This is a genomic window from Pseudomonas donghuensis, from assembly GCF_000696345.2.
In the GTDB taxonomy this organism is placed as follows: Bacteria; Pseudomonadota; Gammaproteobacteria; order Pseudomonadales; family Pseudomonadaceae; genus Aquipseudomonas; species Aquipseudomonas donghuensis.
Genome location: NZ_CP071706.1, coordinates 1,982,376 through 2,038,833, shown reverse-complemented (window position 1 = coordinate 2,038,833; position 56,458 = coordinate 1,982,376). Strand labels below are relative to the sequence as shown.

The following is a 56,458-nucleotide window of genomic DNA, read 5'->3' as shown; positions in this document are numbered from 1 at the left end:
GTGCGGCACAAGCGCCTGATCCTCGAAGAGCTGCCCAACGGCAACCCGACCGGCATGCAGGGCTTTGTCTACAACATCCGCCGCCCGCTGTTCCAGGATATCCGGGTGCGTGAAGCATTGAGCCTGCTGCTGGACTTCGAATGGACCAACAAGCAGCTGTTCAACGGTGCCTACACCCGCACCGGCAGCTACTTCGAGAACTCCGACATGGCCGCCCGCGGCCTGCCCGACGCCGCTGAACTGAAGATTCTCGAACCGCTGCGCGGCAAGATTCCCGATCAGGTGTTCACCCAGGCCTTCGCCAACCCGGTCACCGATGGCAGCGGCATGATCCGCGAACAACAGCGCAAGGCCTACAAGCTGCTGCAGGAAGCCGGCTGGCGCATTGTCGACGACAAGATGGTCGACGCCCAGGGCAAGCCGGTATCCATCGAATTCCTCCTGGCACAGACAGAATTCGAGCGCATCCTGCTACCGTTCAAGCGCAACCTGGCGGACCTGGGTATCGACCTGGTGATTCGCCGGGTCGATGTCTCGCAATACATCAACCGCCTGCGCTCGCGGGATTTCGACATGATCGTCGGCGGCTACCCGCAGTCCAACTCCCCGGGTAACGAGCAACGCGAGTTCTGGCAGAGCGCCGCCGCCGACAATCCCGGCAGCCGCAACTTCATCGGCCTGAAGGACCCGGCCATCGACACCCTGGTAGAGCAGCTGATCAACGCCGATTCGCGACAGAGCCTGATCGAGCACTCGCGCGCCCTGGACCGGGTGCTGCAATGGGGCTACTACGTGATCCCCAACTGGCACATCAAGACCTGGCGCGTGGCCTACTGGAACCACATCGGCCACCCCAAGGTTTCGCCCAAGTACGACATCGGTATCAACACCTGGTGGATCAAGCCCGATGTCGAGCCGGTGGTGCCGCTGAACCCGGCGCCCGAAGCGCAAGCGGCCGAAGGGGCGAAATAGCATGCTGGCCTATATCTTTCGCCGTTTGCTGCTGATCATCCCGACCCTGCTGGGCATCCTGATCATCAACTTCATCATCATCCAGGCCGCCCCGGGCGGCCCGGTGGAGCAGATGATCGCCAAGCTCGAAGGCTTCGAGGGCGCCACCAGCCGCATCGCCGGTGGCGGCGCCGAAGTTTCGGTGGCCGGCTCCAACTACCGCGGCGCCCAGGGCCTGGACCCGGCCTTGATCAAGGAAATCGAGCAGATGTACGGCTTCGACAAGCCGGCGCCGGAACGCTTGTGGATCATGATCAAGAACTACGCCCACCTGGATTTTGGCGACAGCTTCTTCCGTGACGCCAAGGTCATCGACCTGATCATCGAGAAAATGCCGGTATCGATCTCCCTGGGGCTATGGAGCACGCTGATCATGTACCTGGTGTCGATCCCCCTGGGGATCGCCAAGGCCACCCGTCACGGCAGCCACTTCGATGTCTGGACCAGCTCGGCGATCATCATCGGCTACGCCATCCCGGCGTTTCTGTTCGCCATCCTGCTGATCGTGCTGTTCGCCGGTGGCAGCTACCTGGACTGGTTCCCGTTGCGCGGCCTGACGTCGAACAACTTCGATGAGCTGAGCACCACCGGCAAGCTGCTCGACTACTTCTGGCACCTGGCGCTGCCAGTCACTGCGCTGGTGATCGGCAACTTCGCAACCATGACCCTGCTGACCAAAAACAGCTTCCTCGACGAGATCAACAAGCAGTACGTGGTCACCGCCAAGGCCAAGGGCCTGAGCCCCAACCGCGTGCTCTACGGTCATGTGTTCCGCAATGCCATGCTGCTGGTGATCGCCGGTTTTCCCTCGGCGTTCATCGGTATCTTCTTCACCGGCTCCTTGCTGATCGAAGTGATCTTCTCCCTCGACGGCCTGGGCCTGATGAGTTTCGAGGCAGCGATCAACCGCGACTACCCGGTGGTCTTCGGCACCCTGTTCATCTTCACCCTGCTCGGGCTGGTGGTGAAGCTGATCGGCGACCTGACCTACACCCTGGTCGACCCACGCATCGACTTCGACAGCCGGGAGCACTGAGATGAACCTGTCACCTCTGAATCGCCGGCGCTTCGAGCGCTTCAAGGCCAACCGCCGTGGCTGGTGGTCGCTGTGGCTGTTCCTGATCCTGTTCGGCCTGAGCCTGGGCGCCGAGCTGATCGCCAACGACAAGCCCCTGGTGGTGCGTTACGACGGCCAATGGTACTTCCCGGCGCTCAAGCGCTACCCGGAAACCGCCTTTGGCGGCGAATTCCCGCTGGAGGCCAACTACAAGAGCCCGTACATCCGCGAGTTGCTGGCGGCCAAGGACAGCCTGGTGCTGTGGGCGCCGATCCCGTTCAGCTACCAGAGCATCAACTACGACCTCAAGGTCCCGGCCCCTGCCCCGCCGTCGACGCAGAACTGGCTGGGTACCGACGACCAGGGCCGCGACGTGCTGGCACGGGTCATCTATGGTTTCCGTATCTCGGTGCTGTTTGCCCTGACCCTGACCATCCTCAGCTCGATCATCGGCGTGATTGCCGGCGCCCTGCAGGGCTTTTACGGCGGCTGGGTGGACCTGGCCGGGCAGCGCTTCCTGGAAATCTGGTCGGGGCTGCCGGTGCTGTACCTGCTGATCATCCTCGCCAGCTTCGTGCAACCGAACTTCTGGTGGCTGCTGGGGATCATGTTGCTGTTCTCATGGATGAGCCTGGTGGATGTGGTGCGCGCCGAGTTCCTGCGCGGGCGCAACCTGGAGTACGTGCGTGCGGCGCGGGCGCTGGGCATGCAGAACGGCGCGATCATGTACCGGCACATCCTGCCCAATGCGATGATCTCGACCATGACCTTCATGCCGTTCATCCTCACCGGCGCGATCGGCACCCTGACCGCCCTGGACTTCCTCGGCTTCGGCCTGCCGCCGGGGGCGCCGTCACTGGGTGAACTGGTGGCCCAGGGCAAGTCCAACCTGCAAGCGCCCTGGCTGGGCATGAGCGCTTTTGCCGTGCTGGCACTGATGCTCAGCCTGCTGGTGTTCATCGGCGAATCCGCCCGCGATGCCTTCGACCCGAGGAAATGAGATGAGCAAGCAAACCTTGATCGAAGTCCGCGACCTGGCCGTCGAGTTCGTCACCGGCGATCAATGCCAGCGGGTGGTCGAAGGGGTCAGTTTCGACATCCGCCGCGGCGAAACCCTGGCCCTGGTCGGCGAAAGCGGGTCGGGCAAGTCGGTGACGGCGCACTCGATCCTGCGCCTGCTGCCCTACCCGCTGGCCCGCCACCCTAGCGGCAGCATCCTGTTCGAGGGGCGCGACCTGCTGACCCTCGACGAAAAACAGATGCGGCGCATCCGCGGCAACCGTGTCGCGATGATCTTCCAGGAGCCGATGACCTCGCTCAACCCGTTGCACAACATCGAGAAGCAGATCAACGAGATCCTCCTGCTGCACAAGGGCCTGCGCGGCAAGGCGGCCACCGAGCGCACCCTGGAGCTGCTGGCGATGGTCGGCATACCCGAGCCCCACAAACGCCTCAAGGCGCTGCCACACGAGCTCTCAGGCGGTCAGAGGCAGCGTGTGATGATCGCCATGGCCCTGGCCAACGAGCCCGACCTGCTGATCGCCGATGAACCGACTACGGCGCTGGACGTTACCGTACAGTTGAAGATCCTCGAACTGCTCAAGTCCCTGCAGGCCCGCCTGGGCATGGCCCTGCTGCTGATCAGCCACGACCTCAACCTGGTCAAGCGCATCGCCCATCGGGTCTGCGTGATGCAAAAGGGCCAGATCGTCGAGCAGGCCGATTGCGAAGAACTGTTCCGCAACCCCAAACACCCCTACACGCAGATGCTTCTCGGTGCCGAACCCAGCGGCGGGCCGGCCGGCAACCCGCCTGGCGCCCCGATGCTGCAGGTCGAGGACCTGCGCGTGTGGTTCCCGATCAAGAAGGGCCTGCTGCGGCGCACCGTCGATTACGTCAAGGCCGTGGACGGCATCAACTTCAGCCTGCCACAGGGCCAGACCCTGGGTATCGTCGGCGAAAGCGGTTCGGGCAAGTCGACCCTGGGTCTGGCGATCCTGCGCCTGCTTGGCAGCCAGGGCAGCATCCGCTTTCAGGGCACGGCCCTGGAGAACCTGACCCAGCAGCAGGTGCGGCCATTGCGTCGGCAGATGCAGGTGGTCTTCCAGGACCCGTTCGGCAGCCTCAGCCCGCGCATGTGCGTCAGCGATATCGTCGGCGAAGGCCTGCGCATCCACCGCATGGGCAGCGCCGCCGAACAGGAGCAGGCAATCATTGCCGCCTTGCATGAGGTGGGGCTCGATCCGCAGGCGCGGCATCGTTATCCGCACGAGTTCTCCGGCGGTCAGCGCCAGCGCATCGCCATCGCCCGGGCGCTGGTGCTCAAGCCGGCCCTGATCCTGCTCGACGAGCCGACCTCGGCACTGGACCGTACCGTGCAGCGCCAGGTGGTGGAACTGCTGCGCTCATTGCAGAGCAAGTACAACCTCACCTACCTGTTCATCAGCCACGACCTGGCGGTGGTCAAAGCGCTCAGCCACCAGTTGATGGTGGTCAAGCAGGGCCAGGTGGTGGAGCAAGGGGTGGCGGCGGATATCTTTGCCGACCCGCAGCATGCGTATACACGGCAGTTGCTGGAGGCCGCGTTTCTGGCGCCAACACCGGCCTAGTCGCGTCGCCTGGATTACGCCCGCTTCGCGCTCGATCGCTGGCAAGCCAGCTCCCACAGGAGCCAGTGCATCCCTAGACCCTGAAAACAAAAAAGGCCGCATCAGCGGCCTTTTCTGTTTCAAGCATCAAGCACTCAGTAGCGAGTGATATCCGCCTTGGCTTCCAGCTGCTTGCGGTACGCCGCGAAGTCCTGCTGGCCGGCGCGCGAAGCGAGGAAGCGGCGATAGGTCGCTTTCTCTTCTTCAGTGGCCGCAGCGCCTTCGTTGACGCCGTTCAGGCGCAGTACCACCAGGCTACCATCGTTAAGGGTGACGCTGGCGTACACCGGCTTGTCCTTGGCTTCTGGCTTGCTCATGCGGAACAGCGCCTGCAGCTCGACCGGGTCGATACCTTCCTGGCTGCGCGAAACCGCTTCCTGGACTTTCCAGGCCTGACCGTCCTGGCTGGCCGCCAGGGCAATCTTGCCATCACGCAGACCGGCGATCAGGGCATCGGCCTTGGTCTTCAGTGCAGCAGTCGCCTGCTCTTTGGCCAGGTGCTTGCGGATGCTCTCGGAGACGACTTCAAGGCCCAGTTGCACAGGCTTGCGGTGTTCATTGACGCGCAGCACAACGATGGTTTCCGGATCCAGCTCGATGGCCGTGCTGTTGGCAGCCGCTTCCAGCACTTCTGTGCTGAACGCAGCCTGGATCACGGCGCGGTTGGCAGTGATGCCTTCGCCGCCTTCACGACCGAACGCCGCCGAAGTCTGCACCTTCAGGCCCAGCTCCTGAGCCGGTTGGGCCAGGTCGGAGGCTTCGAACGCCGAGTCTTCCAGTTGCTTGGTCACTTCGACAAAGCGCTGTTCGACCTGCTGGGCCTTGAGCTCGCGGGTCAGCTTGTCTTTCAGGCTGTCGAAGCTTGGTACTTCCGGCGCCTGGACACCGAGCAGCTTGATCAGGTGGAAACCGTACTCGGTACGCACCGGCCCCGAGACCTGGTCCTTGTTCAGCGCGTACAGCGCCTCTTCGAAGGCCGGATCATAGACGCCCTGCCCGGCATAGCCGAGGTCACCGCCGTTGTTGGCCGAGCCCGGGTCCTGGGAGAATTCCTTGGCCAGGGTGGCAAAGTCTTCGCCCTTGGCCAGACGCGCCTGGATCTCTTCGATCTTGGCCTTGGCCTGCCCCTCGTTCACCTTGTCGTTGATTTCGACAAGGATATGCGCGGCATGACGCTGCTCGGCGAGGTTGGCGATTTCTTTCTCGTACAGCGCCTTGAGCTCGTCCTGGTTGACTTCAACCTGGTCGAAGAACGCGGACTTCTTCAGCTCGATGTAGTCGATGACGACCTGATCGGGGCTCATGAATTCCTTGGCGTGTTGGTCGTAGTGCGCCTTGATCTGCTCGTCGGTAACCTTGACCGCGGCCGGGTCGGCCTTGAAGGTCAGCGAAGCGAAATCACGGGTCTGTTTTTCCAGACGGGCGAAAGCGTTGACCTGGTCGTCGGTGACAAAACCGCTGCCGGCAAGGCCGGTGCGCAGTTGGCCGATGAGCATTTCCTGGGCCAGCATTTCGCGGAATTGCAGACGGCCGTAGCCCATCTGGCGAATGACCTGGTCGAAGCGCTCGGCGCTGAACTTGCCATCTTCCTGGAATTCAGGCGTTTGCAGGATCAATTGGTCGAGGGCCGCCTCGGAGAAAGCGAACTTGGCGTCTTCGGCGCCCTGGAGCAGCAACTTGCGATCGATCAGCCCCTTGAGCGCGGCTTCACGCAGCATTTGCTCGTTGAGCATGGCCGGATCGAAATCCTTGCCCAGCTGTTGCATCAGCTGCCGACGTTGCATGTCGACGGCCTGGCTCAGCTCGTTCTGGCTGATCGTGTCGCCATTGACCTTGGCAGCGTCCTGGCTGTTGGTGGTGGCCTGGAAGATGGCATCGAAGCCGGTCAGTGCCATCAAGGCTACGATGACACCGATGATGGTCTTGGCAATCCAACCTTGTGAATTGTCCCTGATATTCTGCAGCATGCGTCCCCCAGAAACGGTTGTACTGAATGAACCAACCGTGGAGCGTGGGTAGAGTCCTGATAGAAGAAAGGCGCATCCGAGGATGCGCCTTCTCGTAACTGGCCGAGCGCCGGGAACCTGGTATCAGGCCTCCCGACGCTCGGCAGCCGGGCCAGGCATGAACCGGGCTCGGTTAGGCGTGTGCCTGAAGGAAGCGACTTAGTTGACGGCTTCTTTCAGAGCCTTGCCAGCCTTGAAGCCAGGCTTCTTGGCGGCAGGGATTTCCAGGGTCTTGCCGGTTTGCGGGTTGCGGCCGGTGCGCGCTGGACGGTCGGTGACGGAGAAGGTACCGAAACCTACCAGTACCACGGAGTCACCTGCCTTCAGGGCGCCGGTGACGGATTCGATTACTGCGTCCAGCGCTTTGCCAGCGCTAGCTTTCGAAATATCAGCAGATGCGGCGATAGCGTCAATCAGTTCCGACTTGTTCACTCTAAGTCCCCTTATATCTCTATTGAGTTTGTTTCTAAGTATGTAATGAAAAGCTAAACGAGCGCTGGGTGGCCTGTTGACACTTAAGTGCCGCTTTATAACAAGGGCCTGAAAATACTGTCAAGAAAGCCCCCCAGCCAAATACGTACTAATGCGTGCTGATTCTTTCCTTGGAATCGCTGTCGCGCTTTTCATCCTTGGCGACAATCTCCGGAGCCACATCGGGCAAGGGCTCCGGGGCGTATTGCAGCGCAATTTGGAGGACTTCGTCAATCCATTTGACCGGTTTAATCTGCAGATCCTGCTTAATATTCTCAGGAATTTCCTTCAAATCGCGCACATTCTCTTCCGGAATGATCACCGTCTTGATTCCACCACGGTGAGCGGCCAGTAGTTTTTCCTTCAAACCACCAATCGCCAGCACCTGGCCACGCAGGGTGATCTCACCGGTCATGGCCACATCGGCACGCACCGGAATCTGGGTCAGGGCCGAGACCAGGGCGGTGCACATGCCGATACCGGCGCTTGGACCGTCCTTGGGCGTGGCACCTTCGGGCATGTGGATATGGGTGTCGCGCTTCTCGTGGAAGTCGGCAGGAATACCCAGGCTCCGCGCCCGGCTGCGCACCACGGTTTGCGCGGCGGTGATCGATTCGACCATGACATCACCGAGCGAACCGGTCTTGATCAGTTGGCCCTTGCCCGGGATAACTGCCGCTTCGATGGTCAGCAATTCGCCGCCCACCTGGGTCCAGGCCAGGCCAGTGACCTGACCGACCTGATCCTGCTGCTCGGCCAGACCGTAGCGGTACTTGCGCACGCCAAGGTAGTGCTCGAGCTGCTCGCCCGTGACCTTCACCGCCACCTGCTTGAGGCCGGCGTGCTCCTTAACCACCTTGCGGCAGATTTTCGCGATCTGGCGCTCCAGGCCCCGCACACCGGCTTCGCGGGTGTAATAGCGAATGATGTCGCGAATGGCCGTGACATCGACCTCCAGCTCGCCCTTCTTCAGGCCGTTGGCCTTGATCTGCTTGGGCGACAGGTACTTGACCGCGATGTTGATCTTCTCGTCTTCGGTGTAACCCGGCAGACGGATGACTTCCATCCGGTCCAGCAGGGCTGGCGGAATGTTCATCGAGTTGGAGGTGCAGAGGAACATCACGTCCGAGAGGTCGTAGTCGACTTCCAGGTAGTGATCGTTGAAGTTGTGGTTCTGCTCGGGGTCGAGCACTTCCAGCAGCGCCGAGGCCGGGTCGCCACGCATGTCGCTGCCCATCTTGTCGATTTCGTCGAGCAGGAACAGCGGGTTGCGCACGCCAACCTTGGTCATTTTCTGAATCAGACGACCGGGCATCGAACCGATGTAGGTACGGCGGTGGCCGCGAATCTCGGCTTCATCACGCACGCCGCCCAGGGCCATGCGCACGAACTTGCGGTTGGTGGCGCTGGCGATCGACTCGGCCAGGGAGGTTTTACCCACACCCGGCGGGCCCACCAGGCACAACACCGGGCCACGGATCTTTTTCACCCGCTTCTGCACGGCGAGGTACTCAAGGATGCGCTCCTTGACCTCTTCCAGCCCGTAGTGGTCGGCGTCGAGGATTTCCTCGGCCTTGGCCAGGTCCAGGCGCACCTTGCTCTGGGCCTTCCACGGCACCTGCACCAGCCAGTCGAGGTAGGAACGCACGACAGTGGCCTCAGCCGACATCGGTGACATCTGCTTGAGCTTGTTCAGCTCGGCCTGGGCCTTGGCATAGGCATCCTTGGGCAGGCCGGCGGCGTCGAGGCGCTTTTTCAGCTCTTCGACTTCGTTGTGACCTTCTTCGCTGTCGCCGAGCTCTTTCTGAATGGCCTTCATCTGCTCATTCAGGTAGTACTCGCGCTGGCTGCGCTCCATCTGTTTCTTGACCCGGCCACGGATACGCTTCTCGACCTGCAGCAGGTCGATCTCGGCATCCAGCAGCGCCAGCACGTGTTCAACACGGGCCGAAAGGTCGAGGATTTCGAGGATTTCCTGCTTCTGCTCGATCTTCAGCGCCATATGCGCTGCCATGGTGTCGACCAGGCGCCCAGGCTCGTCGATGCTGTTGAGCGACGACAGGACTTCAGCCGGGACTTTCTTGCCCAGCTGAACATATTGTTCAAATTGTGACAGCAAGCTACGGACGAAGACTTCAGACTCGCGTTCGGCAGCCTGGGACTCGTCGATCAGCGAAACCTCGGCACGAATGTGCCCGTCGACTTCGTTGAAACGCTCAACGGCACCGCGCTGCTCACCTTCGACCAGCACCTTGACGGTGCCATCGGGCAGTTTCAGCAGTTGCAGGACGGTGGCAATGGTACCGACGCGGTACAGGGCGTCTTCGCCTGGATCGTCGTCAGCGGGGTTCTTCTGGGCCAGCAGGAGGATCTGCTTCTCGCCCGTCATCGCGGCCTCAAGGGCCTCGATGGACTTCTCGCGCCCCACGAACAGTGGGATGACCATATGCGGATAAACGACGACATCACGCAATGGCAGGAGAGGCAAGTCGAGGGTGGTCTTCATGATTTCGCCTCTACAGCGGCCTTATGGCCGGAAACCGATGGAATTTGAGCGTGGAGTTAATGTGGGGGCAGGCCCGCAAAAAAACAAGCGCTGCGACAGGAAAAGCAAAGGGGCCCGAAGGCCCCTTGCTTGAATCGAGCCGCAGGGCGACTCAGACGTCGGGTGCAGCCTTGGCTTGCGGCTCGCTGTTCTCGTAGATCAACAGCGGCTGCGAGGAGCCATCGATGACGCTCTCGTCGATCACCACCTTGCTGACATCCTTCTGCGAAGGAATCTCGTACATGGTGTCGAGCAGGATGCCTTCGAGGATCGAACGCAGGCCACGAGCCCCGGTCTTGCGCTCCAGGGCCTTGCGAGCCACCGACTTGAGCGCATCGCTGCGGAACTCCAGATCCACGCCTTCCATTTCGAACAGCTTGGCGTACTGCTTGGTCAGGGCATTCTTCGGCTCGGTCAGAATCTGCATCAGCGCAGCTTCGTCCAGCTCGTCGAGCGTCGCCAGCACAGGCAGACGACCAACGAATTCCGGAATCAGGCCGAACTTGACCAGATCGTCAGGCTCGACTTCACGCAGCGACTCGCCAACCTTCTTGCCTTCCTGCTTGCTGCGTACTTCGGCACCAAAGCCGATGCCGCCGCGGGTGGAGCGTGCCTGAATGACCTTTTCGAGGCCCGAGAACGCACCGCCACAGATGAACAGGATGTTACGCGTATCGACCTGCAGGAACTCCTGCTGCGGGTGCTTGCGACCACCTTGCGGCGGAACCGAAGCGACCGTGCCCTCGATCAGCTTGAGCAGCGCCTGCTGCACGCCCTCGCCCGAGACGTCACGGGTGATGGACGGGTTGTCCGACTTGCGCGAAATCTTGTCGATTTCGTCGATGTAGACAATGCCCATCTGGGCTTTTTCCACGTCGTAGTCGCACTTCTGCAGCAGTTTCTGAATGATGTTCTCGACGTCTTCACCCACGTAACCAGCTTCGGTCAGGGTGGTAGCGTCGGCGATGGTGAACGGTACATTCAACAGACGCGCGAGGGTTTCGGCGAGCAGGGTCTTACCCGAGCCCGTCGGACCGATCAGCAGGATGTTACTCTTGCCGAGTTCGACATCGTCGTTCTTCTTGTCGCGTTGATTCAGGCGCTTGTAGTGGTTGTACACCGCTACCGCCAGTACCTTTTTCGCACGCTCCTGACCAATGACGTACTGGTCCAGGATGGTGCTGATTTCTTTCGGCGAAGGCAGTTTATGCGCGCTGCTTTCGGCCTGGGCTTCCTGCACCTCCTCACGGATGATGTCGTTGCACAGGTCGACGCACTCGTCGCAGATAAATACCGAGGGGCCGGCAATCAACTTGCGCACTTCGTGCTGGCTTTTGCCGCAGAAGGAGCAATAGAGCAATTTGCCGTTGTCCTCGCCGTTACGGGTGTCAGTCATTCGATCGATCCAATCCGGTAGGCTTGCAACACAAGATGAAGGCAATTGCGGGCTTTTTCAAGTCCGCAAGTAGGCGCAATGCGCGCCCGCCTGCTCTGGCACCCGGATTCAGGAGGCCAGTTGCCGCTTGTCGTAGACCGAGTCGATCAGGCCGTATTCGGCTGCGCGCTCGGCGCTCATGAAATTGTCGCGCTCAGTGTCACGCTTGATGGTCTCCAGGTCTTGACCTGTGTGGTAGGCCAGCAACTCGTTCAGACGCGACTTGATGGAAAGGATTTCCTTGGCGTGGATCTCGATATCCGTCGCCTGCCCCTGGAAACCGCCCAGTGGCTGGTGAATCATCACCCGCGAGTTCGGCAGGCAATGACGCTTGCCTTTTGCACCCGCAGCCAACAGGAAAGCACCCATGCTGCAGGCTTGGCCGATGCAGATGGTCGAGACGTCCGGCTTGATGAACTGCATGGTGTCGTAGATCGACATACCGGCAGTCACCGAACCGCCCGGCGAGTTGATGTAGAGATGGATATCCTTGTCCGGGTTTTCCGCTTCAAGGAACAGCATCTGCGCCGCTACCAGGTTGGCCATGTAGTCCTCTACCGGGCCGACCAGGAAGATCACCCGCTCCTTCAGAAGGCGCGAGTAGATGTCATAGGCGCGTTCGCCACGAGCGGATTGCTCGATAACCATCGGGACCAGGCCGCCTGCGGCCTGGATGTCAGAGCTCTGCTGATAATAAGAATTGCGGGACATGTCCTGCACTCACTCCCAAATAGTCATGTCTTGAATACGCACAAGCCAGCTCGAAGGCTGGCTTGTGGTGTTTTCCTACGAAAGAAAGAAATCAGTCAGCGGCAGGTGCCTGGGCTGGCTTGACAGCTTCTTCGTAAGAGACCGATTTGTCGGTCACAGTCGCTTTCTGCAGAACAGTATCCACAACTTGTTCTTCCAGCACAACCGAACGGACTTCGTTCAGCTGCTGGTCGTTCTTGTAGTACCAAGCCACGACCTGCTCAGGCTCCTGGTAGGCCGAGGCCATTTCCTGGATCATTTCGCGAACGCGGGCGTCGTCAGGCTTGAGGTCGAATTGCTTGACCACTTCGGCGACGATCAGGCCCAGCACGACGCGGCGCTTGGCTTGCTCTTCGAACAGTTCAGCCGGCAGTTGCTCAGGCTTGATGTTGCCACCGAACTGCTGAACGGCTTGAACGCGCAGGCGGTTCACTTCGTTTTCCAGCAGGGCTTTCGGCACTTCGATCGGGTTGGCAGCCAGCAGGCCGTCCATTACCTGGTTCTTGACCTTGGTCTTGATCGCCTGACGCAGTTCACGCTCCATGTTCTTGCGAACTTCGGTGCGGAAACCTTCCAGGGTTGCTTCCTTGATGCCGAACTGGGCGAAGAACTCTTCGGTCAGCTCAGGCAGCTTTGGCTCGGCAACGCTGTTGACGGTAACGGTGAACTCGGCGGTTTTGCCAGCCAGGTCCAGGTTCTGGTAGTCCTCAGGGAAGGTCAGGTTCAGAACGCGCTCTTCACCCGCCTTGGCGCCAACCAGGCCTTCTTCGAAGCCCGGGATCATGCGGCCGGAACCCAGCACCAGCTGGGTGCCCTTGGCCGAACCACCGGCGAACACTTCACCGTCGACCTTGCCGACGAAATCGATGTTCAGCTGGTCTTCGTTCTGGGCAGCGCGGTCGGCGGCTTCGAAACGAACGTTCTGCTTGCGCAGCACTTCCAGCATGTTGTCCAGGTCGGCGTCAGCCACTTCGGCGCTCAGGCGCTCGACGGCGATCGAGTCGAAACCGGCAACGGTGAACTCAGGGAATACTTCGAAAATGGCGACGTATTCCAGGTCCTTGCCCTTTTCGAACGATTTTGGCTCGACGGCAGGGGCGCCAGCCGGGTTCAGCTTCTGCTCGACCACGGCTTCGTAGAAGGAAGCCTGTACCAGGTCGCCGAAGGCTTCCTGACGGGCGGCGTCTTCGTAGCGCTGACGGATCACGCTCATCGGCACTTTGCCAGGACGGAAGCCTGGGACCTTGGCACGACGGGCAGTCTGTTGCAGACGCTTGTTGACTTCGGTCTCGACGCGCTCGGCCGGAACGGCGATGGTCATGCGGCGCTCGAGAGCAGAAGTATTTTCAACAGAAACTTGCATGGATATTCCTCGTTGCACAGACGTTAGCCGGCGATACCCGACTCCAGAATCAAGGGCAAGCATTCTAGTGGCTCAAAGGCCAGAAGTCACCCCGTTCAAGACGACGGGAAAGCACGCCGGTCCATTTCATTCAAAGACCCCGGCAAAAACCCCGCCGAGGGCCGCTCAACACACACAGGCCCTGGCCTGGACCCCACACGTGAACGCATGACGATCCAGCCCCGGGGCTGCAGAAAATATTGTCAAAACACTACAAAACCGAGTCGCCGCATTACGGCGCCTCCTCGATGATGTCATTGAACGCGCAATACTCTTCCCACTCCATCCCCAGCGCCTCGGCCGCTTCGCGGTGCACCTCAAGGCGCATGGCCGCAAGCTCCCCGGGGGACTCGGCGATCAACTGCAAGGTCAACTCCCAGGGTTCCAGCCCCTGCTCCTGCGCGGCATCCTCGAAGGCCCAGAGGACCTGCTGAGCCTGCTCGTGCTCGCTGAGCGCGGCGATCTCCTCGCGCATCTGCGGATGGGCCTGGAGATAGCGCTGCAGGGCAATGGCCTGACGTTCGGGTGAAATCATGGTGCTCTTCCTTTTCGCGACCGCAAACCCGGCCACTGTTTCAACCGGCTGAAATCTATCAGCTTTTGATCGCTTGTCACTAGCCATGCGCGATCAAGTGGCAAGTCAGTTTCAAGCCACCACAAAGACACTAATAACAATCATTAACATTTGATAATTAGTCTCGCTATACTGCGTTCCCGAAACCCCGATGCCGATCTCGCCCCCGATGGACACCCGCCACTCTCCAGCCGCGCTCAACACCAGCCTGAGCACACTCTACAACGACCATCACCGCTGGCTGCACCGATGGCTGCGAAACCGCATCGGCTGCCCGGAACATGCCGCCGACATTGCCCAGGACACCTTCCTGAGCATTCTCAGCTCCAAGGACCTGTTCAGCATTCGCGAGCCGCGCTCGTTCCTGTCGACCGTGGCGCGGCGGCTGATGGCCAATGTCTATCGCCGGCGCCTGGTCGAACAGGCGTATCTGCAAGCGTTGGCCAGCCTGCCCGAAACAGTGGAACCCTCACCCGAAGTCCGCGTGCTGGCACTCGAAGCACTGGCCTTGCTCGACCGCATGCTCGACGCCTTGCCGGGCAAGGTCCGCGAAGCGTTCCTGCTGTCGCACCTGCAGGGTTTGAAGATCGCCGAAATCGCTGAGCGCCTGCAGGTCAGCAGCCGCTCGGTGAAGCTCTACCTGGTTCGAGCCAACCAACACTGCTTTTTTGCCGACCTGTCATGAGCCCCTCGCCATTCAATCCGCGCACCACCCGCGAAGCTGCACAATGGCTCACCGAAACCATGGAAGGCCGGCTCAGCCCCGAGCAGCAGCAAGCGCTGGAACACTGGCGCGCCGCCCATCCGGATAACGAACGCGCCTGGCAGCACATCGAAGCGCTACGCCGCCGGATGGCCGGGCTGGAGCCGCAGGCCGGCTACAAGAGCCTGTCCCTCGGCAAGCGGAGCAGTCGCCGCCAAACGCTGAAAACCCTGGTGCTGCTCGGCCTGTTCGGCTGCGCCGGGCAACTGGCCTACCGCAACGTCTGGCGCCCTAGTCAGACTCTGACCTACAGCAACGGTGCCAGCGCGCCGCAGCACATTACCCTGGAGGACGGCAGCCAGCTGACCCTGGATGCTGACACCGAGGTAGCAGTGCAGTTCGATAGCCAGCAACGCCGCATCGAGTTACGCAGCGGGCGCGTGCTGATCAGCAGCGGCCACCCGCCGGACGCCGCCCAGCGGCCACTTGGCGTGGCAACGCCGCAGGGCCTGGTGCGGGCATTGGGGACACGCTTTTGCGTCGAACTGCAACCGGGCCTGACCCAGGTCGCGCTGTTCGAAGGGGTGATCGAGGTACGCACCGAGCAGTCGCCGGGCAGCACCCTGCGCCTGACACCGGGGCAACGCGCCCGCTTCACCCCGACGCGCATCGAGCCGGCTACCGCTAACCAGACCGAGCCAGCCTGGAGCAAGGGCTTGCTGATGGCCGACAACATGCGCCTGGATGCCTTTGTCGAGCAGCTCAGCCGCTATCGGCCAGGCCTGCTGCGCTGCAGCGACGAGGTTGCCGCGCTACGTATCTCTGGCGTCTATCCGCTGGCCGATACCGATGCGGTGCTCGACGCCCTGCCCCATTCATTGCCACTGCAGGTGCAGCGACGCTCGCGCTACTGGGTGACCTTGAGCGCTCGTTAAGCACCTTCATGGCGCCAGCTCGATGCGCACCTGGTGCCGGCCCATCGGGCTGACATGCACCTGGGCGGCAAATACCCGGGCGATACGCTGCTCGCTGAGCACCTGGGCTGGCGCACCACTGGCACAGAGCCGGCCGCTCTCCAGCAACCACAGGCGATCGCAATAACGCGCCGCCAGATTCAGGTCGTGTAGCACGCACACCACGGCAATCTGCGCGGAGCTGGCGAGCTTGCGCAAAACCCGCATCAGGTTCTGCTGCTGGCCGATGTCCAGGGCACTGGTGGGCTCGTCGAGCAACAGCAGGCAACCCTGGCCATCACGCCAGGCGTCAGTCGTGGGGCTGATTGCCAGCTGGTTCATGGCCCGGGCAATGGTCACCCGCTGCAGCTCGCCACCGGACAGGGACAACACCACGCGCCCCAGCAGATGGCGGATATCCAGGGCGTCGACAATGCCCGCGCAGGGCTCACCGGGATGCTGCTGACCGAGGCGAATGAACTCATCGACCTGCCAATCAAAGGCACTGTCCATCTGCTGGGTTACCAGAGCCCGCCTGCGCGCCAGTTGTCCGGGCAGGTAAGCAGCCAGTTCACGACCCAGCAATTCGATGCGCCCGGAATCTGGCTGCAGGTAACCAGAAATCAGCGAAAGCAGCGTGCTTTTACCTGCGCCATTGGGACCGATCAGCCCGAGCAGCTCACCGGCCTTGATCTGCGCATTGATGGGTGCCAGAGCGAACGGCTGTTCCAGGCTGACATTGATCAGTTCAAGCATCTCAGAACTCCCGCACCTTGCGACCGAGTAACAACCAGAGAAAATACGGCCCGCCAATGATGCTGGTGACCAGGCCTACGGGGATTTCCGCCGGGCTGGTCAAGCTGCGCGCCAGGGTATCGGCCACCAGCAGCAGAATCGCGCCGCAGAGCATCGAAGCCGGAATCAGCAAACGATGGCCCGGGCCGAAATACAGACGCAGGCAGTGTGGCACCAGCAAGCCGATAAAACCGATGATGCCGCTCAAGGCCACACACAAGCCTACCCCCAGCGACGAAGCCAGGACTACGCGACTCTTCAACCGGTCACCATCCAGCCCGGCAGCGTGGGCAGACACGTCCCCCAGCTGGAACAGGTCCAGGTCAGCGGCGCAACGCGCCAACACCCACAAGGTCAATGGCAGGACCAGGCAGGCCACGGCCAGGGTCGACCACTCGGCGCTGCTCAGGCTGCCCATCCCCCACAGGCTCAGTTGGCGCAGCTGTTCTTCGCTGGCGAGGTAGGTAAGGATGCCGCCCACAGCGCCCGTCAGGGTATTGATCACCAACCCCGCGAGCAGCAAGGTAATGGTCGACTCACGCCCCTTGTAACCACGACCGATACGGAAAATCACCAGGGTCACCAGCAAGGCGCCGATGAAACCGGCGAGAAACTGCCCATAGCGCTCCAACCCGGCAAAGCGGCCCTTGAACAGCACCACCCAGATCGAAACCGCAAGCCCCGCGCCGCTGGCTTGGCCCAGCAGCGTCGGGTCGGCCAAGGGGTTGCGAAACAGGCCCTGCATGGCTGTGCCGCCAGCGGCCAGGGTCGACCCCACCAGCACCGCCAGCAGCAACCGAGGCAGGCGCACTTCACTCCACACCTGCCACTCCAGCGCGCTTGGCAGCTCACCGAGCAGAATCCGCGGCGACAAGCCGATACTGCCGACCAGCGAGCACGTCGCCAGCATCGCGCACAACCCTGCCAGCATCAGCACCAGGGTCGGCAATGAGACATTCCCGGCGCCCTTCATGGGAACAGCGCTCCCGCATCCTGACGCAACTGCAACATGGCCTGCACCGTGCGCGGCCCGAGGTTGAGCAGCGCCTGGTCATCGACCAGCACCAGGCGCCGATGCTGTCCGGCGGGAGTGTGCGCCAGGCCGCCGAGCTTCCACAGGTTGTCTTCACCGCCCAATGCTGCCAGCCCGGCCTTGCTGACAATGACGAAGTCCGGTGCCAGCGCCACCATGGCTTCCGCTGCTACTTGCTTATAGGCATTGAAGCCAGCGCCGTTTTCGATACCGGCCTGCTCCAGCGCGGCCTGGGCTTCGGTACCACGCCCCATGATCAACGGCGTCATGCCGGCACGGTTGAAAATGAACACCGCCTTTGGCCCTTTCAATGCCGGCATCGTTGCCAGCGCCGCCGCTAGCTGGCGCTGCTCATCGAGCAACGGCTGAGCCTGTGCCTGGCGATTCATGGCCAGTGCAACCTGCTCGATCTTGCCCGGGATATCGCCAATACCCTTGCCTCGGGCGACACTTACGACCTCAAGCCCGAGACCGCCGAGTTGGCGCAGTACGCTAGTCGGGCGGGCGGCATCGCTGATCAGCAGCCGTTGCGGTTTGAGGGTCAGCACGCCTTCTGCCGAGAGTTGGCGCAAGTAGCCTACCGATGGCAGGTTGGCGATGGCTTCAGGATAACGACTGGAATCATCGCGGCCGACCAGGCGCGAGGTGCCGCCCAGGCGATCGACGATTTCCGCCAGGTCATTGCCGATCACCAGGGTGTCGGCAGATTCGGCCTGTACGGTCATTGCCGTACACGCCGCCAGCAGGCCGAGGAGCAAGCGCTTCATCGCGCCGCCTCCAGAGCATCCAGCCATTCACGCCAGACCAACTGCTCAGGCTGCCCCGCCGGGCGACGGGCGAACACCTGGACGATCAGACGCTGCTCGGCGTCAAAAAACTCAAGGCTGGTGACGCCGCCGACCTGATTAGGCTTATAGACGCGCCAGATTTGCGCATCCGGCGCATCGGCGATTCTAAAGCCGGTAGGCGCCGCCTGTTCACTGGCAGGCATATCAAACAGCAGCTCAGCGCCCGCCTCGCTCATGCCCGTCAGCCGGCCCGTAAAGATCTGCACGCTACCGGCACTGTAGACGAACAGCATCAATTCCAGCGCACTGGCGGCCAATTGCCGGAACACCGCGACCGGGCTGGTTTGCGCCAGTTGCCGGGCGAACTGCGGCGCCACCAGGGCGTTACCCTCAAAGCGGGTCAGGCCGTGGCGCTTGAGCAAGGCAAAGTGCTCATGGACGTTGGCCATCGCCGCCCACTCTTCGACCAGGCCGGGCACCTGCGGATTGCGCTTGCTGAAGGAAGGTTGCACGCTGAAATCGGCCGGTTTCTCGACGCACCGTCCATACAGCGCTGCCCAGCCGGCCAGTGACGATTGCTCCGTCGAGGCCAGGCACAGCAGCAGTTTGCCGTGGCGATCGAAGACACTGAGGCTGTAGACACCCACCTCAGGATCAAGCGAGATGCCGACCCAGTGCCAGGCGCGCAGGTTCAAGCGCAGATCCAGGCCATCCTCGCCAATCACCAACCCCGCTTCGCTGATGTCGTCGGACTGCGGATAACGGCCTAGTTGCTCGATCGAGGCGTGGCTGGCCGGTGTGCGGGTGCGCACCGGGCCCAGGGTATGCAGTTGGGCGGCCACTTGCACGGCGGGCAGGTCCAGGCACTTGAACCCGCTATCAGTCAGTTGAGTCATGGATAAATTCCTTGTAGTGAAGGGTTCAATGGGCGGGCTGATCGCAGCCGCCCGCGTCGGCAACCAGGGCGGTACCGTCGGCATCCTCAGCTGGCAGCAGCCAGACATAGTCGGCATCCCGGGTCGTAAGGCTATGGCCCTGCTCGCTGATCACCAGCACTTTCAGCCCCGGATCACTCGCCCCTTGCGCCAGGTACTGCGGGGCGCCCAGGCTTTTCAGCGTGTGCAGGACGCCGGCGAACAACAGCCGGGGCGCTTCGGCGCTATCGAGCACCTGCGCCATGCGCTGGTCGCGGGCGTGCTGGATGGCAAGCAGGCCGTTCATGCGCACGGCATCGATCTGCCCGCAATGCATCTCTTTGATGTACTGGCGCTGGCGTGCGGCAATGCCGGGTGACGGGAACAGGCCGTCAGGGTCCTGTACCGCTGCCGCCATCAAGCGCTTGCGCTCAGCGGCCGGCAGGTTGCCGGCCAACAGCGTGGACGGCGCCGTCATCAGGGCCTCCATCAGGGGGCCGTACTGCTCCCAGCTCCAGCGCTCGTCCCAGTGGATGATCTGTTTCAGCCGCTGGCTGCGCACCTGGTTGCCCTGCCCCAGCCAGGCCTGGACTTCATTCACCGGGCGCTGCCGCTCACTGTCGAGCATTTCCAGCACCACCGCGCCCTGGGGCCGACGCTGCGCCAGGTGAGTGGCCAGCCATTGTTCGATCAGGTGATGGGCGAAGTTGTCGTGCACTTCGCCGACCATCACCGTCTGGGCCGGCGCCAGCTCATCGAGCAGTTGAGTGGGCGAGATCTGCTTGCCACTGCTCAGCTCGATGATCGCGCCCCATCCGGGAATGTGCGATTCGACCCGGGTGTAGGCACTGTCGGCCACCGGCGCATTGACGCTGGCGCAACCCGCAAGCAGTGCCAGCCCCATCCCTATAAAGGAAGACTTGAACATAAAGGGTCCTGTCAGTATTCGAGGGTGAAGCCGAACGAGGTCGTGCGGCCACGGCCGTTGCCTTGGTCCATCACCGCCGACATCAGGTAGTCCACCGAGGCGCTGTTGTTGTAGACCTTGTTGCCGACGTTCTCGACGTTGAAGAACAGGCTCAGGTTGTCCTGCACCCGGTAGCTGCCATACAGGTCCCAGATCACGCCGGTGGCGTTGGATTTTTTCGTCTCGTACCAGTCCCAACTGGTTTCCGACGGCCCGGCGTATTCACCACGGGCCCCCAGCACCAGGCGCTCATCGAACCAGCGGGTACCCAGGTCGAGGGTCCAGAAGCGGTCCGGCTGGCTGTTGATGTCCTCCAGCTCGATGCCGGAGGTGGTCGGCGATTTGGTCGTGGCCTTGGTCCACGACAGGTTGGCGTAGAAGAAGCCGGCGTCGTAGCGGCCTTCCAACTCGTAACCGCTCATGCGCACTTCTTCAGGCCAGTTGACCCAGTTCATCTTCGCCGACTCTTCGCCGTCGTCATCGAGGATGTCGAAGGACTGCGGCGTGATGTAGCCATCGATCTTGCTGATGAAGCGGTTGATCTTCAGTTGCCCGTAGTCGGCGTCGGTGAACAGCCCGCTGCGACTGAAATTGACCCCGAACTCGTAGTTGGTCGAACGCTCCTGGCGCAGGAACGGGTTGGCACCGACACCGTCGGCGTCGCTGGCATCGGCCTCCAGTGGCACTTTCTCGAAGAACATTTCCTGCACCCGCGGCGCCCGCGAAGTGCGCGACCAGCTGCTGTAGAGCTGCATCCAGTCGTAAGGTCTGACGGCGAAACCAACCCGTGGGTTGAAGCTGTGTTCGCGGCGGGTAATGTCTATGTCGCCACCGTCGATACCGCGGCACTGGCCAATGATCGAGCACTTGGGCACATGACCGCTGACCTTGTAGCCGTCGTAATGACCGGCCAGGGTCAGGGCATAGATGTCGTAGTTAAACTCCAGGGTGCTGAACAGGCTGTGGGTAGCCTGCTTGCCCTCGGGGTTGGCCCCGCGCTTCTCCGGGGTCTGGGCGACGAAATCATCGGTGTAGTAACGCGCGCCATTACTCCAGCTCGCCTCTACCGGCCCGAGGTTGAAACGGCTGACGTTGGTCAGGTCGAAACCGTGGGCATCGTCACGGGTCTTGCGACCGATGTAGTGGGAGTCTTCTACCGGCGGATACTCCAGCTCGGTCTTGTTCTGGTAGGCATTGACCGTCAGGTTCAGCCATTCGCTGTAGGGCGTATAGGCGTACTTGGCGCGATAGGTCTCGTTATCCAGCTGCCAGGGGTAGTTGTGATAGAACTCGTTGCGGTACTTCACCCCACTCAGGTCCAGGCGATGCATGTCGTTAGGCTGCAGGCGCAGCTTGAGCAAGCCGGAGCGCGGGCTCTGCTTGGTGGTGTCGTATTCGTTGGACTGGCCATTGGTGGTCTTGTACTCGCCGGTCTGGGTGCTGCTGACTGCCGCGACCAGGCCGTAAACGCCCTCGACATCTTCGGGGCGGGTACGGGCACCGGCGGCGAACATGCGGGTATTGCCGTAGCCATTGTTACCGGTGCGATAGGTCGTACGCAGACCTACGCGGTGGTCCGGCTTGACGATGTCATCAATATCGAAGGTACGAAAGTTCGCCGAGCCGCCCAGGGTGTTGGCCCCTTCGGCGCCATCCACCGAACCACGCTGTACATCCACCCCAGCCAGCAGGTTGGCGTCGACAAAAGCCATCGGCCCGCCCGAACCGTGGCCGGCGTTGTTACGGAAGGTTTGGGTGACGCCATCGATCATGGTATTGACCCGGCCCAACCCGGCCAGGCCGCGGATGTTCACCGACACCCCCGGCTGGCTGCGCGAATGCAGGGTATAGGTGCCCGGTATCGAGCGCACCACGCTGTTGAGGTCCTGGCGCTCGGCATGCACCTCGCGACTGCTCTGGATCGCCCCGGGCCGTTCAGCCAAAGCGCCGACCATGGTCGGCCCGACCTCCAGGGCACTATCGCTGCGCTCGTTCACGCGCAACACATAGGTGCGATCCTTCAGCCGCTCGACCCACAGGCCGGTGCCCATCAACAACAAGTCGAAGGCTTCCTTGAGCGTGTAATCGCCACTCAAGCCTTGGGTGCTGCGATTTTCGCCAAGCTGCGGATCAAAGGTGAGGGTCACCCCTGCAGCCCCAGCCAGTTGATTCAAGGCAGGTGCCAGCGGGCCTGGCGGAATGTCGTAAGGCTTGCGCAACGGCGCTTGCTGGGTCGCCGCCCTTTCAGTTGCATAGGCCAACGACCCGCCGCTACACCCGCCCACCAATGCCAGTGCGGTCAGCGCACTGCACGCAACTTTCCATGCACCGCTTTTGTTGTTGTGCTGCAGCCGCTGAACGGCGGCCGGCTGTGTGCTCTTCACGAGGCGCTCCCTTGCAGATGAAATGATCTTGCAAGAGAGGTCACGCGAAGGAACGAAAAAGGGAAATGAAAATCAGTTTTATATGAAACTAATTTCTATTTGGCGAAAAAGTAAGGCGCAGGCGTCAAACCCCAGAAACGACAAAAGCCGCACAAGGCGGCTTTTTCGAGGCTTTCAGGCGCTTCAGCGAAGGGCGGTGAAAGCGTGGATGGTGCGGACGAAGAGACTCGAACTCTTACAGCTTGCGCCGCTGGAACCTAAATCCAGTGTGTCTACCAATTTCACCACGTCCGCATGAAGCGCTTAAAACAAAGGCGCCAGATTTTCATCGGGCGCCTTCGGGAATATGGGGTGGACGATGGGAATCGAACCCACGACCACAGGAATCACAATCCTGCGCTCTACCAACTGAGCTACGTCCACCATATTGCATTTGCCGCAGGGCTTGTGTCAAAGCTACCTGCTGGCACATTCACGCGCTTCAGCGAAGGGCGGTGAAAGTTTGGATGGTGCGGACGAAGAGACTCGAACTCTTACAGCTTGCGCCGCTGGAACCTAAATCCAGTGTGTCTACCAATTTCACCACGTCCGCATGAAGCTTTTAAAGCAAAGGCGCCAGATTTTCATCGGGCGCCTTTTGGAATATGGGGTGGACGATGGGAATCGAACCCACGACCACAGGAATCACAATCCTGCGCTCTACCAACTGAGCTACGTCCACCATATTGCATTTATCGCTTTACTTGTGCCAAAGCTGCCTATTGGCGCACCCGGCAGGACTCGAACCTGCGACCATCCGCTTAGAAGGCGGATGCTCTATCCAGCTGAGCTACGGGCGCATATTTAATCTGCTTTCTGTTACGATTACAAATTAACTTTAGCCGTACTGAACAAGCTAATAAATCTGCTTATTCTGCCTGACCTTGCTAACCAGTGCTAGGCTCTGCCCGACAAGTGCGACGAATCTTATAGACGAGCGGAAAGGTCGTCAACTATTTTTTGAAAAAAATTCATTTTATTTAAGGGCTTAGGGCAATTGCCGGACCAAGCGCCTTTGCCCTCGGCCCCCTTCATGCGAGAATGCGCGCTCTTTTTATTCCCTCTCGATGGTTAATCACGCGTCATGACTGCACACCTTATCGACGGCAAGGCGATCGCCGCCAGCCTGCGCCAGCAGATCGCCCAACGTGTCGTGGAGCGTCGCCAGCAAGGCCTGCGTACGCCTGGCCTGGCGGTGATCCTGGTCGGCACCGACCCCGCTTCTCAAGTCTATGTCTCGCACAAGCGCAAGGATTGCGAAGAGGTCGGCTTTATCTCCCAGGCCTTCGACCTGCCCAGCGATACCACGCAGCAAGCGCTGACCGAGCTGATCGATCGCCTTAATGATGACCCGAACATCGACGGCATCCTCCTGCAGCTGCCGCTGCCGGCGCACCTGGACGCCTCGCTGCTGCTCGAGCGCATCCGCCCGGACAAGGACGTCGACGGTTTCCATCCGTATAACGTCGGCCGCCTGGCCCAGCGTATCCCGCTGCTGCGCCCGTGCACGCCAAAAGGCATCATGACCCTGCTGGAAAGCACCGGTCAGGACCTGTACGGCATGAACGCGGTTGTCGTCGGCGCCTCCAACATCGTTGGCCGGCCGATGGCCATGGAACTGCTGCTGGCCGGTTGCACCGTGACCGTCACCCACCGCTTCACCAAGGACCTGGCCGGCCACGTCGGCCGCGCCGACCTGGTGGTAGTCGCCGCCGGCAAGCCGGGCCTGGTCAAGGGCGAGTGGATCAAGGAAGGCGCGATCGTCATCGACGTCGGTATCAACCGCCAGGACGATGGCAAGCTGGTTGGCGACGTGGTCTACGAGACCGCCCTGCCCCGCGCTGGCTGGATCACCCCGGTGCCGGGTGGCGTCGGGCCGATGACCCGGGCGTGCCTGCTGGAAAACACGTTGTATGCGGCCGAAGCGCTGCATAAGTAAGTGCTGATGGCGGGATAAGAAACGGCACCGGTGAAGGTGCCGTTTTTTTGTGCCTGGCGTCAGGGCCTCATCGCGGGTCAAGCCCGCTCCTACACACAACCTGTGTGGTTACTTGCGTGCAGCCTCCCAGGATTTGAGCAGTTCGCTGTAGCTCACGGTCTCGCCCTTGGGCTTCTCGTTGGCCAGTTTCGGCTTCGGTGCCCCCGGCTGGTCGAACCAGTACTGGGCATCACGCTCCTTGTTCAGCTTGGGTGCGCAAGTCGCCTGAGCCTTGGAGCGCTCCAGACGCTCGAGGATGCGGTCCTGATCCTTGGCCAGGCCATCCAGCGCCTCTTGCGGGGTCTTCTCGCCACTCGCCGCTTCGGCGATATGGCTCCACCACAGCTGCGCCAGCCGCGGGTAGTCCGGCACGTTGGTGCCGGTCGGAGTCCATTGCACCCGCGCCGGGCTGCGGTAGAACTCCACCAGCCCACCGAGCTTGGGCGCAAGATCGGTCATGGCCTGGGAGTTGATGTCCGACTCGCGGATCGGCGTCAGCCCGACAATGGTCTTTTTCAGAGAGACGGTCTTGGAGGTAACGAACTGGGCGTATAGCCAGGCGGCCAGGCGCTGCTTCTCTGGCGTCGACTTGAGGAAGGTCCAGGAGCCGGCATCCTGATAGCCAAGCTTCATGCCCTCCTCCCAGTACGGCCCCTTGGGCGATGGCGCCATGCGCCACTTCGGCGTGCCGTCGGCGTTCATCACCGGCAGGCCTGGCTTGGTCATGTCGGCGGTAAAGGCGGTGTACCAGAAGATCTGCTGGGCGATATTGCCCTGGGATGGCACCGGCCCGGATTCGGAGAAAGTCATGCCCTGGGCCTCTGGCGGCGCATAGGCGCGCATCCAGTCGACATATTTTTGCGTGGCGTAGACCGCAGCCGGGCCATTGGTGTCGCCGCCACGGGTAACGCTGGAGCCAACCGGGTGGCAGTCTTCGACGCGAATGCCCCATTCATCCACCGGCAAGCCGTTGGGCAGGCCCTTGTCGCCACCACCGGCCATGGAGAACCAGGCATCGGTGAAGCGCCAGCCCAGCGACGGGTCTTTCTTGCCGTAGTCCATGTGCCCGTAAACACGCTTGCCGTCGATTTCCTTGACGTCCTCGCTGAAGAACTTGGCGATGTCTTCATAGGCCGACCAGTTCACCGGCACGCCCAGCTCGTAGCCGTACTTTTCCTTGAACTTGGCCTTGAGGTCGGGGCGGTCGAACCAGTCGGCGCGGAACCAGTAGAGGTTGGCGAACTGCTGGTCAGGCAGTTGATAGATCTTGCCGTCCGGCGCGGTGGTGAAGGAGATGCCGATAAAGTCCTTAAGGTCCAGGGTCGGCGAGGTGTAGTCCTTGCCTTCGTTGGCCATCAGGTCGGTGATGGATTCGGTCTTACCATAGCGAAGGTGGGTACCGATCAGGTCGGAATCATTGACCCAACCGTCGTAGATATTCTTGTCCGACTGCATCTGTGTCTGCAGTTTTTCCACCACGTCGCCTTCCTGCAGCAAGTCGTGGGTCAGCTTGATCCCGGTGATCTCGCTGAAAGCCTTGGCCAGCACCTTGGCCTCGTACTCATGGGTGGCGATGGTTTCCGACACCACGTTGATCTTCATCCCGCGAAACGGCTCGGACGCCTTGATGAACCACTTCAACTCTTCAAGCTGCTGCTCGGGAGTCAGGGTCGAAGGCTTGAACTCGCTGCCGATCCACTTCTTGGCGGCATCTTCATAGGCATCGGCCCAGGCACTGGCGTGAAAGCTGCCAAGCACCAGCAGGGCTGCCAGGGTCAAATGTCGCCGGTTCTTGTTGTTGTCGAACATTGTGATCTCCCGATTGAGTATTTTCCCGGAGCCGTGCCGATTGCCCTCGGCTAACCCCAGCGCATCACCACCAACAGCCAGGCCAGGGACAGCAGCGAGGCTACCCACAGGTTCCAGTCGCTGAGCCCGATTACCAGCAGGTGCAGGTAAGCGCTGACCAGCAAACCAATGAACAACCGGTCACCACGGCTGGTGGCGATCGGCAGAAAACCACGACGTTCGACGCACGGCCGACGCAGCTCATGCAGCGTCATGCCCAGCAGCAACAGGCCGATCGAGGCGAAGAAGATCGCTGTTGGCAAAGTCCAGGCCATCCAGTCCATAGCGCGCTCCTCAGACCCGGCCCAGGGCAAAGCCCTTGGCGACATGGTTACGGACAAACCAGATCACCAGCATGCCCGGCAGAATGGTCAGTACCCCGGCAGCGGCCAGCACGCCCCAGTCGATCCCCGAGGCCGACACCGTTCGGGTCATCACCGCGGCAATCGGCTTGGCGTTCACCGAGGTCAGGGTGCGTGCCAGCAGCAGTTCGACCCAGGAAAACATGAAGCAGAAAAACGCCGTGACGCCAATGCCGGAGCCAATCAGCGGCACGAAGATCTTCACGAAGAACCGCGGGAAGCTGTAGCCGTCGATGTAGGCGGTTTCGTCAATTTCCTTCGGTACTCCGGACATGAAGCCTTCGAGAATCCACACCGCCAGCGGAACGTTGAACAGGCAGTGGGCCAATGCCACGGCAATGTGCGTATCGAACAGGCCGATGGACGAATACAGCTGGAAGAACGGCAGGAGAAACACTGCCGGTGGCGCCATGCGGTTGGTCAGCAGCCAGAAGAACAGGTGCTTGTCGCCAAGAAAGCGGTAGCGCGAGAAGGCATAGGCTGCCGGCAAGGCCACGCTCAGGGAGATCACCGTGTTCAGGCACACGTAGTACAGCGAGTTGATGTAGCCGCTGTACCAACTGGGGTCGGTGAAGATCACCCGGTAGTTGTCGAAGGTGAAGTTCTGCGGCCACAGGGTCAGGCCACCGAGGATCTCGGTGTTGCTCTTGAACGACATGTTCAGCAGCCAGTAGATCGGTACCAGCAGGAACAGGATGTACAGCAGCAGCGGCAGCGTCTTGCGCAGGTTCATGGGCGGCCCCTACTGTTTGTCGGCGTGGGTCATGGCGGTATAGAACAGCCACGACACCAGCAGAATGATCAGGAAGTACACCAGCGAGAACGCCGCCGCAGGTCCCAGGTCGAACTGCCCGACCGCCATCTGCGTCAGGGTCTGGCTGAGGAAGGTGGTGGCATTGCCCGGCCCGCCACCGGTGAGCACGAACGGCTCGGTGTAGATCATGAAGCTGTCCATGAAGCGCAGCATCACCGCGATCAACAGCACGTTCTTCATCTTCGGCAACTGGATATGCCGGAACACCGCCCAGGCCGAAGCGCGGTCGATGCGCGCCGCCTGGTAATACACGTCGGGGATTGCGCGCAGGCCGGAGTAACACAGCAGCGCCACCAGCGAGGTCCAGTGCCAGACGTCCATCACCAGCACCGTGACCCAGGCGTCCATGGTGTTGGCGGCATAGTTGTAGTTGATGCCCAGCTGGTTGAGTGAAGCACCGAGCAGGCCGATATCGGCGCGGCCGAAAATCTGCCAGATGGTGCCGACCACGTTCCACGGGATCAGCAGCGGAATGGCCATGACGATCAGGCACAAGGACGACCAGCGGCCCTTGGTCGGCATGGTCAGGGCGATAGCGATCCCCAGGGGGATTTCGATCAGCAGCACGCAGGCCGAGTAGATGAACTGGCGCAGCAGGGAGTCGTGCAGGCGCGGGTCCTGCAGCACCTGGCGGTACCAGTCGGCGCCAACGAAGTAGCGGCTGGACTGGTCGAAAATGTCCTGCACCGAGTAGTTGACCACGGTCATCATCGGTACCACGGCGCTGAAGGCCACCAGCAAAAACACCGGCAGCACCAGCCACCAGGCCTTGTTGTTGGGCACCTTGTTCATGGCCGGGCCTCCAGCAGCACGTCATCGGCATAGAGCATCAGCCACTGCGCCGGAAAACTGATCCAGGCCTGGCCTTCGGGCAGCGCACGGTCCTCGCCCAGGCGCACCTTGAGCGGCACGCCCTGCAGGTCGAGGGTGAGGATCTTGTAGGTCCCCAGGTCTTCGACATCCACCACCCTGGCGCTGAAACCTTCGTCGAACGGCGCGTCCCAGACCTGGACGAATTCCGGGCGGATGCCCACCTGCAGGTGCGTGGTGTTGCTCGCCGCCAGGCGCTCCTGCAGATCCCCAGGCAATGGCAGATGGATGCCGGCAAAGCCGACCCCGCCGGGCTGCACCTGCACCGGGATCAGGTTCATCCCCGGGCTGCCGATGAAGTAGCCGACAAAGGTGTGGCGCGGCCGTTCGAACAACTCGCGGGGGGTGCCGAACTGGACGATCTGCCCGCCATACATCACCGCGATCTTGTCAGCGAAGGTCGAGGCTTCGAGCTGATCGTGGGTGACGTAGATCATGGTGATGTTGAACTGCTCATGGATCTGCTTGAGCTTGCGCCGCAGCTTCCATTTAAGGTGCGGGTCGATCACCGTCAGCGGCTCGTCGAAGAGGATCGCCGAGACGTCGTCGCGCACCAGGCCGCGGCCCATAGAGACCTTCTGCTTCTCATCGGCGCTGAGGTTGCGGGCTTTCTTCTTCAACAGGTTACCCAGGTCGAGCACCTCGGCGATCTCTGCCACCTTCTTGCCGATGCGCGCTTCATCCAGGCCCTGGTTGCGCAGCGCAAAGGCCAGGTTGTCGAACACTGTCATGGTGTCGTAGACCACCGGGAACTGAAACACCTGGGCGATGTTGCGGGCCTGCGGCGACAGCGCGTTGACCACCTTGCCATCAAACAATACCTGGCCCTGGGACGGGCTGAGCAGCCCGGAAATGATATTGAGCAACGTGGATTTGCCGCACCCCGAAGGCCCGAGCAGGGCATAGGCACCGCCCTGCTCCCAGACATGTTCGAGCTCGCGCAAGGCATAGTCGTCAGCGCCCTGCGGGTCACGGCTGTAGCTGTGCGCCAGCTGTTGCAGGCGAATCTCGGCCATCAGGCGACCCTCGCTTCACGCAGGCCCGGCGCCTGCACCAGTTGCCCGGCGGTGTCGAAGACAAACAGCTTGTGGGTGGGGATGAACACCCGGATCGGCGCATCGACGTGGTACTCGTGCACGCCGGGCAAGTGCAGGACCAGGCGAAAGTGCTCGTTGCGCACATGCAGGAAGGTTTCCGAGCCGCTGATTTCCGCCAGTTCAACCAGCACTGCCAGCTCCAGGTCATCGTCGTTGGACGGCACCAGGCTGATATGGCTCGGACGCACGCCGAAGCGGTAGTCGCCATCGCCAATGCGGCGCAGATCGGCGTTCATGGCGAAATGCACGGCACCGGCAAAACTCACCTCATTGCCGCTGATACGCCCGGGCATCAGATTGATCGGCGGCTCGGAAAACAGCTCGGCGGCCAGCACTGTGCGCGGCTGGTGATAGACCTGGGCAGTGGGCCCGCTCTGCACGATGCGCCCTTCATGGAGGATGGTGGTGGTGCCGCCCAGGGCCAAGGCTTCGTTGGGTTCGGTGGTGGCGTACACGGCAATGCAATGGCGGGCGGCGAACAGCTCGCGCATCTCCTGGCGCAGCTCTTCGCGCAGCTTGTAGTCGAGGTTCACCAGCGGTTCATCGAACAGGATCAGTTCGGCGTCCTTGACCAGTGCCCGGGCCATGGCCGTGCGTTGCTGCTGACCGCCCGACAGCTCCAGCGGCAAGCGTTGCAGAAACGGCTCGATACGCAGCATCTGCGCGGTCTGCTGGACTTTCTCGCGGATCAGCGCTTCGGCCATGCGCGCCTGGCGCAAGGGTGAGGCAATGTTCTCGAACACGCTCAGGGTCGGGTAGTTGATGAACTGCTGATAGACCATCGACACATTGCGCTGGCGTACCGGGCGGCCGGTGACATCTTCGCCATTCATCAGCACCCGGCCACGGTCCGGCCGATCAAGCCCGGCCATCAGGCGCATGAGGCTGGTCTTGCCGGCCAGGGTGCGGCCGAGCAGCACATTGAACGAGCCGGGCTCGAAGCTCAGGCAGGCATCGTCGATGCACACCTGGTTATCCACGGTACGGCTGACATGTTCGAGCGTGAGCGACATGGCGCGGCCTTCTTGTTGTTATCGAGCAGGCGCATAAGGCAGAGCCAGATTCGTGCCAGCGGTTGCCAAGCCTTTGCCGGCAAAAGCATTTCAGCGAATTGACCGATGGCCAGGGTTCACACCTGAACAGAAATGAACAGCTTTCGCTGCACAGTTGAACAGCCGCGACATTGACAATGAACAGGACTGAACAACACTGGATCAGACAAAAACAACAACACTGCCACCGGCAGAGGACGGGGCCATGGCCGCATCCACCAGCGCCCATGCGCAACTGATCCAGGCCTCCTGGCAGCGCTGCCGCGCCTACGGCCTGGATCACCAGTCACAACCGCAGTTCGGCGAAGCATCCGCCGCCCAGGTCAGCGAACTGCTCGAACGCGAGCATTCACTGCTGGGCACCACCCGCGACGAGGTGCTGCCGCAATACGCGCACCTGCTCGGCAACTCCAGTTACCTGATCATGCTCAGCGACCATCTGGGCCAGTTGCTCGATGCCTGGGGCACCCGCCGCTTTATCGACCCGCGCCAGCGCCACGGCTTTGTCGCCGGCGCCTGCTGGCGGGAACAAGGGGTGGGCACCAATGCCATCGGCACCGCCCTGGCTACCGGCGAGGCGGTGCATGTCAGCCAGGATGAGCACTTCCTCAAGCTCAACCGCTTCATGGCCAGCGCCGCCGCCCCCTTGTTCGACGCCGAGCGCCAGTTGATCGGCGTACTCGATGTGTCCAGCGACAGCTACTTGCCGGCGGCGCAAACCCAGGGCCTGGTGCGGATGATGAGCCAGAGCCTGGAGAACCGCCTGATCCTGGCGCGCTTTGCCGGGGATTACCGGCAACTGAGCTTCAATACCGGCGCCAACAACCTCGACAGCCAATGGGCCGGGCTGCTGGTGTTCGATGACCAGGGCCGGGTGCTGGCGGCCAATCGCCGGGCCGACAGTTTGCTCGGCCAGAATCCGTTGCAACTGAACCTGGAGCAGTTGTTCAGGACGCCCCTGGTGCAACTGCTCGGCCACAGCGCAGAGCAACCGTTCGCCGTGCAGGTGACCGGGCGCAACCGTTTTCATTGCCTGCTGCATGCCCCCACCCAAACCCCGCGGGCCACACCGGTCAGCCATGCACAAACCACCTGCGACCCGCGTATCGACAAGGCCCTGCAGCAGGCCGGGTTGTTGCTGGAAAAGGACATTGCGCTATTGATCGAGGGCGAAACCGGAGCCGGCAAGGAAGTTTTCGTCAATGCCCTGCACCGCGCCAGCAGCCGCGCCGGCCAGCCGTTGATTGCGGTGAACTGCGCAGCGATTCCGGCCGAGCTGGTCGAGTCGGAGCTGTTCGGCTACGAGAAAGGCGCATTCACCGGCGCCCATCACAAGGGCAACATCGGCCTGATCCGCAAGGCCGACCGGGGCATCCTGTTTCTCGATGAAATCGGTGACATGCCGCTGCCGACCCAGGCACGCCTGCTGCGCTTTCTGCAGACCCGCAACATCCAGCCATTGGGCAGCGGTGAACCGACCCCGGTGGATATCCGCGTGGTCTCGGCGACCAACCAGAACCTCGCCGACCAAGTACGCCTGGGCCACTTTCGCCAGGACCTGTACTACCGCATCGCCGGTCTCAGCCTGATGCTACCGCCCTTGCGCGAACGCAGCGACCGCCTGGCCCTGATCGAGCAGCTCCACCAGCAGTACCGCGAGCCCGGGGCGCCGACGCAACTGCCCGGCAAGGTGCTGGAACTGCTGCTCCAGCATCCCTGGCCGGGCAACCTGCGCCAGCTGGCCAGCGTGCTTCAGGTGGCGCTGGCGCTGGCGGGCGGGCAGCCGATTGCTGTGGAGCACCTGCCGGACAGTTTCTTTGCCGACCTGCCCGCCTCCAGGCCACAGGCCCCCGTGTTGCCGCCAGCTAGCGCTGACGACCTCGGCCAGCGCCTGCAAGGCCTCAACGGCAATATCTCGGCCCTGGCCCGGGCCCTGGGCATCAGCCGCACCACCCTGTACAAGCGCCTGCACGCCCAGGGCCAGGCCGGCACAGTTGACGAACGCCTGGGCTGATGGTCAGATGCCTGCCAGTTTCAGGTGCCTGCCGCCGCCGTGCGTCAGGTGAAACGGGAAGCCGGTGCGTCGTTATCGACCAGTCCGGCGCTGCCCCCGCAACGGTAAGCGAGTGAAGCATTCAACCCGCCACTGTGCCCACAGGCATGGGAAGGCGAATGGCTTCAAGCCTCGCAAGCCCGGAGACCGGCCTGAAGCCCCACGACTGCATGCAGTCATTTAGGCAAACCTGCGGAGGGCGGGCACGAGCCGGCTGCCTGGCGCGTGTTGGCTGGGGCCCTCCTGTGCGCTTCGCGAATGTTTTTCGAGAAGTCCATGACAGCAACAACCCCCAAGCGTCGCCGCGGCCGCGTCGCCGAAGATGAAATCCAGAGCAAGCCCGAGTGGTCGCAGATCCCCGAGCATACCCGCCACGTGATGCTCTGCACCGGCCCTCGCTGCGTGCAACGCGGTGCCCTGCCGCTGTGGAAAGTCCTGCGCCGCGAGCTGCTGGTGGCCAATCGTATCGAAACCACTGACGGCGTGCTGCTGACCCGCAGCCATTGCCAGTTCCCCTGCAACCTCGGCCCAGTGCTGACGGTGTATCCGGACCGTTGCTGGTACCGGGTGGCCAACGCCGAAGACGCGCAACGGCTGGTGCGCGAACACCTGATCGAGGGCCAGCCGGTGCCCGATCTGCTGCTCAATGGCCAGGTGTCATGAGGTGGTTCGGCGCCAGCTTGCTGGCCGCGCTGAGCCTGGCGCGGCAGCTGCGGGCCTTCAAGCAAGACCCACCTTGAGTCATCACAGCAGATTCCGCTGTCTAACCCACTACTTCAGCTTTACCGGCTGAGCGCCCAACGCGCTTCAGCCGGGATTTATCATTGATCACGTCGACAATAAGCACACAGCCAACCCCGGATGCGTGCCTCGATGCAAACAACAAATACAGTCTTGATGATCCGCCCGGCGCGGTTCGCCTTCAACCCGGATACCGCCCTCAACAACCGCTTCCAGCAGGCCCTGCTCGAGCCGGAGCAAGCACAGCAGAAAGCGCTGGAAGAGTTCGATGGTTACGTCGACACCCTGCGCCAGCACGGCGTCGAAGTGCTGGTGGTGCAGGACACCCCGGCGCCGCACACCCCTGATTCGATCTTCCCCAACAACTGGTGGAGCAGCCACGCCGACGGCAGCCTGGTGCTCTACCCGATGGAAGGCCAGAACCGCCGCCTGGAGCGCAGCAAGGGCGTACTCAAGGTGCTCGAGGAACGTTTTGCCGTTCGTCAGACCATCGATCTGAGCCCCCTTGAACAGCAGAGTATGTATCTGGAAGGGACCGGCAGCATGGTCCTGGATCGCGAGCACCGGATCAGCTACGCCTGCCATTCCGGACGCACCCACACCCAGGCCCTGCGCCTGTTCGCCGAACAGCTCGACTATCGCCTGTGCCTGTTCCACGCCGTCGACCGCCACCAGGCACCGATCTATCACAGCAACGTGATGATGAGCGTCGGCCGCGGGCTCTCGGTGGTCTGCCTGCAGGCGCTGCCCGAGGCCGATGAACGCCGCGCCCTGGAGCATTCGCTGCGCGACACCGGCAAGGACATCCTGGCCCTGGACTTCGACCAGCTCGAAGGCTTCGCCGGCAACATGCTTGAAGTCCATGACAAGCAAGGCCAGCCGCTGCTGGTGATGTCGCGCAGTGCCTGGCGCTCGCTCAGGCCCGAACAACGCCGGCAGGTGGAGCAGCACAGCCACCCGGTGGTGGTGAACATCGACCACATCGAGCGCATCGGCGGCGGCAGCGCGCGCTGCATGCTCGCAGAAGTGCACCTGCCCGTCCGTCACTGATTACAACAAAGGAGTTCATCATGACCCGCTATATCGACGTTACCGACCTCAGCCGCCTGGTGGTCCGCAAAGGCCTGAGCACCTGCATCAGCGAGATGGCCGAGTACATCCGTGAGGACTACCTGCGCTGGCACGACTTCGAAAAATGCGCACGCCTGGCCAACCATTCGCCCGATGGCGTGATCGAGCTGATGCCGGTGTCCGACGCCAACCTGTACGCCTTCAAGTACGTCAACGGCCACCCGAAAAACACCCAGCGCGGCATGCTCACGGTGATGGCCTTCGGCGCTCTGGGCGACGTCGATACCGGCGCGCCGGTACTGCTCAGCGAAATGACCCTGACCACCGCCATCCGTACCGCCGCCACTTCGGCCCTGGCCGCCCGCTACCTGGCGCGCAAGGACAGCCGCAGCATGGCGCTGATCGGCAACGGCTCGCAAAGCGAGTTCCAGGCCCTGGCCTTCCACGCCCTGCTAGGCATCGACGACATCCGCCTGTACGACCTGGACCCACAAGCCAGTGCCAAGCTGGTGGCCAACCTCAGCGCCTTCCCGGCAATCAAGGTGAGCGTCGCCGGCTCCGTCGCCGACGCGGTGCGCGGTGCCGACATCGTCACCACGGTGACCGCCGACAAGGCCTACGCCACCATCCTCACCCCGGACATGATCGAGCCAGGCATGCACCTCAATGCCGTCGGTGGCGACTGCCCGGGCAAGACCGAGCTGCACCGCGAAATCGTCGAACGCGCGCGGGTGATCGTCGAGTACGAACCGCAAAGCCGCATCGAAGGCGAAATCCAGCAAATGCCCGCCGACTCGCCGACCACCGAGTTCTGGCAGGTGGTCAACGGCCAGGTGGCCGGCCGCGAGAACGCCGTGCAAGTGACCCTGTTCGACTCGGTCGGCTTCGCCCTCGAAGATTACTCGGCGCTGCGTTATGTGCTGGATGTGGCCAAGGCGCTGGACATCGGCAGCGAGATCGCCCTGGTGCCGGAACTCAAGGACCCCAAAGACCTGTTCGCGCTGCTGCGCGCACCGGTTGAAAACCTGCAGAAAAAACGCGCCTGAGGCCGACCGATTCTGCTGCGCTACGGCGCGGCAGATCGGAAACTGCTGCATGCGAAGCCTAAACAGGAGGTGCTTCAGCCGATTCGGCTGCAATACACGCGTTAACAGCAAAATCCGGCAGCCGACGCCGGCGCAAACGACACAAAAAAAACGTCGTCATCGCGCATTCTGAGCCCGACCCGATAGTCACTAAAAGACCAGAAGCGCACCACTGCCCTACATCAACTATAAAACTCAGGGATACTCATATGACTTCGCTGCGAAAGCTCCTCAGCGTGCTGCTCCTGCCACTGTGCGCAAGTGCGGTGCAGGCCAAGGAATGGACCGAGATCCGTTTCGGCGTCTACCCCGAATACCCTCCTTTTGAATCCGTTGCCGCCGATGGCAGCCTGCAAGGCTTCGACATCGAGCTGGGCAATGCCATCTGCGCCAAGCTGCAGGTCAAGTGCACCTGGGTGCACAATGAATTCGACGGCATGATCCCGGCCCTGCGGGCACGCAAGTTCGACGCGATCATGTCGTCGATGGCGGTGACCCCGGCGCGGCAGAAACAGATCGACTTCAGCGCCCGGCTGTTCCTCAGCCCGACCTCGGTCATCGTGCGCAAGAACGCCGATTTCGGCGAAACCCCAGAATCGCTCAAGGGCAAGCAGGTTGGCGTACTGCAAGGCTCGCTGCAGGAAGCCTACGCCCGCGCCAAGCTGGCGCCGCTGGGGGCCCAGGTCAAGGCCTACCAGTCCCAGGACCAGAACTACGCCGACCTGATCAACGGCCGCCTCGATGCCACTCTGACCGACAAGCTCGAAGCGCAGCTGAACTTCCTCACCAAGCCCGAAGGCACCGACTTCAAGAGCGGCCCGGCGATCAAGGACCCGACCCTGCCACTGGATATCGCCATGGGCCTGCGCAAGAACGACAGCGAGCTCAAGGCCCTGCTCGACAAAGGTATCGCCGCGGTGCACGCCGATGGCACTTTCGCCGAAATCCAGAAGAAGTACGTCGGCGACCTGGATATCTACAACGAGTAAGCCGTGCCGTCGTGATCAGTTCGCCCTGAGCTGATCACGGTCGCATTTGCCCTGCGTCCTACCGAGATTTTTCCCGTGAACGACTTCCTTCACTCCCATGGCTGGCAGGCCCTGAGCTTGCAGGGCTTCGGCCCGCTGTTGCTGCAAGGGACCTGGATGACCCTGAAACTGGCGCTGCTGTCGCTAGCCCTGAGCCTGGCCCTGGGCCTGTTCGGCGCCAGCGCCAAGCTCTCGCGGCACACGTTGCTGCGGGTGCCGGCAACCCTGTACACCACCCTGATTCGCAGCGTGCCGGACCTGGTGCTGATCCTGCTGATCTTCTACACCCTGCAACTGTGGCTCAACGACCTGACCGACCTGCTCGGCTGGGACTACTTCGAGATCGATCCGTTTACTGCCGGGGTCATCACCCTGGGCTTTATCTATGGTGCCTACTTCACCGAGAACTTTCGCGGCGCGATCCTCAGCGTCCCAGCCGGACAACTGGAGGCCGCCACGGCCTACGGCTTGAGCACCGCGCAACGCTTTCGCCTGGTGCTGTTCCCGCAACTGATGCGCTTCGCCCTGCCGGGCCTTGGCAACAACTGGCTGGTGCTGCTCAAGTCCACCGCGCTGGTGTCGATCATTGGCCTGGCCGACCTGGTCAAGGCTGCGCAGAACGCCGGCAAGTCCACCAACAACACCCTGTACTTTCTGATCATCGCCGGGCTTGTGTACCTGCTGATCACCACCCTCTCCAACCGCTTGTTCAAGCACCTGGAGCGGCGTTACAACACCGGCATCAAGGGGCTGGCACGATGATCGAACTCTTTGAGCAATACGGCCAGGCCTACCTCTACAACGATGGCGCCGGGATGTCCGGGCTGGCCATGACCCTGTGGCTGTTCGTCATCACCATGGTCCTGGGCTTTTTCCTGTCGTTGCCGCTGGCCCTGGCGCGGGTGTCGCGCAGCCTGTGGCTGCGCTGGCCGGTGGAGTTCTACACCTTCGTGTTCCGCGGCACGCCGCTGTATATCCAGTTGCTGATCTGCTACACCGGCCTGTACGGGCTGGAGGTGGTGCGCGATCACGCCCTGCTCGACCAGTTCTTTCGCAACGCGCTGAACTGCACCCTGCTGGCCTTCGTGCTCAACACCTGCGCCTATACCGTGGAAATTTTCGCCGGGGCGATTCGCAACATCCCCCATGGCGAGATCGAAGCGGCCCAGGCCTATGGCCTGCATGGCTGGAAGCTGAACCTGTTCGTGGTGCTGCCAGCGGCCCTGCGGCGTTCGCTGCCGGCCTACAGCAACGAACTGATCCTGATGCTGCACGCCACCTCGCTGGCCTTCACCGCCACCATCGCCGACATCCTCAAGGTCGCCCGCGATGCCAACGCCGCCACCTTCCTGACCTTCCAGGCCTTCGGAACGGCGGCGCTGCTGTACATGTTGCTGTCCTTCGCGCTGGTCGGGCTGTTTCGCCTGGCCGAGCGACGCTGGATGGGCTTTCTTGTTCCTGCCCGAGGCTAACTCATGACCACTACCGTACATGCCCTGGCGACCGCCGAGCACACCCACAGCAGCCGCCCCACCCCGCGCATTGCCAGCATTGGCGCCGATGCCACGGTCAAGCTGAGCGTCGCCGACCTGCACAAGCGCTATGGTGAGCATGAAGTGCTCAAGGGCGTCTCACTGCAGGCGCGCAAAGGCGACGTGATCAGCCTGATCGGCGCCAGCGGCTCGGGCAAGAGCACCATGCTGCGCTGCATCAACTTTCTCGAGCAGCCCGATGCCGGGGTCATCACCCTCGACAACCAAACGATCGAAATGCGCCAGGGCCGGGCCGGTGCCCGGGCGCCGCACCCGGCGCAGCTGCAGAACCTGCGCACGCGCCTGGCCATGGTCTTCCAGCATTTCAACCTGTGGAGCCACATGACCGTGCTGGAGAACATCTGCATGGCACCGCGGCGGGTGCTCGGGGTCAGTAGCCAGGAAGCCGAAGCCCGGGCGCGCAAGTACCTGGACAAGGTCGGTCTGCCGGCCCGCGCCGCCGACCAGTACCCGGCGTTTCTTTCCGGCGGCCAGCAACAGCGGGTGGCGATTGCCCGGGCGCTGGCCATGGAGCCGGAAATCATCCTCTTCGATGAACCGACCTCGGCCCTGGACCCGGAGCTGGTCGGCGAAGTGCTGAAAGTCATACAGACGCTGGCCGAGGAAGGTCGTACCATGCTCATGGTCACCCACGAGATGGGCTTTGCCCGTCAGGTGTCGAGCCAGGTGCTGTTCCTGCATCAGGGCCGGGTCGAGGAACAGGGAAGCGCCGAGATACTTGACCAGCCGCAGAGCGAGCGCCTGCAGCAATTTCTTTCCAACCGTTTGAAGTGAAGCCGAACCTGCATGGATACCAAGGTCAACAGCCCACAGACCACGCCGCCCCTGGACCGGATCGACGAAGCGATCATCGATGTGTTGCGCCATAACGGGCGCATCACCTATGAAAAGCTCTCATCGCTGGTGCACCTCACCCCACGCCCGTGCCTGGAACGGGTGCGCAAGCTGGAACGGCGCGGGGTGATTCGCGGCTATGGCGCAATCATCGATGTGCAGATGGTCTCGCCGGGGTTGTCACTGCTGGTGCTGGTGGCCCTCTCCAACCAGAGCGGGCGCGCCGCGCAAAAGGCTTTTGAGGCCTGCGTGCGCGCCTGTCCGCAGGTGTTCGACTGCCAGCTGATCAGTGGCCACTTCGATTACAGCCTGCGCATGCGCTGCCGTGACATGGAGCACTACCGGGTGCTGACCGAGACCTGGATGAACAACGACGAGCTGCACATCGACAAGCTGGTCGCCCACCCGGAGTTGGCGGTGGTCAAGAACACCGCCCCGCAGCTCTAAACCCGCCAATCAGGTACGCGGCGGCGCCACCGGCCCGCTGCGCGACCAGTCCAGCAACAGGCTGTAGGCCACCGCCAGCAAGGTCGGGCCGATGAACAGGCCGATAAAGCCGAAGGCCAGCAGGCCGCCAAACACCCCGAGCAGGACGATCACCAGCGGCAGGTTGCCGCCACGGCTGATCAGGTAGGGTTTGAGCACGTTGTCGACGCCGCTGATGATGAAAGTCCCCCAGAGGCCGAGGAACACCGCCATGCCGTACTCACCCTGCCAGGCCAGCCAGGCGGTGGCCGGCACCCAGGCCAGCGGTGGGCCCATGGGGATCAGGCTGAGCATGAAGGTGACGATTGCCAGCACCAGTGCCCCCGGTACCCCGGCAATCAGGAAGCCGATCAGCGCCAGCACGGCCTGCGCCGCTGCCGTACCGATCACACCGTTGACGACCCGTTGCACTGTGCCGGCGACCAGGTCCAGGTAATACTCACCACGCTCGCCGATCAGCCGGTCCAGCAGGCGCAGCACAAACGCCGCCAGCCGTGGCCCGTCCCGGTAGAAGAAGAACACGAAGACCAGGCTCAGGGTCAGCTCGAGAATGCCGCTGCCGATCTGCGCGCTGCGCGCCAGCAGCCAGTTGCCGACCTGGCCGAGGTACGGCTTGATCGCCGTCAGTAACGCCGCGCCCTGCTGGTCGATGGTGTCCCACATGCCGACCAGACGCCCGCCCACGAACGGCACGCTACCCAGCCAAACGGGCGCATCGGGCAGGCCGTCGACCTGCACGTCGCGTACGAAGGCGGTGGCATCACGAATGTGATCGGCCAGGTTGAAGCCCAGCCACACCAGCGGCAACGCCACCAGCAGGATCCACAAACTGGTCAGCAAGCCTGCCGCCAGGGTTTCGCGGCCGCCGAGCAGGCGGGTCAACAGGCGCATCAGCGGCCAGCTGGCATAGGCCAGGATGGCGCCCCAGAGCAGCGCCGAGATAAACGGTGCCATCACCCACAGGCCGGCGCCAAGCAGCGCCAGCAGGATGATTTGCACCAACAGGCGGTCATTATTGGGCATCATGCTTCTCGATCAACGAATCAGTTCGACGTGGAAACCATCAGTCTCGGCCTGACCCACTTCCAGCCGCGCCGGACGTACCCCGGCCTTGACCAGTTGCTCGCGCCAGGCTTCGGCCTTGGCCCCGCTCAGGCTCACGCGCAAGGTGGTGCTGTTGTTCAGGCTGCGCCCGAGCAGGTTGATCCAGGCTTCTGGTGGCTCGCCATCAAGGTCAGGGTAGTCGAGCTTGCCGGTGTCGAGCAGTTCGCGCATCAAGGTTGCCGGCGTTGGCAGCAGCTCGCCCAAAGGCGCGTCGGCGACGAATTCCTCGACGTGCAGGTAGGCGCGCTTGTTACCGCGAGTGATGCTGTACAGGGCGACCAGGGTGTTGTTCTGCTCGGCGGAGCGGCGCAGCAGAATGAACGCCTGTTGCTCGTCGGCGCCCGACAGTAGGCGGTTCTTGAACACCTCGTTGGCCCACAGGCTGTTTTCGCCGCAATCGCGGGCCTGACACCAGAACAACGGGTAGCCACCGTCCTTTTGCAAGGCTTCCCGGGCGGCGGTGAAGGCTTCATTGGCGCTGCGCTCGCGCGGCAGCTCATAGGTGGTCGAGCTGACCTGGCCGCGGCTTTCGATCTTGCCTTCGACCCGCAACTGGTTGCTGATCTTGCGCAGGCCACCCAGCGGGTAGACCCGTTCCTGTACCAGCGCCGGGCGCTGATCGACCACCTTGGCGTCCAGCGGGACCGGCAAGCTGTCGGCCAGCAACGGCGCGCTGGCAAGAACGCCGAGCCCGGCCATCGCGGCCTGGATAAAAAGTATGAGCCTCATAGGCTCGCCACCGAGCGCGGGGCGTCAAGGTGGTCAACGGATGTGGCGTTGTCTTGCTCGTTCATGGTTGTCTCCCTGTTCAACCCGCCAAGCCTCGACAGTTGCCCGCCACAAGTCAAGAAATGCCAAAGAAGCGATTGAAACAGTCTGCAACAAGGGTTGCGCCGGTCTCGTCATTCAGGTGCAGGTGATGGCCGCCCGGCAGTTGTTCTCGCTCAAAGGGTAGCTGCTCAAGCAACTCGCCGTGGCGCGCGAGCATACCGTCCGCGGCCACCACCAGTTTCGCCGGGCAGGCGATGCGCTGCACGAAGCTCATCGCCTGGGCTTCGTTGAGCCGGGTCGGTGATGGCAGGGTCAGACGGCTGTCGCTGCGCCAGCTGAAGCCACCGGGTACCGGCATCAGCCCGCGCTGGGCGAGCAGTTCGGCGGCTTCGCGGCTGACCGCCACCAGGCCTTTCATGCGCGCCTCGATGGCCTGGTCGAGGGTCGGGTGCACCGCCTTGCGCTTGCTGTCCAGGCGCAGTTGCGCCTGCAGGGCCATGCCCATGCGCTCGGCGGCATCCTGCGGGCCGCTGGTGGGCGGGATCACCCCGTCGATCAGGGCCAGTCGGGTGACCCGCTCGGGCAGCGCGCCGGCCAGCACGACCGAGATGATCGCCCCCAGCGAGTGTCCGAGCAGGGCAAAACGTTCCCACTCCATCTGCTCGGCGACCCGCAGCACATCATGGGCGTAGTCGGCCAGGGCATAGCCGGCGCCGGCCGGGCGATGCTCGGAATGGCCGTGGCCAGCCAGGTCCAGGGCCAGAATGCGCAAGCCCTTGAGCCGCGGCGCCAGGCGGGCAAAGCTGTTGGCGTTGTCCAGCCAGCCGTGCAAGGCAATCACCGGCAGGCCATCGACCGGGCCGAACAGGTGCGCGGCCAGTTCGATATGGCCGAGGTTCAGGCGCACTTCTTCCATTTCGGTGGTCATGCCGACGTATCCTGCCAGCGGTCGAACAAGCCCTTGATCAGGCTCGCGGTGTCGGTTGGGTGCTCCAGCGGAAACATATGCCCGCCGGGCAGGCTATGGTACTCCCCCCGGGGCATGCCCCGTACAGCCAGGGCATGATGGCGTTTGACCACCCGGCTGTGGCTGCCACGGACCATGGCCAGGGGCAGTTCAAGCAGTTTGGCCGGGCTCGGGCTGGTGTGCGGCAGGCTGCGGTAGATGCTGATTTCGGTGGCCGGATCAAAGCGCAGGCGCAAACCGTCTCCGCCCGGCTGCAGGCCATGCTCCAGGTAGGCGTCGAGGCACTCGGGGTCGAAATGCCGGAACAGCGTCTTGCCGGCGAAATAGGCCCGGGCGCTGTCACGGTCGGCAAACGCTTCGCGGCGCCCCAGCGTACGCCCGGCCGGGGTAATGCGATCGATAAAGCCCATGCGCTTGGCCGCCTGGATCAGCCACTGATCGACCCGGGTCAACACCGGCGAATCGAGCATCACCACGCCGCGATAGTACTGCGGGCAGCGCATGGCGGCATGCAGGTGCAACACGCCGCCCAGGGAATGGCCGACGCCCCAGACCGGCCCCGGCTGTTGTTCCAGGTGATGGATCAGCTCGTCGACCAGGCTCTGCCAGTTGTCATTGACCGGAAAGCGCGGATCGTGGGCGTGTTGGGCCAGGTGGGTCACCTGATAGTCCGGCGCCAGCGCAGCAAAGAGCTTGCCGTAGGTGGCCGAGGGGAAGCCATTGGCATGGGCGAAGAAGATCTGCTGCGACATGGCCGCCAATCCAGAGGGAAGTGATGGCTCATTGTCGGCAACCGCACCCGCGGCGGCAATGTCCGGAAAAGCCATCGGCGACGGCAATCAGGTCAATACTCGCCGAAACTGGCCATCGAGCGGCGCAGGCAAGCCTGCATATAAGCCAATTGCTGCTCCAGCGCTTCGCGGGCGCGACGTCTGTCTTCGACATCGAGTTCGAGTCGGCGCAGGGCCAGGCAACTGGTCTGCAACAGGTGCGACATGCGGATACTGGCCTGGCGCAGCTGTTCCAACTCGTACTGGCCTTCGAACTTGCGCAACAGGTAGTCGAGCTTGGCATCGGCGCTGTCTTGCAAGATGCGGTACTCGGCAAAATCCAGTGCCTGATGCCTTTGTACCTTGTCGAGCGTGGACCGCACGTCGACCGAGTACACCAGATCCAGATGTCTACTGCTCATAGTCGAATTCCCTGGGACCCCCTGCCCCGCAACTTCAACGCACGCTAACAAGCTGCACGGGACACGACAACTGGTAAAAATGCCAGGTCGATCAGCGGCTGGGGACGTCCTGGCCGAGAGGAATCACGGCCATGGTCAAGCGTGAAATGCAGCTGGCCTTGCCCTCGTCGCTGCTCAGGCGAATATCCCAGACGTGGGTACTGCGGCCGATGTGTACCGGTTTGGCCGTCGCCGTTACCCGCCCGCCACGGATCCCGCGCAGGTGGTTGGCGTTGATTTCCAGGCCCACGCAGTAGAATTTCTGCGGGTCGATGCACAGGCAGCTGGCCATCGAACCGACCGTTTCGGCCAGCACCACCGAAGCGCCGCCGTGCAGCAGGCCGAACGGCTGGTGGGTACGGTGATCGACGACGATGCTGGCGCTCAGCGAGTCTTCGCTGAATGCTTCAAAACGGATGTCCAGCACTTCGCCAATGGTGTTCTTCTGCAAGGCGTTGAGTTGTTCGATGTCAGGCTGGGTATGCCACAGGCTCATGGGCGCAATTCCTTGTTGTGCTTGTTATTGAGGGTGACTCACGGGTGCTTGAGACTCTTGAGGGTCATCAGCCCGGCCAGCGGCCAGTCGCCTTCAAGCTGTGCCAGGCTGGCGGTACTCATGGGCGCCGGGGTGCGGTAATGGCCGTGCTCCAGCAGCCCCACAAGCGTGCCCACCAGCGGCTGGTGACTGACCAGCAGCACCTCCTCCAGGCCCAGCTTGTCCAGCTCGGCGATGACCGCTTGCGGATCGCTGTCCGGCGTCAGCCAAGGCACGGTCTGCACCGGCTTGGCAAAACCGAGGGCCTCGTGGACCAGCGCGGCCGTCTGTTGGGCGCGCACGTAGGGGCTGGCGAGGATCACCTGCGGCGGCTGGCCAAGCAGCACCGCCGCGCTGCGCAGCACCTGCTCGCGGCCATGGGCGGTGAGCCGACGCTCGGCGTCGGTGTGGGCCCGTGGCTCGGCTTCGCCGTGACGCAAGACCCAGAGCTTCACAGCTTTGGCTCTTCGTCACGCACCGGATGCGGCGCAGGCGGCACGCTGTGCGCGGCTTCGCCTTCCGGCGCGCGCGGGGTTGGCCAATCGGCGAATGGCCAGGGTTTCTGGTCGCTGTGGAAGCTGCCGAAGCGGCCGATCTGGGCCAGGAACTGGCTGAGGCTGTCGCCGAAATTCATCAGGCTGGCGCTCGGTGCGCCGTAGATCAGCCGATAGATCAGTTGCACCAGCACCAGGCCGCCGAGCAACAGTTCGGCCAGCTGCCAGACCACCAGGAACACCAGCATCCACAACACGCGCAAGATGATCGATTCGCGCTGGGTCTGGTTGGAAGATTCGTTCATGTCCTGCTCCTGCTTAGTTGAAACCGCTGGTGGAGATAAAGTCGACATCGGTTTTCGGCTCGCCGCGCATCAGCAGCTCGATCACCTGGGTCAGGGTCCGGCCTTCGAACAGGATCGCATGCAGCCCGGCCACCAGGGGCATGTAGACCTGCACTTGCTGGGCTTTGACCTTGAGCACCTTGAGCGTGTTCACCCCTTCGGCGACTTCGCCCAGGCGGCTGACCGCCTCATCCAGGCTCAGGCCCTGGCCCAGGGCGTAGCCAACTTGATAGTTACGGCTCTTGGGCGAGGAGCAGGTGACGATCAGGTCGCCGACGCCGGCCAGGCCCAGAAAGGTCATCGGGTTGGCCCCTTGGCTGACGGCAAAGCGGGTCATCTCGGCCAAGGCGCGGGTGATCAGCATGCTCTTGGTGTTTTCGCCCATGCCCAGGGCCACGGCCATGCCGGCGATGATCGCGTAGACGTTCTTCAGCGCCCCGCCCAGTTCGACGCCAAAGCGGTCGCCGCTGGCGTAAACGCGAAAGGTGCGCCCGTGCAACACGGCCTGAACGCGCTGGCACAGCGCTTCGTCTTCACTGGCAACCACGGTGGCGGTCAAGGCGTGTTCAGCCACTTCGCGGGCCAGGTTCGGCCCCGACAGCACGCCGATGCGCGCTTGAGGCGCGATTTCTTCGAGGATCTGGCTCATCAGTTTGAAGCTCTGCGCCTCGATGCCCTTGGTCAGGCTGACCAGCATCTTGCCGCCCAACAGCTGGGCATGGGGCGCCAGCACGCTGCGCAGGGCACTGGAAGGCAAGGCCACGAAGATCAGCTCGCAGGCCTCGAGGGTCGCCAGCAGATCGTTGACCGGCTCAACCCCGGCATGCAGCTTGATGCCTTTGAGGTAGCGCGGGTTCTCGCGGTTGCTGCGCATGGCCTCGGCCTGCTCGGGGTCGCGCATCCATTGCCGCACCCGAACGCCGTTTTCCGCCAGTAGATTCGCCACGGCGGTGCCGAAACTCCCGCCTCCCAGAACTGCAACAGGCTGCTGTTCAGTCATATCCAATCCGTTAAAACCAATTAAAGTGGCGACTTGCGCATTATACGGAGCGCCAGTGCCAGAGCCAGTGGCAGATGACCGAATCGGCCTTGGCATCGCCTTGAGCACGACTGGAAAATACCCGTCACTCGGTTAACATGCCCGACTTGAACCCGCTACCAAGGCCGCACTGTGTCTTTTGGCCCGACCTCCACACGCCCTTTGTTGCTGCTGACAGCCCTGCTCAGCGGCCCCAGTATGGCTGACGACCTGTTCGTCGACAGCCAGGCCCTGCCACAGGTGCTCACCGCCACCCGCCTCAAGCAATCGCCAGCGGCGGTGCCGGGCAGCATGACCGTGCTCGACAGCGAGCTGATTCGCGCCAGCGGCGCCCGCGACATTCCCGAACTGCTGCGCCTGGTGCCAGGCATGATGATCGGCTATGGCGCCGGCAACCAGCCGACGGTCAACTACCACGGCAGCAACGTCAACGATGCCCGGCGCATGCAGGTACTGATCGACGGCCGCTCGGTGTACCGCGCAGGCCTGGCCACCGTGGACTGGAGCGACATTCCGCTGGCGATGGAAGACATCGAGCGCATCGAGGTGTTTCGTGGCCCCAACACCGTCAGCTATGGCGCCAATGCGCTGATGGCGGTGGTCAACATCCTTACCCGCAACCCGGCCGACAGCCATGGCACGCGCCTGAAAGTCACCCGCGGCCAGCGCGGCATCAATGACTGGTACGCAAGCCAGGGCCTGGGCTGGGACGGTGGCGACCTGCGCCTGTCGCTCTCGGGGATGCAAGACGATGGCTTCGACGAAAACCGCTGGGGCCAGGACTACCGCGACAGCCGCCGCCTCAACCGTCTGGGTTTGAGTGCCAGCCACAGCCTGGCCAGCAACCAGAGCCTGGACTGGCAATTCTCGGCCAAAGAAGGCAGCGATCAACGACCCTATACCTATAAACCGGTGTTTCCCTATGTCACTGCGGCAGGCAACAACGCCGACCTCAACGCCAAGGACTATGCCGGTTCGCTGCGCTGGAACATCGACTTCAACCCCGACCACAGCCTCTATGTGCAGGGCTCGGCCCAGCACTGGGAGCGCGAGCAAGTGTGGCGTGCCTGTGACGCGGCGCTGTCCTTCAGCCCGCAACTGACCCAGCTCTGGCGCCTGAACCCGAACTACGCAGAGCAGGTGGCCCGCAACATCACCTCGCCACTGCCTGCAGGCAGCGCCGAGGAGCGCGCCCTGGCCGAACAGGTGCAGCAGCAGTGGCGCAATGGCGGCGCGCAACAAGTATGCGGCGATATCGACCAGAGCACCCGCGAGACCCGCTATGACCTGGAGGTGCAGGACACCCTGAGCCTGTCCGACAGCCTGCGCCTGGTCAGCGGGGCCAACTACCGGTACGACCGCGCCGACTCGCAGACTTACTTCAATGGCAGCCTGGATGACAGCACCTGGCGCCTGTTCGGCCACCTGGAATGGCGCGCCGACGAGCACTGGATCGTCCAGGGCGGGGCGATGTACGAAGATACCCGCCTGTCCGGCAGCTCCCTGACCCCGCGGATGGCGCTCAACTACCTGATCACCCCGCGCCACGGCTTGCGTGCGGTGTACTCCGAAGCCGTGCGCTCGCCGGACATGTTCGAGAACAACGTCAACTGGAGTTATCGTGTCAACAACCTGGTACCCGGCGCCTTCGGCCAGCGCAACGCCGAGTACTTCGTCAAGACCCGCGGCCCCGGCGATCTTGAACAGGAGCGTATGCGCTCGCGGGAACTGGGCTATAACGGATACTTCGCCGATGCCGACCTGAGCGTCGACCTCAAGCTGTTCTACGATGAAATCACCGGCATGATCAGCGAGCCGCTGCGCAACAACCAGTACATTGCCAGCAACAGCAACAGGGCCCGCTTCAGTGGCAGCGAAGCGCAACTGGACTGGCGCCTGAGCCAGGCCGACCGTGTGCGCCTGACCTACGCCTACGTCGACGCCTGGGCCAGCAACCCGGCCGACCGCCGCCTGAGTGCGCGCAACAGCGGCTCGGCCGGCTGGCTGCGTGACTGGGGCATGGGTTGGTCCAGTGCTCTTTTCTACTACGGCGATGACGCCCTCAACCAGTACCGCTTCGAACGGGTTGATCTGCGCGTTGCCAAGCGCCTGCGCTGGGAGCGCACCAGCCTGGAGCTGGCGGGCATGCTCCAGCAGCGCCTGGACGACGAGCCGACGACCATCTACGACAACCGTTATGACAGCCGCCAGGTGCTGTCTTTCAGTGCGCAGTTGGAGTTCTGATGCGTTACCTGCGGCGCTGGCTGCTGCTGATCTGCCTGTGGCCCCTGAGTGCCCTGTCCGCCAGTGAAATCCTGCTCACCGGTAGCCAGGACAGCCCCGGCGTGCGCAGCTTCGTCGAGGCGTTACGCGAACGCCGCCCGGCTGACCAGGTGCACTTCGTGCCAGTGGCCGAGCTGCCACGCCCCAGCCAGATCAAAGCCGCCACCCGCTTGATCCTGCTTGATGGCGCCAGCCTCGAATGGCGCCTGAGCGAAACCGCCGGGCCTGCGGCGCTGGCCTTGCGCGTGAGCCGGGTGCAGGCCCAGCAACGCCTGGGCAGCCTGCGCCCGGCGTACCTGAGCCTGCTGTGGAGCGACCCACCCCCGGCCCGCCAGCTGCGCCTGACCCGCTACCTGTTGCCACAGGCCAAACGGGTGGGCGTGCTCTATACCGAACATAGCCAGTTTCTCCTCGACGAGCTGCGCAAGGCGGCGCGCCCGTTGGGCCTGGAAATCATCGCCGAAGCCTGGCCCGACCTGCGCGACAGCCGGCCATTGCAAACCCTGCTGCAAAACAGCGATGTACTGCTGGGCATCGATGACCCGCAGTTGTACAACTCAAAGTCGGCGAAGAATGTTCTGCTCAGCAGTTATGGTCGACAGATGGCGTTGATCGGGCCGAATGCCGGGTTCGTCAAGGCCGGTGCCCTGGCCAGCACCCTGAGTGACCAGGACGACTGGCTGGCGGTGCTCGATCGGCTGCTCGAGCAACCACCCAACCGCTGGCCGCGAACGCTCTACCCTGATCATTTCAGCGTCCTGGGCAACCAGCAGGTGGCCCGCGCCCTGGGCATCGAAGCGATTGACCCGGCCGCCGCCGCCCTGGCCGTGGCCGAAGGAGAAAGCACACCATGAGTCGGCGCCTGAGCTGGGACATTCACACCCGCACGCAGATCATCAGCCTCGGCCCGGCCCTGTTGCTGACCCTGCTGTTGATCAGTTTCTTTACCTTCGTGCGCATCCAGGACCTGCGCCAGGAGCTCAACCACACCGGCCAACTGATCGCCAACCAACTGGCCCCGGCCTCCGAATACGGGGTGATCGCCGGCAACAACGAAGTGCTCGAGAGCCTCATGCGCGCTACCTTGAGCATCCCCCACGTGCGCTTTCTCGAGGTGCAGGACAGTAGCAACCATATTCTCGTCTATGTCGAGCAGCCGGATGAGAGCAGCAACCGTGCGCAGCAGGTGGAAGTGTTCCAGGCACCGATCCGCCTGCAGCAGATTCGCCTGGACAACGACTTTCTGCACAATAACGCGCCAACCAAGAACATCGGCGATGACTACCTCGGAAGGGTCATCGTCGGCATGTCGGACGACGCCTTCAGCGAGCGGCAACAGGAGATCGTGGTCAAGGCCGGGATCCTCGCCCTGTTCGCCCTGCTGTTCACCTTCATACTTGCCCGGCGCCTGGCCCTGAGCCTGGCCAAGCCGATCAGCGATATGGGCCATGCGGTCAAGGCCATCCAGCAAGGCGATTTCAATGCGCCGTTGCCGGTGGTCGATGACAGTGAACTGGGGCACCTGGCCCGGCACATCAACAACCTTGCCAGTGCGCTGGGCAAGGCCAGCCATGAACAGCAACAAGCCATGTCGCAACTGATCCAGGCCCGCGAGGAAGCCGAACAGGCAAACAAGGCCAAATCTGATTTCCTGGCGATGATGAGCCACGAGCTGCGTACGCCGATGAACGGCGTCATGGGCATGCTGCAACTTCTGGAAACAACCTCGCTCAACGAAGAGCAGGCCGAATACACCGCCGTGGCCAGCGAATCCACCGGGCACCTGCTCAAGGTCATCAACGACATTCTTGATTTCTCGCGCATCGAACGTACCGCCCTGGAGCTGGAACACATCGACTTCAACCTCGGCGAGCTGATCGGCAGCAGCGTCCAGTCGTTCCAGCACCTGGCCCAGCAGCGCGAGCTGGACCTGCAGTTGCACCTGCCGCCGGGCATGGAGCAACTGCAGGTAGTCGGCGACCCGACCCGCATTCGCCAGGTGCTGCTCAACCTGATCGGCAATGCACTGAAGTTCACCGAACACGGCAGTGTGCACATCGAACCACGCTGGCAGGTGCTCGACCGCCAGCTGATCTGGTTCACCTGTGCGGTACGCGACACCGGTATCGGCATCGACAACACGCGCCTGGAAATGATGTTCGTGGCATTCCAGCAGGCCGACAGTTCGATTTCCCGCCGCTATGGCGGCACCGGCCTGGGCCTGTCGATCGCCCGCACCCTGACCGAACGGATGGGCGGTACCCTGCGCGGCGAAAGCCGTGAAGGCCTGGGTTCGATCTTTACCCTGGAAATGCCCCTGGCCTTGTCCACCGCGCAAACGCCACGCCTGCCCGGTGGCCTGACCCGTGCCGAAGACGACGGCCAGGGCCGGCGCATCTTGCTGGTCGAAGACAACCCGGTGAACCAGACAGTGATCGAAGCCATGCTGCGCAGCCTGGGCTTTGAGGTGTGCGTCGCCGTCGACGGCGCCCAGGCCGTGGCCCAGGCCGGGCGCCAGCGCTTTGCCGCGGCACTGATGGACTGCCGCCTGCCGATCATCGATGGCTACGAAGCCACCCGGCGCATTCGCCAGCTGCCGCAGGCCGCCGCCATGCCGATTATCGCCCTGACCGCCAACGCCTTGCAGGGTGACCGCGAGCGTTGCCTGAACGCGGGCATGAACGACTACCTGGCCAAACCGTTCAAACGCATTGATCTGCAGCAAATTCTGCAACGCTGGCTGCCCGGTCAGACAGCTGTGACTGGCGATAAATGCTAAATTGCGGCAGTCTTAGAGACTGGACAAGCGCCGCGAAGGGCTTGAAAATAAAATTTCAGTGCACAAGTGTACTTCTTTGCCCCGTGCGCTGTGACTTTCACTACAACGCAATAGTCTATGTGTAGGCTGCCGGCTCAAACGTACATGTTTTGGGACGGCCGGGAAGATTTGCCCCCTGCCGCACGGGGACTATTGAGGAGCTCGCATGACCAAACAAAACGCCTTTACTCGGGAAGACCTGCTGCGCTGCAGTCGCGGTGAGCTGTTCGGCCCAGGTAACGCGCAACTGCCCGCCCCGAACATGCTGATGGTGGATCGCATCACCCATATCAGCGCCGAGGGTGGCAAGTACGGCAAAGGTGAATTGGTCGCCGAGCTGGATATCACCCCGGACCTGTGGTTCTTCGCCTGCCACTTCGAAGGTGATCCGGTGATGCCAGGCTGCCTGGGCCTGGACGCCATGTGGCAACTGGTCGGTTTCTTCCTCGGCTGGCAAGGCTTGCCGGGCCGTGGTCGTGCCCTGGGTTCGGGCGAAGTGAAATTCTTCGGCCAGGTCCTACCGACCGCCCAGAAAGTCACCTACAACATTCATATCAAGCGCGTCCTCAAAGGCAAGCTGAACATGGCCATCGCCGATGGTTCGGTCAGCGTCGACGGTCGCGAGATCTACACCGCCGACGGCCTCCGGGTCGGCGTATTCACCTCCACTGACAACTTCTAAGGGTTATCCGCATGCGCCGCGTCGTTATCACTGGTCTGGGCATTGTTTCGTGCCTGGGCAATGACAAAGAGACCGTCTCCGCCAACCTGCGTGCAAGCCGCCCTGGCATCCGATTCAACCCGGAATATGCCGAAATGGGTCTGCGTAGCCAGGTTTCCGGCTCCATCGACCTCAACCTCGAAGAACTGATCGACCGTAAAGTCTTCCGTTTCGTCGGTCACGCCGCCGCCTACGCCTACCTGGCGATGGCCGACGCGATCAAGGACTCGGGCCTGACCGAAGAGCAGGTCTCCAACCCGCGTACTGGCCTGATCGCAGGCTCAGGCGGCGCGTCGACCCTGAACCAGATGGAAGCGCTGGACATCCTGCGTGAAAAAGGCGTCAAGCGCGTTGGCCCCTACCGCGTCACCCGGACCATGAGCAGCACCGTCTCGGCGTGCCTGGCCACCCCGTTCAAGATCAAGGGCCTGAACTACTCCATCGCTTCCGCCTGCGCCACCAGTGCTCACTGCATCGGTACCGCCATGGAACAGATCCAGATGGGCAAGCAGGACATCGTCTTCGCCGGTGGCGGTGAAGAAGAGCACTGGAGCCAGTCGTTCCTGTTCGACGCCATGGGCGCACTGTCCAGCAAGCGCAACGACACCCCGGAAAAAGCCTCCCGTGCCTACGACGCTGACCGTGATGGCTTCGTCATCGCTGGCGGTGGCGGTATGGTCGTGGTTGAAGAGCTGGAGCACGCCCTGGCCCGTGGCGCCAAGATCTACGCCGAAATCGTCGGCTACGGCGCCACTTCCGACGGCTACGACATGGTCGCTCCAAGTGGCGAAGGCGCCATCCGCTGCATGCAGATGGCCATGTCCACTGTCGACACCCCGATCGACTACCTGAACACCCACGGCACCTCGACGCCGGTCGGCGACGTTGCCGAGATCAAGGGCGTTCGCGAAGTATTCGGCGACAAGGCTCCAGCCATCAGCTCGACCAAGAGCCTGTCCGGTCACTCCCTGGGCGCTGCCGGCGTTCACGAAGCGATCTACTGCATGCTGATGATGGAAGGCAACTTCATTGCCGGCTCCGCCAACATCGACGAAGTGGACCCGGAAGTAGCCGACATGCCGATCCTGACCAAGACTCAGGAAAATGCCAAGATCGATACCGTGATGAGCAACAGCTTCGGTTTCGGCGGCACCAACGCCACCCTGGTGCTCAAGCGCTGGGCAGGCAAATAAGGGCTAGCCCCCCTTATGTTCGAACGCCCCGACTCGTCGGGGCGTTTTTGTTTGTGCCATCCAGGGCCGCTGCGCGCCCCATCACCGCCAAGCCCGGCGCCCACAGTTACTGCAGGCGCTAGCCCTTGTGGGAGCTGGCTTGCCAGCGATGGGCCGCACAGCAGCCCCTCCTACACCGAAAACCGCCCCACCAACCCATTGAGTTCGATCGCCAGCTGCGACAATGCCTGGCTCGCCGCGTTGGTCTGATTGGCCCCCGCCGAGGTCTGCATGGCCAAGTCGCGAATATTGGTCAGGTTGCGGTCCACCTCCCGCGCCACCTGTGCCTGCTGCTCCGAGGCACTGGCAATCACCAGGTTGCGCTCGTTGATCAGGCTGATGGCCGCGGCTATCTCCTCCAGCGCCGCACCGGCAGCATGAGCGCCCTCCAGGGTGCCGCGAGCCCGTTCGTTGGTCTGCTGCATACCTTCAACGGCGCGATGGGTGCCTTGCTGGATGCCATCGATCATCTGCTCGATTTCACGGGTGGATTGCTGGGTGCGATGGGCCAGTGCCCTTACTTCATCAGCCACCACAGCAAAACCACGCCCGGCATCACCGGCCCGTGCGGCTTCGATCGCAGCATTGAGGGCCAGCAGGTTGGTCTGCTCGGCAATCGCGCCGATCACATCCAGCACCTTGGTGATGCCATTAACCTGCTGCGCCAGTTGCCCGACCTCTTCGGCGTTGGCGGTAACACCGGCCGCCAGGCCCTCAATCGACGTCACGGTCAGGCGCACCTGCTCGCGTCCTTGACGGGCAATGCGGTCCGACTCGCGCGAAGCTTCGGAAGTGGCCACGGCATTGCTCGCCACCTCCTCCACTGCGGTGGTCATCTGGTTGACCGCGGTCGCCGCCTGCTCGATTTCCTGGCTTTGCTGCATCAGCCCACGGGTGGCATCTTCCGTTACCGCGCTGAGCTCCTCGGAGGCCGAGGCCAACTGGCTGGAGGAGTCGGAGATGCGCCCGATGGTATCGCGCAGGCTTTGCTGCATCTGCTTCAAGGCTGCAAGCAAGCGTGCCGGCTCATCCTTGCCCTGCACCGAAATCTGCGGGGTAAGGTCGCCGGTGGCCACCACTTCGGCAACCTTCAGGGATTGCGCCAACGGCCGGACGATACTGCGGGTCAGGGTCAGGGCCAGCACCACAGTGAGCACCACGGCGGCAATCAGCCAGCCAATCACCCAGATCCGCGCCTCCTTGTAGACGACTTCGGCAAGGTCGGTCGCGGTATTGGCATGCTGGTTATTGAGCGCGATCAGCTCGTTGAGGCTGGCCGTCAACTGGTCGGCCAGCTGATTCATCTCACCGTTGACCATGGCCACCGCCTCTTCGAGCCGGTGCTCGGCAGACAGCTCCATCACCTGCGCCTGCAGCTTGAGGTAACGCTGCTCCAGACTCAGGTAGCGGTCGAACAGGACCTGCTCTTCGGGCAGCACGATCAGCGCCTGGTACTTCTGCTGGGCCTTGCCCAGGCCCGCCTTGATCTCTTCGATGCGCGACTTGTTCTGCGCCAGCGCCGCCTCATCGCGATTGACCAGCAGGCGCAGGGTCAAGGCGCGGATGCGCAGCATGTCCTGGGTCATCTGGCCGACCGAAATGACGCTGGGCAACCAGTTGCTGTCGACCTGCTCGGACTGCTGGCGCATGCTGGTCATCTGCATCAGGGCAAACGCGCCCAAGGCAAACACCAGCGCCGCCACCAAGCCAAAACCCAGGCCGGCCCTGGGCGCGATATTCATGCTTCTCAAGCTCATCTTCTGGCTCCCTCCAAAAGCGCTGCACAACAGTGCAGCTGTCCTTGCTTCTAGACGGTATCGGCCTGGCGAAAATTTGCGTAAGACGAAAACGTGATATCAAAAGGCCTTATGATCGCGACGCCCCGGTGGCCCTGACTCAACGCACCGTAAAGCGCTGCTCGGCGAGCAACCGGTCACCCTGGAAGACCATGAAATGCCACTGCCCCGGCACCATTTCGTGGTTTTCGGTGAACTCATAGGCCATCACATCCTGGGCAGCGCCCGGCACCAGCTTCTGCACGACTTCGAACTTGTCGTGGCGCTTGCCATCCGGGGTGCGCACACCCGGGGTGAGGTACAGCAGGGTCAGCGGCGTGTCTTCGGCGACCTTGCCCTGCAGCCGATAGCGCATGCCGAACTTGCTGCCCAGGCGCGCCGGGATCTCATCGGTCTGTTCAATCGTCTGGTTACTCTGGGTCAGCACCCGCTCGCCCGGCTGGAAGTTCTGGTGGCGGGTTTCAAACAGACCGTACTCGACCGGCCCTTCGAGACGAACCTCGGCGCTGGCCAGGCCACTGACCAGCAACAGCCCGCACAGGGCGCTGAAACGACGTGGAAACATAGTGAACTCCATCAGGTTGATGGCGGCAGGCTATGACGCAGGCATGACAGGCTGATGACAGCGCTGTTATTTGCCCGCCACAACCCCGGGTATAGCGCGGGCATGCGCTCGATATGGGCCACGGCAGGTTATGCTAGAAAAACGTCCCCCTTGGTCTGGAGCACACCGTGAGCCTTCCCCTGGTCATCCGCCCTCGCGCCGAATCGGTCGAAGGCCAACCTATCCTGCGCCCCCTGCCTTCGGCCCAATGCCGCAGCGTCGGGCCATTCGTGTTCTTCGACCATATGCTGGAGACCGACTACCCGGCCGGCCGTGGCATGAACATCCGCCAGCACCCGCATATCGGCCTGTCGACCCTCACCTACCTGTTCGAGGGCGAGATCCAGCACAAGGACAGTCTGGGCTCGGATCAACGGGTCAAGGCTGGCGAGGTCAGCTGGATGACCGCCGGCAGCGCGATTGCCCATGTCGAGCGCACGCCTGCCGATCTGCTGCCCAGCACGTCGCGCCTGCACGGCTTGCAGGTGTGGCTGGCCTCGCCCAAGGCGCACGAGCAAGGCCCGGGGCTCTACAGCCATCACCCGGCGGCGAGCCTGCCGGTCAGTGACAACCTCGGGGTCAGCATTCGCATGATTGCCGGCAGCGGCTTCTGCCTGCAATCGCCGGTGCCGGTGCTGTCACCGACCCTGTATGCGCTGGTGCAGATGCAGGCGGCCACCACCCTGACGGTGCCCACCGAACACGCCGAGCGCGCGCTGTATGTACTGGATGGCGAAGTCAGCCTCAACGACCAGGCGGTCGAGCCGTGCAGCCTGGTGATCTTGCCGCCCGGCGAGGAGATGAGCCTGTATGCCGATAGCGAAAGCCAGTTGGTGCTGTTCGGTGGCGCGCCATTGGACGGGCCACGGCGGATGAACTGGAACTTCGTTGCCAGTGACCCGGCATTGATCGAACAGGCGCGGGCACGCTGGGCGGCCGGAGACTGGCCGACGGTACCGGGGGAAAGTGAACGGATCGAGTTGCCTTGAGATTGATCGCCGGCAACGCGGCTCCCACAGAGTGGATGCATGCAGGTCCAGTGTGGAAGCCAGCCTTGCTGGCGATGGGCTGCACAGCAGCCCCGCCCCCACTCAGCGCTGGAACACTTCATCGAGCAAATTGAACATCGCCCGGAACGCGCGCTTGGACGTGCGGGCGTCGTACTTCATCTT

At 62.6% G+C, this 56,458-nt stretch carries 53 protein-coding genes, 5 tRNA genes, 1 pseudogene and 1 riboswitch (2 of these 60 only partly in view); of the genes and pseudogenes, 22 read left to right on the top strand and 37 right to left on the bottom strand.

What is annotated here, in order from left to right; genetic code table 11:
* The 4 genes in view from BV82_RS09335 to BV82_RS09320 are tightly spaced (at most 1 nt apart) and all read left to right on the top strand, a layout consistent with a single transcriptional unit that may run on beyond the window.
* A protein-coding gene (locus tag BV82_RS09335; protein WP_026001399.1) for an extracellular solute-binding protein crosses the window boundary here: on the top strand, nt 1–972 show its 3' portion. The gene continues 882 nt to the left of window position 1, outside the view; the window shows 972 of its 1,854 coding nt (coding positions 883–1,854); its start codon lies beyond the left edge, outside the window; its stop codon occupies nt 970–972.
* A gap of 1 nt (nt 973) precedes the next feature.
* The gene (locus BV82_RS09330) at nt 974–2,047 is read left to right on the top strand and encodes a microcin C ABC transporter permease YejB (protein ID WP_010224360.1); all 1,074 of its coding nucleotides are present in this window, start codon (nt 974–976) and stop codon (nt 2,045–2,047) included.
* 1 nt (nt 2,048) lies between these two features.
* Nucleotides 2,049–3,068: an ABC transporter permease gene (locus tag BV82_RS09325; RefSeq protein WP_010224362.1), complete on the top strand. Its 1,020-nt coding sequence runs from the start codon at nt 2,049–2,051 to the stop codon at nt 3,066–3,068.
* A gap of 1 nt (nt 3,069) precedes the next feature.
* A complete protein-coding gene (locus tag BV82_RS09320) occupies nt 3,070–4,677 on the top strand; it encodes an ABC transporter ATP-binding protein (RefSeq protein ID WP_036994432.1) in 1,608 nt (535 codons plus the stop codon).
* Nucleotides 4,678–4,811: 134 nt separating this feature from the next.
* On the opposite strand, the gene BV82_RS09315 is transcribed toward BV82_RS09320, so the two are convergent.
* The 7 genes from BV82_RS09315 to BV82_RS09285 form a co-directional block, all read right to left on the bottom strand.
* On the bottom strand, nt 4,812–6,683 hold the full coding sequence (locus tag BV82_RS09315) for a SurA N-terminal domain-containing protein (protein ID WP_036994430.1): 1,872 nt from the start codon (nt 6,681–6,683) through the stop codon (nt 4,812–4,814).
* A gap of 198 nt (nt 6,684–6,881) precedes the next feature.
* Nucleotides 6,882–7,154, bottom strand: coding sequence for an HU family DNA-binding protein (locus tag BV82_RS09310; RefSeq protein ID WP_010224366.1), 273 nt, complete (start codon nt 7,152–7,154; stop codon nt 6,882–6,884).
* A gap of 148 nt (nt 7,155–7,302) precedes the next feature.
* Entirely contained in the window at nt 7,303–9,699 is a 2,397-nt protein-coding gene (gene lon / locus BV82_RS09305; protein ID WP_010224367.1) for an endopeptidase La, read from the bottom strand.
* Between the two features lie 151 nt (nt 9,700–9,850).
* Nucleotides 9,851–11,134 (bottom strand): ATP-dependent Clp protease ATP-binding subunit ClpX, encoded by a 1,284-nt coding sequence (gene clpX, locus BV82_RS09300; RefSeq protein WP_010224368.1) that lies wholly within the window; start codon nt 11,132–11,134, stop codon nt 9,851–9,853.
* A gap of 108 nt (nt 11,135–11,242) precedes the next feature.
* The gene (gene clpP, locus BV82_RS09295) at nt 11,243–11,884 is read right to left on the bottom strand and encodes an ATP-dependent Clp endopeptidase proteolytic subunit ClpP (RefSeq protein ID WP_010224369.1); all 642 of its coding nucleotides are present in this window, start codon (nt 11,882–11,884) and stop codon (nt 11,243–11,245) included.
* A 91-nt stretch (nt 11,885–11,975) separates the two neighbouring features.
* Complete coding sequence (gene tig, locus BV82_RS09290) at nt 11,976–13,286, bottom strand: trigger factor (protein WP_010224371.1); 1,311 nt, start codon at nt 13,284–13,286, stop codon at nt 11,976–11,978.
* 271 nt (nt 13,287–13,557) lie between these two features.
* Nucleotides 13,558–13,860, bottom strand: a complete 303-nt coding sequence (locus BV82_RS09285) for a DUF6388 family protein (RefSeq protein WP_010224373.1) — start codon at nt 13,858–13,860, stop codon at nt 13,558–13,560.
* A gap of 190 nt (nt 13,861–14,050) precedes the next feature.
* Here BV82_RS09285 and BV82_RS09280 point away from each other — a divergent pair, with 190 nt between their 5' ends.
* Nucleotides 14,051–14,584: a sigma-70 family RNA polymerase sigma factor gene (locus BV82_RS09280; protein ID WP_244993535.1), complete on the top strand. Its 534-nt coding sequence runs from the start codon at nt 14,051–14,053 to the stop codon at nt 14,582–14,584.
* Entirely contained in the window at nt 14,581–15,537 is a 957-nt protein-coding gene (locus tag BV82_RS09275) for a FecR domain-containing protein (RefSeq protein ID WP_036994428.1), read from the top strand. The genes BV82_RS09280 and BV82_RS09275 overlap by 4 nt, the downstream gene beginning before the upstream one ends.
* A 6-nt stretch (nt 15,538–15,543) precedes the next feature.
* On the opposite strand, the gene BV82_RS09270 is transcribed toward BV82_RS09275, so the two are convergent.
* From BV82_RS09270 to BV82_RS09220, 11 genes are all read right to left on the bottom strand, one after another.
* The gene (locus BV82_RS09270) at nt 15,544–16,311 is read right to left on the bottom strand and encodes an ATP-binding cassette domain-containing protein (RefSeq protein WP_036994426.1); all 768 of its coding nucleotides are present in this window, start codon (nt 16,309–16,311) and stop codon (nt 15,544–15,546) included.
* 1 nt (nt 16,312) lies between these two features.
* Complete coding sequence (locus tag BV82_RS09265) at nt 16,313–17,323, bottom strand: FecCD family ABC transporter permease (protein WP_036994424.1); 1,011 nt, start codon at nt 17,321–17,323, stop codon at nt 16,313–16,315.
* A complete protein-coding gene (locus BV82_RS09260; protein WP_036994423.1) occupies nt 17,320–18,150 on the bottom strand; it encodes a heme/hemin ABC transporter substrate-binding protein in 831 nt (276 codons plus the stop codon). The genes BV82_RS09265 and BV82_RS09260 overlap by 4 nt, the downstream gene beginning before the upstream one ends.
* The gene (locus tag BV82_RS09255) at nt 18,147–19,067 is read right to left on the bottom strand and encodes a ChuX/HutX family heme-like substrate-binding protein (protein WP_051636723.1); all 921 of its coding nucleotides are present in this window, start codon (nt 19,065–19,067) and stop codon (nt 18,147–18,149) included. The genes BV82_RS09260 and BV82_RS09255 overlap by 4 nt, the downstream gene beginning before the upstream one ends.
* Nucleotides 19,068–19,092: 25 nt before the next feature.
* On the bottom strand, nt 19,093–20,013 hold the full coding sequence (locus tag BV82_RS09250) for a ChaN family lipoprotein (protein WP_081492825.1): 921 nt from the start codon (nt 20,011–20,013) through the stop codon (nt 19,093–19,095).
* An 11-nt stretch (nt 20,014–20,024) separates the two neighbouring features.
* Complete coding sequence (locus BV82_RS09245; protein ID WP_051636721.1) at nt 20,025–22,436, bottom strand: TonB-dependent receptor; 2,412 nt, start codon at nt 22,434–22,436, stop codon at nt 20,025–20,027.
* A gap of 209 nt (nt 22,437–22,645) precedes the next feature.
* Nucleotides 22,646–22,730 (bottom strand) — tRNA-Leu (locus tag BV82_RS09240).
* Between the two features lie 53 nt (nt 22,731–22,783).
* Nucleotides 22,784–22,859 (bottom strand) — tRNA-His (locus BV82_RS09235).
* Between the two features lie 84 nt (nt 22,860–22,943).
* A tRNA-Leu gene (locus BV82_RS09230) sits at nt 22,944–23,028 on the bottom strand.
* A 53-nt stretch (nt 23,029–23,081) separates the two neighbouring features.
* Nucleotides 23,082–23,157 (bottom strand) — tRNA-His (locus BV82_RS09225).
* Nucleotides 23,158–23,198: 41 nt separating this feature from the next.
* A tRNA-Arg gene (locus BV82_RS09220) sits at nt 23,199–23,275 on the bottom strand.
* Between the two features lie 284 nt (nt 23,276–23,559).
* On the opposite strand from BV82_RS09220, the gene folD reads away from it, so the two are divergent.
* Complete coding sequence (gene folD, locus BV82_RS09215) at nt 23,560–24,414, top strand: bifunctional methylenetetrahydrofolate dehydrogenase/methenyltetrahydrofolate cyclohydrolase FolD (protein WP_010224606.1); 855 nt, start codon at nt 23,560–23,562, stop codon at nt 24,412–24,414.
* A 108-nt stretch (nt 24,415–24,522) separates the two neighbouring features.
* Here folD and BV82_RS09210 read toward each other — a convergent pair whose 3' ends face one another.
* From BV82_RS09210 to BV82_RS09185, 6 genes are read right to left on the bottom strand one after another with little or no spacing between them, the layout of a single operon-like run.
* The gene (locus BV82_RS09210) at nt 24,523–26,262 is read right to left on the bottom strand and encodes an ABC transporter substrate-binding protein (protein WP_036994421.1); all 1,740 of its coding nucleotides are present in this window, start codon (nt 26,260–26,262) and stop codon (nt 24,523–24,525) included.
* A 50-nt stretch (nt 26,263–26,312) separates the two neighbouring features.
* Entirely contained in the window at nt 26,313–26,585 is a 273-nt protein-coding gene (locus BV82_RS09205) for a DUF2160 domain-containing protein (RefSeq protein WP_010224612.1), read from the bottom strand.
* 10 nt (nt 26,586–26,595) lie between these two features.
* Nucleotides 26,596–27,396 carry a carbohydrate ABC transporter permease gene (locus tag BV82_RS09200; RefSeq protein ID WP_010224614.1) on the bottom strand — a complete coding sequence of 267 codons (801 nt, stop codon included), beginning with the start codon at nt 27,394–27,396 and terminating at the stop codon, nt 26,596–26,598.
* Between the two features lie 9 nt (nt 27,397–27,405).
* Nucleotides 27,406–28,269 carry a carbohydrate ABC transporter permease gene (locus BV82_RS09195; RefSeq protein ID WP_010224616.1) on the bottom strand — a complete coding sequence of 288 codons (864 nt, stop codon included), beginning with the start codon at nt 28,267–28,269 and terminating at the stop codon, nt 27,406–27,408.
* Complete coding sequence (locus BV82_RS09190; protein ID WP_036994420.1) at nt 28,266–29,363, bottom strand: ABC transporter ATP-binding protein; 1,098 nt, start codon at nt 29,361–29,363, stop codon at nt 28,266–28,268. Before BV82_RS09190 ends, BV82_RS09195 begins: the two co-directional genes overlap by 4 nt.
* On the bottom strand, nt 29,363–30,457 hold the full coding sequence (locus tag BV82_RS09185) for an ABC transporter ATP-binding protein (RefSeq protein WP_010224620.1): 1,095 nt from the start codon (nt 30,455–30,457) through the stop codon (nt 29,363–29,365). Before BV82_RS09185 ends, BV82_RS09190 begins: the two co-directional genes overlap by 1 nt.
* Nucleotides 30,458–30,701: 244 nt before the next feature.
* Between BV82_RS09185 and BV82_RS09180 the strand changes: the two genes are divergently transcribed.
* The 9 genes from BV82_RS09180 (at nt 30,702) to BV82_RS09140 (ending at nt 39,308) form a co-directional block, all read left to right on the top strand.
* Nucleotides 30,702–32,510: a sigma-54-dependent Fis family transcriptional regulator gene (locus BV82_RS09180; protein ID WP_036994419.1), complete on the top strand. Its 1,809-nt coding sequence runs from the start codon at nt 30,702–30,704 to the stop codon at nt 32,508–32,510.
* Between the two features lie 5 nt (nt 32,511–32,515).
* Nucleotides 32,516–32,719: riboswitch (cobalamin riboswitch) on the top strand.
* Between the two features lie 106 nt (nt 32,720–32,825).
* Complete coding sequence (locus BV82_RS09175) at nt 32,826–33,212, top strand: (2Fe-2S) ferredoxin domain-containing protein (RefSeq protein ID WP_051636725.1); 387 nt, start codon at nt 32,826–32,828, stop codon at nt 33,210–33,212.
* A gap of 210 nt (nt 33,213–33,422) precedes the next feature.
* Complete coding sequence (ctlX, locus tag BV82_RS09170) at nt 33,423–34,340, top strand: citrulline utilization hydrolase CtlX (protein WP_036994469.1); 918 nt, start codon at nt 33,423–33,425, stop codon at nt 34,338–34,340.
* A gap of 20 nt (nt 34,341–34,360) precedes the next feature.
* A complete protein-coding gene (locus BV82_RS09165) occupies nt 34,361–35,407 on the top strand; it encodes an ornithine cyclodeaminase (protein WP_036994418.1) in 1,047 nt (348 codons plus the stop codon).
* A gap of 248 nt (nt 35,408–35,655) precedes the next feature.
* Nucleotides 35,656–36,435, top strand: coding sequence for an ABC transporter substrate-binding protein (locus BV82_RS09160; protein WP_036994417.1), 780 nt, complete (start codon nt 35,656–35,658; stop codon nt 36,433–36,435).
* Between the two features lie 75 nt (nt 36,436–36,510).
* Complete coding sequence (locus BV82_RS09155; RefSeq protein ID WP_010224629.1) at nt 36,511–37,236, top strand: ABC transporter permease; 726 nt, start codon at nt 36,511–36,513, stop codon at nt 37,234–37,236.
* Nucleotides 37,233–37,946: an ABC transporter permease gene (locus BV82_RS09150; protein WP_010224630.1), complete on the top strand. Its 714-nt coding sequence runs from the start codon at nt 37,233–37,235 to the stop codon at nt 37,944–37,946. Before BV82_RS09155 ends, BV82_RS09150 begins: the two co-directional genes overlap by 4 nt.
* Before the next feature lie 3 nt (nt 37,947–37,949).
* The gene (locus BV82_RS09145; RefSeq protein ID WP_010224631.1) at nt 37,950–38,801 is read left to right on the top strand and encodes an ABC transporter ATP-binding protein; all 852 of its coding nucleotides are present in this window, start codon (nt 37,950–37,952) and stop codon (nt 38,799–38,801) included.
* Between the two features lie 12 nt (nt 38,802–38,813).
* Complete coding sequence (locus BV82_RS09140) at nt 38,814–39,308, top strand: Lrp/AsnC family transcriptional regulator (protein ID WP_010224632.1); 495 nt, start codon at nt 38,814–38,816, stop codon at nt 39,306–39,308.
* Nucleotides 39,309–39,317: 9 nt separating this feature from the next.
* On the opposite strand, the gene BV82_RS09135 is transcribed toward BV82_RS09140, so the two are convergent.
* From BV82_RS09135 to BV82_RS09095, 9 genes are all read right to left on the bottom strand, one after another.
* Nucleotides 39,318–40,370 (bottom strand): AI-2E family transporter, encoded by a 1,053-nt coding sequence (locus BV82_RS09135; protein WP_010224634.1) that lies wholly within the window; start codon nt 40,368–40,370, stop codon nt 39,318–39,320.
* 12 nt (nt 40,371–40,382) lie between these two features.
* Nucleotides 40,383–41,180, bottom strand: a complete 798-nt coding sequence (locus BV82_RS09130; RefSeq protein ID WP_026001403.1) for a DUF4892 domain-containing protein — start codon at nt 41,178–41,180, stop codon at nt 40,383–40,385.
* A gap of 115 nt (nt 41,181–41,295) precedes the next feature.
* Complete coding sequence (locus tag BV82_RS09125) at nt 41,296–42,150, bottom strand: alpha/beta hydrolase (RefSeq protein WP_036994415.1); 855 nt, start codon at nt 42,148–42,150, stop codon at nt 41,296–41,298.
* The gene (locus tag BV82_RS09120) at nt 42,147–42,941 is read right to left on the bottom strand and encodes an alpha/beta hydrolase (protein WP_036994414.1); all 795 of its coding nucleotides are present in this window, start codon (nt 42,939–42,941) and stop codon (nt 42,147–42,149) included. The genes BV82_RS09125 and BV82_RS09120 overlap by 4 nt, the downstream gene beginning before the upstream one ends.
* 92 nt (nt 42,942–43,033) lie before the next feature.
* The gene (locus BV82_RS09115; RefSeq protein ID WP_036994412.1) at nt 43,034–43,381 is read right to left on the bottom strand and encodes a hypothetical protein; all 348 of its coding nucleotides are present in this window, start codon (nt 43,379–43,381) and stop codon (nt 43,034–43,036) included.
* Nucleotides 43,382–43,472: 91 nt separating this feature from the next.
* Complete coding sequence (locus BV82_RS09110; RefSeq protein WP_010224643.1) at nt 43,473–43,916, bottom strand: hotdog fold thioesterase; 444 nt, start codon at nt 43,914–43,916, stop codon at nt 43,473–43,475.
* A 38-nt stretch (nt 43,917–43,954) separates the two neighbouring features.
* Nucleotides 43,955–44,410, bottom strand: a complete 456-nt coding sequence (sixA, locus tag BV82_RS09105) for a phosphohistidine phosphatase SixA (protein WP_010224645.1) — start codon at nt 44,408–44,410, stop codon at nt 43,955–43,957.
* Entirely contained in the window at nt 44,407–44,754 is a 348-nt protein-coding gene (locus tag BV82_RS09100; RefSeq protein ID WP_010224647.1) for a DUF4389 domain-containing protein, read from the bottom strand. Before BV82_RS09100 ends, sixA begins: the two co-directional genes overlap by 4 nt.
* A 13-nt stretch (nt 44,755–44,767) precedes the next feature.
* Entirely contained in the window at nt 44,768–45,793 is a 1,026-nt protein-coding gene (locus BV82_RS09095; protein WP_010224649.1) for an NAD(P)H-dependent glycerol-3-phosphate dehydrogenase, read from the bottom strand.
* 171 nt (nt 45,794–45,964) lie between these two features.
* On the opposite strand from BV82_RS09095, the gene BV82_RS09090 reads away from it, so the two are divergent.
* The 5 genes from BV82_RS09090 (at nt 45,965) to fabB (ending at nt 52,847) form a co-directional block, all read left to right on the top strand.
* A complete protein-coding gene (locus tag BV82_RS09090; protein WP_036994411.1) occupies nt 45,965–48,076 on the top strand; it encodes a TonB-dependent receptor plug domain-containing protein in 2,112 nt (703 codons plus the stop codon).
* Nucleotides 48,076–48,969: an ABC transporter substrate-binding protein gene (locus BV82_RS09085; RefSeq protein WP_010224653.1), complete on the top strand. Its 894-nt coding sequence runs from the start codon at nt 48,076–48,078 to the stop codon at nt 48,967–48,969. The genes BV82_RS09090 and BV82_RS09085 overlap by 1 nt, the downstream gene beginning before the upstream one ends.
* The gene (locus BV82_RS09080; protein ID WP_036994409.1) at nt 48,966–50,894 is read left to right on the top strand and encodes a response regulator; all 1,929 of its coding nucleotides are present in this window, start codon (nt 48,966–48,968) and stop codon (nt 50,892–50,894) included. The genes BV82_RS09085 and BV82_RS09080 overlap by 4 nt, the downstream gene beginning before the upstream one ends.
* 205 nt (nt 50,895–51,099) lie before the next feature.
* On the top strand, nt 51,100–51,615 hold the full coding sequence (gene fabA, locus BV82_RS09075; protein ID WP_010224657.1) for a 3-hydroxyacyl-[acyl-carrier-protein] dehydratase FabA: 516 nt from the start codon (nt 51,100–51,102) through the stop codon (nt 51,613–51,615).
* Nucleotides 51,616–51,626: 11 nt separating this feature from the next.
* Nucleotides 51,627–52,847 carry a beta-ketoacyl-ACP synthase I gene (gene fabB / locus BV82_RS09070; RefSeq protein ID WP_010224658.1) on the top strand — a complete coding sequence of 407 codons (1,221 nt, stop codon included), beginning with the start codon at nt 51,627–51,629 and terminating at the stop codon, nt 52,845–52,847.
* Between the two features lie 170 nt (nt 52,848–53,017).
* Here fabB and BV82_RS09065 read toward each other — a convergent pair whose 3' ends face one another.
* From BV82_RS09065 to BV82_RS09060, 3 genes and pseudogenes are all read right to left on the bottom strand, one after another.
* Nucleotides 53,018–54,076: a methyl-accepting chemotaxis protein gene (locus BV82_RS09065; RefSeq protein WP_442967030.1), complete on the bottom strand. Its 1,059-nt coding sequence runs from the start codon at nt 54,074–54,076 to the stop codon at nt 53,018–53,020.
* A gap of 81 nt (nt 54,077–54,157) precedes the next feature.
* Nucleotides 54,158–54,628 (bottom strand): annotated as a pseudogene (locus BV82_RS26840) (MCP four helix bundle domain-containing protein); the annotation flags it as partial.
* A gap of 154 nt (nt 54,629–54,782) precedes the next feature.
* Nucleotides 54,783–55,247 carry a DUF3859 domain-containing protein gene (locus BV82_RS09060; protein ID WP_010224660.1) on the bottom strand — a complete coding sequence of 155 codons (465 nt, stop codon included), beginning with the start codon at nt 55,245–55,247 and terminating at the stop codon, nt 54,783–54,785.
* A 167-nt stretch (nt 55,248–55,414) separates the two neighbouring features.
* Here BV82_RS09060 and BV82_RS09055 point away from each other — a divergent pair, with 167 nt between their 5' ends.
* Entirely contained in the window at nt 55,415–56,275 is an 861-nt protein-coding gene (locus BV82_RS09055; protein ID WP_010224661.1) for a pirin family protein, read from the top strand.
* Nucleotides 56,276–56,377: 102 nt separating this feature from the next.
* On the opposite strand, the gene BV82_RS09050 is transcribed toward BV82_RS09055, so the two are convergent.
* Nucleotides 56,378–56,458, bottom strand: partial view of a dienelactone hydrolase family protein gene (locus BV82_RS09050; protein WP_010224662.1) — the final stretch only. The gene runs 645 nt beyond the window's last position; the window shows 81 of its 726 coding nt (coding positions 646–726); its start codon lies beyond the right edge, outside the window; its stop codon occupies nt 56,378–56,380.

Bases quoted from the DNA above. Each gene is read 5' to 3' on its own strand.
- BV82_RS09330 (WP_010224360.1), top strand. From the start codon at position 974: ATGCTGGCCTATATCTTTCGCCGTTTGCTGCTGATCATCCCGACCCTG.
- BV82_RS09325 (WP_010224362.1), top strand. From the start codon at position 2,049: ATGAACCTGTCACCTCTGAATCGCCGGCGCTTCGAGCGCTTCAAGGCC.
- BV82_RS09320 (WP_036994432.1), top strand. From the start codon at position 3,070: ATGAGCAAGCAAACCTTGATCGAAGTCCGCGACCTGGCCGTCGAGTTC.
- BV82_RS09315 (WP_036994430.1), bottom strand. From the start codon at position 6,683: ATGCTGCAGAATATCAGGGACAATTCACAAGGTTGGATTGCCAAGACC.
- lon (WP_010224367.1), bottom strand. From the start codon at position 9,699: ATGAAGACCACCCTCGACTTGCCTCTCCTGCCATTGCGTGATGTCGTC.
- clpX (WP_010224368.1), bottom strand. From the start codon at position 11,134: ATGACTGACACCCGTAACGGCGAGGACAACGGCAAATTGCTCTATTGC.
- clpP (WP_010224369.1), bottom strand. From the start codon at position 11,884: ATGTCCCGCAATTCTTATTATCAGCAGAGCTCTGACATCCAGGCCGCA.
- tig (WP_010224371.1), bottom strand. From the start codon at position 13,286: ATGCAAGTTTCTGTTGAAAATACTTCTGCTCTCGAGCGCCGCATGACC.
- BV82_RS09285 (WP_010224373.1), bottom strand. From the start codon at position 13,860: ATGATTTCACCCGAACGTCAGGCCATTGCCCTGCAGCGCTATCTCCAG.
- BV82_RS09280 (WP_244993535.1), top strand. From the start codon at position 14,051: ATGCCGATCTCGCCCCCGATGGACACCCGCCACTCTCCAGCCGCGCTC.
- BV82_RS09275 (WP_036994428.1), top strand. From the start codon at position 14,581: ATGAGCCCCTCGCCATTCAATCCGCGCACCACCCGCGAAGCTGCACAA.
- BV82_RS09270 (WP_036994426.1), bottom strand. From the start codon at position 16,311: ATGCTTGAACTGATCAATGTCAGCCTGGAACAGCCGTTCGCTCTGGCA.
- BV82_RS09265 (WP_036994424.1), bottom strand. From the start codon at position 17,323: ATGAAGGGCGCCGGGAATGTCTCATTGCCGACCCTGGTGCTGATGCTG.
- BV82_RS09260 (WP_036994423.1), bottom strand. From the start codon at position 18,150: ATGAAGCGCTTGCTCCTCGGCCTGCTGGCGGCGTGTACGGCAATGACC.
- BV82_RS09255 (WP_051636723.1), bottom strand. From the start codon at position 19,067: ATGACTCAACTGACTGATAGCGGGTTCAAGTGCCTGGACCTGCCCGCC.
- BV82_RS09250 (WP_081492825.1), bottom strand. From the start codon at position 20,013: ATGTTCAAGTCTTCCTTTATAGGGATGGGGCTGGCACTGCTTGCGGGT.
- folD (WP_010224606.1), top strand. From the start codon at position 23,560: ATGACTGCACACCTTATCGACGGCAAGGCGATCGCCGCCAGCCTGCGC.
- BV82_RS09210 (WP_036994421.1), bottom strand. From the start codon at position 26,262: ATGTTCGACAACAACAAGAACCGGCGACATTTGACCCTGGCAGCCCTG.
- BV82_RS09205 (WP_010224612.1), bottom strand. From the start codon at position 26,585: ATGGACTGGATGGCCTGGACTTTGCCAACAGCGATCTTCTTCGCCTCG.
- BV82_RS09200 (WP_010224614.1), bottom strand. From the start codon at position 27,396: ATGAACCTGCGCAAGACGCTGCCGCTGCTGCTGTACATCCTGTTCCTG.
- BV82_RS09195 (WP_010224616.1), bottom strand. From the start codon at position 28,269: ATGAACAAGGTGCCCAACAACAAGGCCTGGTGGCTGGTGCTGCCGGTG.
- BV82_RS09190 (WP_036994420.1), bottom strand. From the start codon at position 29,363: ATGGCCGAGATTCGCCTGCAACAGCTGGCGCACAGCTACAGCCGTGAC.
- BV82_RS09185 (WP_010224620.1), bottom strand. From the start codon at position 30,457: ATGTCGCTCACGCTCGAACATGTCAGCCGTACCGTGGATAACCAGGTG.
- BV82_RS09180 (WP_036994419.1), top strand. From the start codon at position 30,702: ATGGCCGCATCCACCAGCGCCCATGCGCAACTGATCCAGGCCTCCTGG.
- BV82_RS09175 (WP_051636725.1), top strand. From the start codon at position 32,826: ATGACAGCAACAACCCCCAAGCGTCGCCGCGGCCGCGTCGCCGAAGAT.
- ctlX (WP_036994469.1), top strand. From the start codon at position 33,423: ATGCAAACAACAAATACAGTCTTGATGATCCGCCCGGCGCGGTTCGCC.
- BV82_RS09165 (WP_036994418.1), top strand. From the start codon at position 34,361: ATGACCCGCTATATCGACGTTACCGACCTCAGCCGCCTGGTGGTCCGC.
- BV82_RS09160 (WP_036994417.1), top strand. From the start codon at position 35,656: ATGACTTCGCTGCGAAAGCTCCTCAGCGTGCTGCTCCTGCCACTGTGC.
- BV82_RS09150 (WP_010224630.1), top strand. From the start codon at position 37,233: ATGATCGAACTCTTTGAGCAATACGGCCAGGCCTACCTCTACAACGAT.
- BV82_RS09145 (WP_010224631.1), top strand. From the start codon at position 37,950: ATGACCACTACCGTACATGCCCTGGCGACCGCCGAGCACACCCACAGC.
- BV82_RS09140 (WP_010224632.1), top strand. From the start codon at position 38,814: ATGGATACCAAGGTCAACAGCCCACAGACCACGCCGCCCCTGGACCGG.
- BV82_RS09135 (WP_010224634.1), bottom strand. From the start codon at position 40,370: ATGCCCAATAATGACCGCCTGTTGGTGCAAATCATCCTGCTGGCGCTG.
- BV82_RS09130 (WP_026001403.1), bottom strand. From the start codon at position 41,180: ATGAGGCTCATACTTTTTATCCAGGCCGCGATGGCCGGGCTCGGCGTT.
- BV82_RS09125 (WP_036994415.1), bottom strand. From the start codon at position 42,150: ATGACCACCGAAATGGAAGAAGTGCGCCTGAACCTCGGCCATATCGAA.
- BV82_RS09120 (WP_036994414.1), bottom strand. From the start codon at position 42,941: ATGTCGCAGCAGATCTTCTTCGCCCATGCCAATGGCTTCCCCTCGGCC.
- BV82_RS09115 (WP_036994412.1), bottom strand. From the start codon at position 43,381: ATGAGCAGTAGACATCTGGATCTGGTGTACTCGGTCGACGTGCGGTCC.
- BV82_RS09110 (WP_010224643.1), bottom strand. From the start codon at position 43,916: ATGAGCCTGTGGCATACCCAGCCTGACATCGAACAACTCAACGCCTTG.
- BV82_RS09100 (WP_010224647.1), bottom strand. From the start codon at position 44,754: ATGAACGAATCTTCCAACCAGACCCAGCGCGAATCGATCATCTTGCGC.
- BV82_RS09095 (WP_010224649.1), bottom strand. From the start codon at position 45,793: ATGACTGAACAGCAGCCTGTTGCAGTTCTGGGAGGCGGGAGTTTCGGC.
- BV82_RS09085 (WP_010224653.1), top strand. From the start codon at position 48,076: ATGCGTTACCTGCGGCGCTGGCTGCTGCTGATCTGCCTGTGGCCCCTG.
- BV82_RS09080 (WP_036994409.1), top strand. From the start codon at position 48,966: ATGAGTCGGCGCCTGAGCTGGGACATTCACACCCGCACGCAGATCATC.
- fabA (WP_010224657.1), top strand. From the start codon at position 51,100: ATGACCAAACAAAACGCCTTTACTCGGGAAGACCTGCTGCGCTGCAGT.
- fabB (WP_010224658.1), top strand. From the start codon at position 51,627: ATGCGCCGCGTCGTTATCACTGGTCTGGGCATTGTTTCGTGCCTGGGC.
- BV82_RS09060 (WP_010224660.1), bottom strand. From the start codon at position 55,247: ATGTTTCCACGTCGTTTCAGCGCCCTGTGCGGGCTGTTGCTGGTCAGT.